We start from the raw sequence: 57,671 nt of genomic DNA on the forward strand, positions 1-57,671 counted from the left end.
TTGGTAGAGCAAAGGACTGAAAATCCTTGTGTCCCTGGTTCGATTCCTGGAGGCACCACCATAAAAACCTTGATATTTTTATCAAGGTTTTTTTATGTTCTTTAGTTATCACAACTCATATACCCTTAGTATTATTGTTAAAAAAACATATTTAAACTAAAAAATTAACAAAAAATTTTAATATTCAATAACTGATTTATACTTTTGAAGTAGTATAAAGAATACCCCCGAAATGAAATTACTGCTTACTGAAATTCTCTTGTACTACACTTTTTAGATTAATCAAAAAGAAATATCAAAGCTTTTAAAAAGCTAACTGACTTTATAATTTATCTAAATGCCTATTACATAAAAATCTTTTCATTCTCTTCTAGCTTAGAGAAATGTTCGTGTATTAATAACATTTTGTGTAAATAACTGGGGCAGCCGAAAACCGAAAAGAGTAGGCAATAACTATCAAACCAAATTAATTATGAAAAAAATTAAATCTTTAGGAGTAATAGCCTTAGGAACCTTAATTTTTACTCTAATGAGTTTCAGTAACTCATCGGAAGAGCTTTATGGTGATTCGAAAAATATTCAATACACCATTTCAACTGATTATGAACAAGCTGATCAATCTGTAGCCACTCCCACAGCAGTAGCACTTGTCGTTACTAGAGTAGCTACAAGACAAGTTGTAAGGCAAACAGCAAGAGCTACAGCACGTTTAAGAACTAGAAGACTTATAGGTGGCGACAATCCTCCTGATCAAGATGAAGATCCAGATGATGATCAAACAAGAGCTTTACAAAGCTTAAAACTTAGATTGTTAAATTAATCTTTATGATTTCAAGGGGTAATTAAAAGTTCTTTACATAAAATAATTACCCCTTAAACATCGAAACAATGAAAAAAACACTCCCTTATTTCATCGTCGGTATATTTTCTATTTATTGGCTATGTACAATTATTTATGTAAGTCCTAATAACTATATAAAAATATCTCTATTAAAGCAGGAACAAGCTTTCGACATTTTCTTTTTTCAAAAATGGGGGTTCTTTGCTCCTCCACCAGATTATAATGATCGATTATACTACACTTTTCATTCGAAAAAAGATTCAACTAAAGCATACACCTTTGAAGTAATGGAAACACTACAAGAAAAGAAAAGCGCAAGAGCTCCTTTTAATTCTTCTGAAGATATTTTAGACTATATACTATCTAACACGTTAAATAGTATTAGTAGTGGTTTAGTTACTATTAACCAAAAGATTGAATATGATAAAAAAACACCCTTTGATTCTCTTAAAAACAGAATGAACATTATTGAAAGAGAGAAAAACTACGTGCAATCTTCTAACAACTTTAGCACATTAAAAAAATACGCCGAGTTTGTTGCCAAGAAAAATAATTTAAATATTAAAGATTATTTTTTAACCATAGAAATTGTTCAATCTAATATGCCAAAGTTTGCAGATAGAAACGAATTAGAAGCCCCTAAAAAATCATTGGATAATTTAATCTTCAAAAGCGATAAAATAAATTTTTAACAGAATGATTGATAAATTACTTCAAGAGAATAGATTTAGTTTTTACGCTCCTTTTTTTAGAGTATTTATTTGTATTTACCTATTAAAAGATATTATTATAATGTGGCAATTTAATGATATTATTTACAAAGGAAATTCTTTTGCATATCCTAATCTATCTCCTTTTTTAGAAACCTTTAATATAAACACTCACTTAGTTAGAGAGAATTTTAATGTATTCTATAGTATATATATTCTATTAATATTATTATTTCTCTTAGGAATAGGAAAAAGAATTACTGTATTCTTCTTATTTATTTGTATTGAAATAACTCAAAATCTAGCATGGATTACCTTAAATGGAGGTGACAATATTCTAAAGTTTGCTATTTTATATTTCATTTTTATTGATAGCTATTCTAAATACAGCATTACCCCATTAAAATATAAAAGTGAATATTCTAGGCAAATAGGAAACTTGCTCTCAAATTTAGGTGGTTACTCACTTTGCTTTCATTTTTGTTTAGTTTACTTAGTATCAGCACTACATAAAATTAACGCTGATGTTTGGTTTAATGGTGTAGCCACTTATTATATTTTAGGATCTGAAAGATTTCGAGGTACACCTTGGAATGTTGCTTTAGTTAAAAATGGATTCTTTGTTACACTAACAACATATGGAGCTGTTATTATAGAATTATTTTTCCCTTTCTTAGTTTGGAATAAAAGATTCAAGTTTTTACTTTTAATAGCTGCAGCGCTCCTACATTTAGGGATTGCCATTTTTATGATGTTATATGATTTTCAAATTTTATTTATACTCATATTAGGCTTCTTTATTACCAATAAAGAATGGACAATTATTCATCAAAAGATTTCCCATAACTTATATTCACTTAAAACTTTCTTTATAAAAGAATCTAGCATAAAGTTCTAATTATTTTTTTAAATACAGTTTATTTTATTTCCTATGAGCAAAAAGTACAAAAAGTGAGGAAATATGCATAAGCCTTTTGGAAGCGTGTGGCTGTACCTTTGTATCGTAATAAAAGTAAAGAAAACACGAAAGCGTATAGTTGTATAATACTAAGTGAGGTTGCTTAAAGCTTTTATTGAACCAATTTTATTAAATTCTAGTTCTTGCAAACTAATTTAATTACCTGCTTTAACTCCTCACTTTTACTCCGCTTCAAATTAATACTGTGTTCCTTTCACTAAAAAAATAAAGATATGAGTACAGAAACCATAGAAAACAGAACATTTAAAGCGCCAGAATTTCATGTAAAAAACTGGGTAGATGCTAATGGAAATAAAACAGATGAAATAAAATTAGCTGATTTTGAAGGTAAGTTTAAAGTTATTTATTGCTTTCAAAGTTGGTGTCCAGGTTGCCATAGTGCGGGTTTACCTAATTTAAAAAAGATGGTGGATGCTTTACAAGACAACGACAAAGTAGTCTTTTTAGCTGTGCAAACAGTATTTGAAGGATTTGAAGCTAACACTTATGAGAAAATGTTAGAAACTCAAAAGAAATATGATTTAAAAATACCTTTTGGCCATGATGCAGGTGATGACGACAAATCTCGTTCTAATATCATGCAAAATTATAGAACTGGAGGTACTCCTTGGTTTATCTTCATAGATCAGCATGATAATGTAATCTTTGCGGATTTCCATTTGAATGTAGATGCTGCGATAAAGGTTTTAAAAAGTATTCACTAATGCTGAGAAATATTCCTATAATTAAATTATACGGAACTAAAGACTGTCATAAAACTCAATACTATATAGAGTTTCTTGATGGTATTGGATTGCCTTATCAATTTTTAGATGTGCAATTATATGCAACTTATGCAAATGAGTTGCGTAATCTTTATGAAAATCATAAATTAAACTTTCCAACTATTACTATTGGAAAAAAGAAACTCCGCAATCCACGTAAAGAAGAACTCTTAAAATGGATGCATAAATTAATACCAAGTATGTTAGATTTAAAACACGACAAAGAACAGCAAAAATATACGCTCGATATTAACGGTGAAGAAGCTAGAGTAGATTATGTATTAAAAGACGGTAAAATGTACCTTACACATTCCGAAGTTCCTTATAACTTAAGAGGACAGGGAATTGGTAAAGAACTCGTTTTAAAAACTTTTGAAAAATTAACCGAAGAAGGTCATAAAGCTGTTGCTATGTGTTCGTATATAAAAGCTGTTAAAAATAGAGACAATCACTGGAAAGATATTATTGAATAATCTTTAAAGACTGTAAACATAATATGCTGAAACAATTCAGTATAGTATTTTAACAAGCAACCCAAATTTTCTACTATAATTTGAAAGTTGAACTCCTTAACTATATATAGCATTCATAATTAAGGAGTTTTTGTTTGCATATTTTTAGAATATCTCGCTAGCTATACTTTTAATATTATCTGATTTTCCCATAGAATAATAATGTAAAAAAGGAACTCCTTTTTTTATCAACTCTTTACTTTGAGCGATACACCATTCAATTCCAATTTGTCGTACTTCTGTATTGTCTTTTGCTTTTACAACTGCCATTACCAAATCATCTGGTAAATCTACTTTAAATCTGTGTGGAATAAGGTTTAATTGTTTTTTGGTAGAAATTGGTTTTAGACCTGGAATTATAGGAACAGTAATTCCTTCACTTTTACACTTTTCAACAAATTCAAAATACTTTTGATTATCGAAAAACATTTGCGTAACAATATAATCTGCCCCTTGTTTAATTTTCTTTTTTAAGAAATGAATATCTGATTCTAAACTTGGAGCTTCCATGTGTTTTTCAGGATATCCTGCTACTCCAACACAAAAATCTGTGCATGATGTATTCTGCAAATCTTTATCTAAATATTTCCCTTGATTTAAGTTTTCTATTTGATCTACTAATTCATTTGCAAACTTATGCCCGTCTTTCTCTGGTTTGAAATAAATCTCGCTTTTTACAGCATCTCCTCTCAACGCCATTACATTATCGATTCCTAAAAAATCTAAGTCTATTAAAAAGTTCTCAGTGTCTTCTTTAGAAAAACCTCCGCATAATACATGTGGAATTGCATCTACATTATATTTATTTTGAATAGCCGCACAAATTCCTACTGTACCTGGACGTTTTTTAACAATTTTCTTTTTTAATAATCCATTATCTAATTCTTGATATACATATTCTTCTCTATGATAGGTTACATCTATAAATGGTGGATTGAACTCCATTAATGGATCTATATTATTAAAAATAGAATCTATATGTTGACCTTTTAATGGTGGTAAGATTTCAAATGAGAATCTTGTTTTTCCTTTTGACTGTGCTATGTGTTCTGTAACTTTCACAATACTACTTTTAATTGTCATTGTAAGTGAAGTATAACAACCTTTTGAAATAGATTATTTCACTTTGTTCGTAATGACGTATTTAGTTTATTTTAACTTTACTTCAATAATTTATTTTAATCGGCAATTATTGGACTTAACCATTTTTTTGCTTCTTCTAGAGAAATCCCTCTTCTTGTTCTATAATTTTTTAATTGATCTTCTTTAATTTTTCCCAATCCAAAATATTTCGCTTCAGGATTTCCGAAGTAGTATCCAGATACACTTGCTGCTGGCCACATTGCTAAACTTTCTGTAAGTTTTACTCCTATCCTTTCTTCTACTTGTAACAACTCCCAAATTGTATTTTTCTCTAAATGATCTGGACAAGCTGGATATCCTGGTGCGGGACGAATTCCTTTATATGTCTCTTTTATAAGTTCTTCATTAGATAAGTTTTCGCTGGCTGCATATCCCCAATGTTTAGTTCGTACTTCTTTATGCAAATATTCTGCAAATGCTTCCGCTAATCGATCTGCCAATGCTTTAATCATAATTGAATTATAATCATCGTTTTGTTTTTCAAAATCGGCTGCTAGTTTTTCTGTTCCAAAACCAGCAGTAACACAGAAACAGCCTACGTAATCCTGTTTTCCTGTAGTTTTTGGTACGATAAAATCCGCTAAAGCAATATTAGGTACTCCCTCTTTTTTCTTTAACTGCTGACGTAGCGTTAGAAAAGTGGTTGAGTGATTTCCTTCGACATCGTACACTTCAATATCATCTTCTGTAGCATTCGCTGGAAATAGTCCAAAAACAGCTTTTGCTTTTAATAATCTTTGATCTAAAACTTTTGCCAATAATACTTTTGCATCTTCATATAATTCTGAAGCCTGTTTTCCAACAATCTCATCTGTTAATATATTTGGGAATTTTCCGTGTAAATCCCAAGACCTAAAGAAAGGACTCCAATCGATATAATCTAGCAAGACTTTTAAATCTAGACTTTCAATAACTTGAATTCCTAATGTATTTGGCTCAACAATCTCAGTTGTATTCCAATCTATTTTAAATTTATTTTCTCTTGCTTTTTCTAGGGGCACATAATTTTTCTGTTTCGTTCTATTCAAAAACTGATCTCTAAACTTATCATACTCGCTTCGTAATTGATCTTTAAAAATCTTATTATTTTCCTGTAATAAGTTTCCTACCACTGTAACCGCTCTCGATGCATCGTTTACATGTACCACAGAATTCCCATATTTCGGCGCAATTTTAACAGCAGTATGTGCTTTCGAAGTTGTTGCTCCTCCAATTAACAAAGGAATATTCATATCTTCCTTTTCCATTTCATTAGCTAAATACACCATTTCATCTAACGAAGGTGTTATTAAACCACTTAATCCTATAACATCTACTTCTTCTTTCTTAGCCACTTCGATGATTTTTTCTGGTGGCACCATTACTCCTAAGTCTACAATTTCATAATTATTACAACCTAATACCACACTCACAATATTCTTCCCTATATCGTGCACATCTCCTTTTACTGTTGCCATTAATATTTTTCCAGCAGAAGAAACATTAGAATCTTTAGATTCTTCGATATAAGGCTGTAAATAAGCCACTGCTTTTTTCATTACACGTGCTGATTTCACCACTTGTGGTAAAAACATTTTACCACTTCCAAATAAATCTCCAACAACGTTCATTCCTGTCATTAAATGCCCTTCTATAACTTGAATAGGTTTTACAACAGTTTGCCTAGCTTCTTCTACATCTTCTTCAATAAAACTATCTAATCCTTTTACTAAACTATGCGTAATACGATCTTGCAATTCCTTCTCTCTCCAAGCTAGTTGTTTTGTCGCATCTTCTTTTTTAATTCCTTTAACGGTTTCTGCAAAATCGAGTAATCGTTCTGTTGCGTCATCTCTACGATCTAATAATACATCTTCTACATGCTCTAATAAATCTTTAGAAATATCATCATATACTTCTAACATAGCTGGGTTTACAATTCCCATATTCATTCCATGTTGAATTGCATGATATAAAAATGCTGAATGCATTGCTTCTCGTACCGCATTATTCCCTCTGAAAGAAAAAGACACGTTACTAACTCCACCAGAAACACTTGCATAGGGTAAATTAGTTCGTATCCATTTTGTTGCTTTAAAGAAATCTATTGCATTCTTTCTATGTTCTTCCATTCCTGTAGCTACTGGAAAAATATTGGGATCGAAAATGATGTCTTCTGGTGCAAATTTTACAACGTCAACTAAAATTCTATAAGAACGCTCACAAATTTCTATTCTTCTCTCATAGGTGTCTGCTTGCCCTTTCTCATCAAACGCCATTACAATTGTTGCTGCACCATATCTTTTAATCAACTTTGCTTGATGAATAAATGTTTCTTCTCCTTCTTTTAAAGAAATAGAATTTACCACACATTTTCCTTGTGCTACTTGTAAACCTGCTTCTATTATTTCCCATTTAGAACTGTCTATCATAATTGGGATTCTAGCAATATCGGGCTCTGAAGCAATTAAGTTTAAAAATGTTACCATAGCATGCACGCCATCTAACATTCCTTCATCCATATTTACATCTAGAATTTGTGCTCCTCCTTCTACTTGGTTTCGAGCAACTTCTAATGCTTCTGCATAATTCTCTTCCTTAATTAATCTTAAAAATCTTCTTGATCCAGTAACATTAGTTCGCTCTCCAACATTGATAAAATTGCTTTCCGAAGTAACAATTAAAGGTTCTAAACCAGATAGTTTTAGGTATCTACTCATATTGTGATGTTAAAACAGTTCTTGGTTGGTATTTTTCAGCTACATCTGCTATTGCTTTTATGTGTGCTGGCGATGTTCCGCAACAACCTCCTATAATATTTAATAATCCGTCTTCTAAATAATTCTGAACTAAGGCTTGCATTTCTTCTGGACTTTGATCGTATTCTCCAAAAGCATTTGGTAATCCTGCATTAGGATGTGCCGAAGTAAAAAAGTCTGTATTATGAGACAATCTTTTTAAATAAGGCTGTAATTGTTCTGCTCCTAATGCACAATTAAAACCAACACTTAGTAAAGGAATATGGGAAATTGAAATTAAAAACGCTTCTACTGTTTGTCCTGAAAGTGTTCTACCACTGGCATCTGTAATTGTTCCAGATACCATTACTGGAATATCGATTTCTCTTTCTTCTTTTACCTCTTCAATTGCAAATAAAGCGGCTTTGGCATTCAGTGTATCAAAAATTGTTTCTACTAATAATACATCCGAACCTCCATCTAACAAACCTTCTACTTGTAATTTATATGCAATTCTTAATTCATCGAAAGTAACTGCTCTATATTCTGGTTTGTTTACGTCTGGTGATAAACTTGCTGTTCTATTTGTTGGACCAATAGAACCAGCTACAAAACGTGGTTTTTCTGGATTTTTAGCTGTGAACTCTTCAGCTACTTCTTTCGCTATTTTTGCAGATTCATAATTCAGCTCATATACCAAATCTTCTAATTGGTAATCTTCCATTGCAATTGTTGTTCCTGAAAAAGTATTCGTTTCAATAATATCTGCACCAGCTGCTAGATATTTTCGATGTACTTCTTTGACTGCTTCTGGTTGAGTTATTGATAATAAATCGTTATTTCCTTTTAATGGACTAGGATGATCTTTAAATCGTTCTCCACGGAAATCTTCTTCCGAGAATTTAAAATCCTGTAGCATTGTTCCCATTGCACCATCTAGTACAAGAACTCTTTTTTGTATTTCTGAATATATGTTGTTTGACATTCCTGATAAAAATATATGTTAGGTTATCAGGAAAAGAGGAAGTAATTTCTCTTGGGTTATCTCTCTGTTACTCATATTTAATCTAGAATTAACAGTAGAATTTAGCACCTTCTTTGTAAATACAAAGGGTTGCTAAGGTTTCACAGGGTCTATTCCCTCCACCTTTCTTGATAACAATAACAAGTTAATGAACTGAAAGGCAAAGTTATTGATTATTTATTAATTTACAACAGTTATTAGTTTTCTTTTCATTTTTTATAACTCTAATGAATTAAAAGTAGCTTCTCTATTACTTATACAACAAGAAAAAACCCACCTAACATAAATGTCAAGTGAGTTTTAATTAAATTAATAAAATGAAATTCCCTTTTAATTAAACAATGGTTTAATCTTTCACAATTTTTGTTTCTTTAATTACCTTTCCTTCTGAGAATATTTTTAATACGTAAATTCCTTTTCTTAAACCCTCAACATTTAAGTTGTTTTCTACACTTTGTTTTACTCTTCTTCCCTCTAAGGAGTATAATTCTATTTTATCTATTTTCCTTTCTGACTTTATTAATAACTCTCCTGTTACTGGATTAGGATATGCTTTAAATCCAATGCTGTCATCAATTTCATCAGAACCTGTATCTACATAATTTACTTCTATTGTTTTTTTTGTTGTACATCCAGTACTTAAATCAGTTACTTCAACAATGTAAGGGTACACTCCTTCTGTATATTTTCTTATGTAAACTCTATCACTTGTACTAAGAACCTGTGTACTATTTTCTTCATACCATTTATATTCATACTGTGTGTTTGGGGATAATCCTATTACTTTTCTTGAAACAAGTTCTCCTAATCCTGCTATTAAGTAATTCCCAAAACCAAATCCTGGTTTTCCTTTTACTTTTACTCTCATTACTTTTTCTATCCAAGTATTCGTAGGCCCAGAATTTATAGCTAATTTCACAAAATACGTTCTATTACTATTGTCTGGGACTGTTATTTGAAAATGGTCTTGTAAGTTCATTTTCCCAGAAGGCACTCCGTCATGCCATTTAGTGGTTTCATGTTTATTTCCGTTAGCATCGAAATAATATACACTTGTAAAATGTTGAATTCTTCCATTATGATCTAATGAAGTATCAACTGTTCCTCTACCATCTAAAATTACAGGATCTCCACTACAAATAGTAATCCCACCTGGATGAGTGTCTGCATTCTTTCCATTTACAACCATTTTCACTTTTCCTGATTGATTTAATGCTCCAGACATCGTAACTGCATCTAAATACATTTCACTACGTTCATTATTGTTTGGTGAGTGAAAAATAAAAAGCAATTGTGTAAAATCCTGCGTTGGGGTAAATGAAATATTTGGGCTTTGAGGTGCTGCATAAGAGGTACCAGACCATCTAGGTTCTGTTTTTTGAGATACTTTGGTTACCAACATTTGATCATAATATGGTAATCCATCGTAGTAATTACCATTAAAGTTTTCTAACTCTTCTAATAAATTACTACTTACATCATAGTTAGCTGTTGCACTATTCGTTGCTATTATATACAATGTTCCTTCGGTATTTTTTCTATAGTCAAATTTTAAATTATATGTTTCTCCAGCTTTCATAGGATAGTACATAAACATAGCGCTTCCCTTTTTTTTACCATCCCAGTTCTTGTACTGTAAAGAAGCAAATTTAGAACCGTTACCACATGGCCCACAAGTATACACAGGAGCATTACCTCCGTTAAAATAAACTCTTGGTTTTCCTTTATGAGCAAACCAGCTTGGACCAACTCTTCTAGTTACAAAAAAATCAAGTTCACTAGAATTAGGGAGAAGAGGATGAAGATTTTCAAAACTACCATTCTGAAAAGAATATGGCGAATATGCTGACGGTGGTGGATTAAATGCAGATAATATTATTGCATAGAAAAATAGTACAATTGTCATTTGTTGTTTCATCTTAAAATAGATTTACGGGGTTAAAAATTAATTATGTGCAATGTTAAAGAGTATATAGAATGAAATATCTATTCACTTTCTAAAAGGAAGGAATCGGTTTCTTAATGGTATTAGAAACTTGTCGAAAGTCGTATACTTTAATTTATAAATAGAGGAAGTATACTGGTAAAAATTTATAGCTGTTAAAAACAAAAAACCAGTATCTAAGATATACTGGTTTTTTTAATGAGCAATCAACCATACTTGATTGAACATATATCGAAAAAAGTTGTAGTTTAAAACTGTTTGTAACAGTCTTAAAAAAATAATCTCTCCTTTGCTCTTTTCTCGACAACACTCAAGAAATTGCTCGATAAATAGTAACTAAGTCAGACTATTCATATAAAGTCTTCTTATCTCTTTTTAATAGTATTTTTCAACAACGATTTTACTATCTAAAGAAATAAAACAGTTAAGTTGTAAAAAACCCTACCTTTTGGTTTGTTTTTTTTTTGACTATTCAATAATTATTAGTTGTGACTAAACAGACAATTTTGATTATTTTTCTAAAAATGAATCTATAATTGTTTTTGCTTTTTTACAAGAAGTCTCTGGGTGATCATTTACCAATACAATATCAAAATATTTAGCATATTCCATTTCTTTTCTAGCCTTATTCAACCTTGTTTGAAGTGTAAGCTCTGTTTCTGTCTTTCTATTTCTTAAACGATTTTCTAATTCTTCTATAGATGGGGCTTTCACAAAAATCGCAATAGATTTATTTCCAAAATATTTTTTCAAATTCATCCCTCCTACAACATCTACGTCAAAAATTATAACTTTACCCTCTTTCCAAATTCGTTTTACTTCAGATTTTAAAGTCCCATAATAATTATCTTGATAAACCTCTTCCCATTCAATAAAATCTTTCGCGTTTATTTTTCTTTTAAAGTTTTCAACAGACAAGAAATGGTAATCTACTCCATCAACCTCAGTATTCCTTTTAGCTCTGCTGCAAGCTGAAATTGAGAATACTAATTCTTTATTCACAGAAAGTAAATGTTTAACTATTGTTGTTTTTCCTGCCCCTGAAGGTGCTGAAAAAATGACAACTTTCTCTTTTAATTGCATTTTATTTTCAAGTTTACTTTTGGCAAAAGTATAAGAAACTAAATTATAAGAAAAAAAGTACATAATAAATTCATGTACTTTCATAAAATAACTGTCAATAGTAATATGTACTATTTAATATTTAGCTAACAATAGTTCTCGACTGCGCTCGAACTGACAAACTTTTACTGAAAAATATCTGATGATAAATAACGATCTCCGCGATCGCAGATGATTGATACAATGATTCCTTCATCAATGGTTTCTGCTAGTTTTAATGCAGAAGCTGCAGCTCCTCCACTACTCATTCCTGCAAAGATTCCTTCCTCACGTGCTAATCGTACCGTCATTGCTTTAGCTTCTTCTTGTGTTACTTCTAATACTTGGTCTATTTTTTCTCTTTTAAAAATAGCTGGTAAATATTCTTCCGGCCATTTTCTTATCCCTGGAATACGCGCACCTTCTTTTGGTTGTACTCCAATGATTTTAATATTTTCGTTTTGCTCTTTTAAATAATCTGAAACCCCAGTTATTGTTCCCGTAGTTCCCATTGCCGAAACAAAATGTGTTACTTGCCCGTTTGTATCTCTCCAAATTTCTGGACCTGTAGTACTATAATGCGCTTTTGGGTTGTCGAAATTATCGAACTGATTTAAACGGAAATATCCTTTTTTATATTTTAGTTCTAAAGCATGATCTATCGCTCCTTCCATTCCTACTTCAGAAGGCGTTAAGATTACTTCAGCTCCGTAAGCTCTCATGGTTTTTACACGTTCTACAGTAGCATGTTCTGGCATTACTAATACCATATTTACACCTAATACCTTTGCCATTAAAGCCAATGCTATTCCAGTATTTCCACTAGTCGCTTCTACTAAAGTATCTCCTTTTTTTATGTTCTTCTTCTTTAAAGCTTCAGAAATCATAAAATAGGCAGCTCTATCTTTTACACTTCCTCCCGGATTATGACCTTCTAACTTTAAGAATAAGCGTACATTTTCTTTATTTATAATATTTGTAGCTTCTACTAAAGGCGTATTCCCTACAAAATCTGTAATATTCTTTGCGTTCATTTGTTGTTTTTTTAAGTATAAATACTGTTCTGTGATTTATAAATAACTGTTGAGTTGGGTTCTATAGATTTTGTAATACACACATTAGCTCCTATTGTTGTATTTTCTCCAACCGTAATATTTCCCAGAATTGTTGCATTGGCATAAATAGTAACATTGCTTTCTATTGTTGGATGCCGCTTTACTTCGGCTAATTCTTTTTTTACTTGAATTCCACCTAGTGTTACTCCTTGATAAATGCTTACATTATTTTCTATAATTGTTGTTTCTCCAATTACAACTCCTGTTGCATGATCTATAAAAAATGATTCTCCAATAGTTGCTCCCGGGTGAATATCGACTCCTGTAAGTCCATGTGCATATTCACTCATCATTCTTGGTAAAATAGGCACATTAATTTTGTACAATTCATGACTCAATCTATGAACAGCAATTGCGTGAAATCCTGGATATGCCAAATACACTTCTCCTAAACTCTTACAAGCTGGATCTGATGCTTCGAAAGCTTGGGCGTCTAAATCTAACGTTCTTCTAATCTCGCAAAAAGATAGCTGATAATAGGTCCAAATTTCTTCTGCTTTATCTACACAAAGTCCGTTTAAAATTTTTAAAAACTGTGTTCTTAAGTGATTTGCTTTTTCTTGACAGGCATCATCAAACAATGCATAAAACAGTTGTTTAGTAAATGATGCTACCTCATCTTTTAGCGATAAATCGTAATTATTGAATTGCATTTTTCACCTTTTTATATAAAGATAACTAACTTTCTGGTGCTAGTTCTATTTCTAATCCTTCTAATTTTGGCGTGACTTGAATTTGACATCCTAGCCTACTATTATCTTGTACATCAAATGCTTCTGCTAACATTGCATCTTCATCATCAGACATTTCTGGTAGTTCATGATCTGATTTGATATAACATTGACAAGAAGCACACATTGCCATTCCTCCGCATATTCCAATAGTTCCTTCTGGAGCCAATTCATATGAACGAACGACTTCCATGATGTTCATTGCCATATCTGTCGGAGCAACTACTTCATGAATTACACCTTCTCTATCGGTTATTTTTAATGTAACATCTTCTTGCATTACTCAATAGCTTTTACCACAGCTTTTGGCGCTACTTTTTTGGTTCCATCAAAACCTTCTACACCTCCCACTGTTGTATATTTCATTACATATTTTTTATCTGGATGAATTCTTTTATAAGCACTTTGACACATTAATGTAGCTTCATGGAATCCACATAAGATTAATTTTAGTTTTCCTGGATAGGTATTTACATCTCCAATCGCATAAATTCCAGGAATATTTGTCTGATAATCTAATGAGTTATCAACTTTAATAGCATTCTTTTCAATCTCTAACCCCCAATTTCCAATAGGTCCTAATTTTGGAGCTAATCCAAATAATGGAATAAAATGATCTGTATCTATGATAAAAGGCTCTTTATCTTTTTGCTCTACTACAACACCTGTTACATGCTCTTCTCCTAAAATTCCTTTTACTTCTGCTGGCGTAATTAAATTGATTTTTCCTAAATTCTTTAATTCTTGTACTTTTTCTACAGAATCTAAAGCTCCTCTAAATTCATTTCTCCTATGAATTAAAGTTACTGATTTTGCTACATCGGTTAAAAAGATAGACCAGTCTAAAGCTGAATCTCCTCCTCCAGCTATTACGACATCTTTATCACGATATAATTCTGGCTCTTTAATCATGTATTCTACACCTTTATCTTCGAAAGTAACAATGTTTTCGATAGGTGGCTTTCTAGGTTCAAAACTTCCCAATCCACCTGCAATTGCTACTACAGGTGCTTTGTGTTTTGTTCCTTTATTTGTAGTAACAATAAAACTTCCATCTTCTTGTTTCTCTATGGTTTCTGCACGTTCTCCTAATGTAAAACCTGGTTGAAATTGTTTTCCTTGCTCTAATAATTTTGTAGTTAAATCTCCTGCCAAAATTTCTGGATATGCTGGAATATCATAGATCGGTTTTTTAGGATAAATTTCTGAACATTGTCCTCCTGGTTGTGCTAATGCATCTATTAAATGACAGCGTAATTTTAACAATCCAGCTTCAAAAACCGTAAATAATCCTGTTGGCCCTGCTCCTATAATTAATATATCTGTTTCTATCATTACTCTTTATTTTTCTACTAAGCTCTTTGTGAACTCATTTAAGGTTACTACTTTTTCTTCAAAGTTTCCTTTTATTGTTTTTCTGTATTCGTTTAAGTTTTGTACCAGATTGTCTATTTTATCTGGGATGACCCCTTCAAAAAACTGTCGCAATCGCTTGGCTGTTGTTGGTGATTTTCCATTTGTAGAAATAGCCACTTTTACATTTCCTTTCGTAACAATTCCGCCCATATAAAAATCGCAATACGGTGGATTGTCTGCTACATTTACTAATTTATTCTGCAATCTACAGTCTAAATACACTTGCATGTTTACCTTAGGTTTGTCTGTAGTAGCAATTACAATATGTTTTCCTTCTAAATAGGATGATTTATAAACATCTTCTACAAAACTTACCGCTCCTTTCATTGCTGCTTCAATAGTTCCTTGTCTAAACATGGGTGCTACTATTGTTACTTTTGCATCTGGACTCGATTTTAGTAAAAATGTTAGTTTTTCTTCTGCTACATATCCTCCTCCAACAATTAATACTTCTAATTGTTCTGTTTTTAAAAAAATAGGATATAAATTATTTCTTTCTGTACTCATTACACCACATCTTTTACAACTACTTCTTCTTGGATTTTTTCTAATTGTGCTCGATGTTTTACAACTTCTCCTAACACAATAATAGCCGGATTACTTAATTTTTGCTCTTGTACTACTGACTCTATTGTATCCACCGTTCCAACACCTATTTTTTCTTGCGGTGTTGTTCCGTTTTGAATAATGGCTACTGGTAATTCTTGTTTTCCTTCTTGCTTGAATAAAGAAATGATTTGAGAAAGTTTTCCCATTCCCATAAGAATGACAACCGTTGCATTCGATTTAGCTGCTAAAGCTACATCTCCAGATAGCTGATGTTCTTTTGTAGTTCCTGTAATAACCCAAAAACTTTCTGCGCTTCCTCTTTTTGTAAGTGGAATATTTTGATATGCTGGCACTGCTAACGAAGAAGAAATTCCTGGTACAACTGCTACTTGCATTCCGTTAGCTGCTGCATATTCCATTTCTTCTGCTCCTCTTCCAAAAATAAACGGATCGCCACCTTTTAATCGTACTACATGACCATGTGTATGACCTCTAGCCACAATTAATTCATTGATTTGTTCTTGTTGGTATCTGTAACAGCCTCTTCGTTTTCCTACAAAAATGAGTTCTGCTTCTGGGTTTACATAACTTAGCAATTCTGAGTTTACTAAAGCGTCGTATAATACGACATCTGCTTCTTTTAAAACGTTAATTGCTTTTAGTGTTATGAGTTCTACATCACCTGGTCCTGCTCCTACTACTGTTAATTTTGGTTGCACATTCATCTTCCTTCATTTTAACTTTCAACGGCTTGTTTTCTATAAATATCTACTTGTTTATAAAACGCTGCTGCTTGCGCTGCATAACGCTTTGCAAATTCCTCTGTTGGCTCATTTTTATTGATTTGATATACAAAATCTGCAAATGTTCCTTCTAAAGTTACTTTTCCCGTACTTACAAATACCTCATCGAAATTGTTGATGATACTTGCATGGGTATTTGTTTTTGCGCCTTCTCCTGTTAATAATGCTTTTGCTGTATTTACAATAGCCGCGTAAGAATGGTAAATACTATCTGACCATAGTTTATCTTTAATAGCTTCTGTTGCGTTTTCTATTTTTTCTTCGCTTTCAAATAGTAAAGTCGCTACTAAATCAATTACAACTCCAGCACATTCTCCAACACCAATTGCTTTTACATAATTTTTATCATGTCCCCAATCAATGAAATCGTCTTCCGTTAAATTTTTGGTATCTGATAAATGTTTTAACAAATCGTAGAAGTAAGTTTTTCCTTGACGATCGTAATACGCTAAGAAGTCTTCAGTTTCGTTACTATTCGATTCAAAATCGTGTAATAAAATTCGTAAAGCTTCTGGTCCTCTTTTACTTGGAATTTTCACCAATTTATCTGAAAAACGCCCTTGTCCGTTTCCTAAAATTCCACCTCCAATTAATATTTGTAAAGCTGGAGCTACTAAATTTCCTGATTTAATAGACATTCCTTGGAAACCTATGTGTGCCATATTATGCTGGCCACAAGCATTCATACAACCACTAATTTTAATGGTTACTTCTTTATTATTTATGTATTGTGGATATTCTGCTTTTAATACACGTTCTAATTCTGCGGCAATTCCTGTACTGCTTGAAATTCCTAAATTACAAGTATCGGTTCCTGGACAAGCAGTAATGTCTACTATGCTATTATATCCTTCTTCTGCAAAACCTAATTTCTTAAGTTCTGTATAGAAAAATGGTAAAAATGCTTCTCGTACATGACGTATTAAAATATTTTGACGTAATGTGAATCGTAATTCGTTTGCCGCATATTTCTTAACTAAATCTGCTAATAATCTTGCTTTGTCTGTATAAAAATCTCCTAAATGTACTTTGATTCCTACAGCAAATAATCCTTCTTGCTTTTGAGCTAACACATTGGTTTCTTTCCAAGTTTCATATGCTTTCTCATCTTCAATAGTTACCGCTGGAACATTCTCTGTTTCAAAAACAATATCTTTTTCAAATTCTATAGTATCTATAGGAAATGATTGATAAGCTAAGGCTCTTTTTTCCTCTTCTACCAACGTTAAAAAGCCATCTAAGCCAAGATCTTTTACTAAGAATTTTAAACGTGCTTTCGCTCTTTTGGCTCTTTCTCCATAACGATCGAACACTCTTAAAACTCCCTCTATTGTTGGGATTAATAAATCTGTTTCTAAGAATTCATACATTACATCTGCGTGCCTTGGTTGCGATCCTAGTCCACCCGCTAGTAACACTTTAAACCCTTTAATTTCTGTTCCTCCAACATTTTTTGTTTTTGCTATAAAACCTAAATCATGCATAAAACTTATTGCAGTATCTTCATCTGTAGCTGAAAAAGACATTTTAAATTTTCTTCCCATTTCTTGACAAATTGGATTTCTCAAGAAAAATTGAAAGGTTGCATGTGCATACGGTGTTACATCAAAAGGTTCATTTCGATCTATTCCTGCAGTTTCTGAAGCAGTTATATTACGTACTGCATTACCACAAGCTTCTCTTAATGTAATATCGTCTTTTTCTAATTGCGACCACAATTCTGGTGTTCGATCTAAACTCACATAATGAATTTGAATATCTTGACGTGTGGTTATATGTAATCTTCCTCTAGAGTATTCATCAGAAACATCGGCTATTCTATGTAATTGTTCACTGGTAACTTTTCCATATGGAATTTTAATACGTACCATTTGAACTCCTAGCTGTCTTTGTCCGTAAACTCCACGTGCTAAACGCAAACTACGAAAACGTTCTTCGTCTACTCTACCTTCTTTAAAGAGTCTGATCTTTCTTTCTAATTCTAAGATATCTTTCTCTACTAGGGGATTTTCTATTTCGCTTCTAAAACTTTGCATGATCTTACCTATTATTTAGTTATGCAAAAACTCTTGTTTTCTTAATAATTCTTCTTCTGTCTCTACATGATCTTCATCTGGAACACAACAATCTACTGGACAAACTGCTGCACATTGTGGTTCTTCGTGAAATCCTTTACACTCGGTACATTTATCTGGAACAATAAAATAGTATTCGTCTGAAACAGGTTCTTGGTCTTCTTCAGCGTTTACTTTTGTACCGTTTAATAATTCTATATTTCCTTCTAAAGAGGTTCCTTGACTATAATTCCAGTCTTCCGCTCCTTCGTAGATTGCCGTATTTGGGCATTCTGGCTCACAAGCACCACAATTGATGCATTCATCTGTTATTATAATTGCCATACCATTTCTGTTTAATTTATGAAACCAACTCCCGAAGTATTATTGGTTTTTGGATTGATTAAAATGAAAGATCCATTTGCTCTATTCTCCTTGTAACTATCTATAAATAAAGGCTTACTCACTTTCAGGTTTACTTTCCCTATTTCATTAAGGGAAAGTTTTGAAGGGTTTTTATCTTCACCTGAAAAATCTGTGTGTATAATATTTTCTAAACTGGTTATTTTAACTTGTGCATCGTTAATACCATGTTTTATATAATATTTTTCTGAGGCTTGTAAAGGAGTTTTATCCATCCAACAGATTGTAGCTTCTAATTGCTTTACAATTTGTGGTTCTTCTCCCGTTTTCACCAACATATCTCCTCTGCTTATATTTACATCATCTTCTAAAGTAATACTGATAGAACTTCCGCTTTGTACTTCATCATATTGTTGATTGAAGAAATTAATACTCTTAACAATAGATTCTGTAGCTGATGGTAACACTGTTACTTTATCACCAACTACTAAGTTTCCACCATATAATTTTCCAGCATATCCTCTATAATCGTGATATTCTTCTGTTTTAGGTCTTATCACTGTTTGAATAGGGAAACGAGCTTTAGCAATCTCTTCCTTTTCTTCGAATTGTAAATCTTCTAAATAATTCAACAAACTTTTACCTTCGTACCAAGAGATATTATTTGAAGATTTTACCACGTTATCTCCATGCAATGCTGAAATAGGAATGAACGTTAAGTTTTGATTTTTATATTCGCTTCTCTTCGCTAAATACTCTATCTCTCCTTTTATCTGATTGAACTTTTCTTCTGAATAATCCACCAAATCCATTTTATTAACTGCAATTACAACTTCTTTTACTCGTAATAAATTATTAATAAAAAAGTGACGATAGGTTTGTTCTACCACACCATTTCTAGCATCAACTAATATAATTGCTGCTTGAGAATTAGATGCTCCAGTAACCATATTTCTAGTGTATTCTATATGTCCTGGACTATCTGCAACAATAAAACTCGTTTTAGCTGTAGAAAAATAAATATGCGCTACATCTATCGTAATTCCTTGTTCTCGCTCTGCTACTAATCCGTCTGTTGCTAATGAAAAGTCTAAATAATCAAATCCTCTTTGTCTACTCTTTTCTTCAATTGCTTGTAATTTGTCTTCTGTTAATGAATTGGTATCGTATAATATTCTACCAATTAAAGTACTTTTTCCGTCGTCTACACTTCCTGCAGTTGCTATTTTTAGTACGTTCATTACTTATATTTTTTTCGAGTTTTAGGCTGTAAGATTTTTTAATCCCCATTAACATTTCCTACAGCCTTCACACTCAACTTTACTTTTGTTTTAAAAATATCCTTGTTGTTTACGTTTTTCCATGGCTGCTTCAGATCTTTTATCATCTATTCGAGCGCCTCTTTCAGAAATTTTTGAAGCTCGTATTTCCGAAACTACAGATGCTATATTATCTGCCTCTGAAATAACGGCTGCGGTACAGCTCATATCTCCTACGGTTCTAAATCTTACTGTTCGTTCTTCTACAGGTTCGTCTTCCTCTCTGTATACAATTTCATCGTTTACAGACCAGATTAAACCATCTCGTAAAAATGTATCTCTTTTGTGTGCGAAATAAATGGATGGTATTTCTATTGCTTCTTGCTGAATGTAGGACCATACATCTAATTCTGTCCAGTTAGAAATTGGAAAAACACGTACATTTTGTCCAAGATCTATATTACCATTCAACATATCGAATAATTCTGGTCGTTGATTTTTTTCATCCCATTGTCCAAAATCGTCTCTTACAGAAAAAATACGTTCTTTCGCTCTTGCTTTTTCCTCATCTCTTCGGGCACCTCCAATACAGGCATCAAAACCAAATTCTTCAATAGCATCTAATAAAGTTTCAGTTTGTAAAATATTTCTACTTGCATATTTTCCAGTTTCTTCTTTCACTTTACCAGCATCGATATTGTCTTGTACATTACGAACAATTAATTCTACTCCTAATTCTTCTGCTAATCGATCTCTAAATTCAATTGTTTCAGGGAAATTATGTCCTGTATCTATATGCAATAATGGAAAAGGTATTTTTGCTGGGTAAAACGCTTTTTGAGCTAATCTTACCAATGTGATACTATCTTTTCCTCCAGAAAATAATAATACTGGTTTTTCAAATTGTGCTACTACTTCTCTTAGTATGTATATTGCTTCACTTTCTAGCGCTCCTACTCTTAGTACATTCGTATTCATTATGCTATTTTTTAAATATGTAAACCACATTCTCTATTGTTCTCCACTTTGGTTGGATCGAAGTATTTGAATTCATTTGGTATGTCAAATTTTTCTAAATACGCATCTAATTCTTCATCTGAATAATTGTAAAACGGACTTACTTTTAAAACTCCATCTTTACTTACTGATACCACATCGATACTATCTCTAAAAGCAGTTTGCCCTTTTCTTAAATTTGTAAACCAAACATCTGGTTGATGTTCTTGCATAGCACGTTTAAACGGTTCTAGTTTTACTTGTTCTGTAAACACCTTGTGATTGGGATCGTTTACTATTGGTAGTCCTAAAACAATATCTCTATGTGCTACTGTTTGCTTTGGAACATATAATTGGACATTCAACTTTAATTTTTCAATCAATTCTTCTGCATGCCTATAAGTTTGCGGTGTATTATACCCTGTATCACACCATATTACTTTGATATCTGCAGCTTCAGATACTACTAAATTCAGAATTGCTCCTTCATAAGGTCTAAAGTTTGTAGTGATTACTGGTTTCTGAGCTACTGATAAAGCCCACTTCACAATCTCTTCTGGTGTTTTACTTTTTAACTCGGTATTAATTTTTGTTATGTCTAATGTTTCTAGGCTCATTTCTTACCCCATTTTATATTATTCCAAACTCTCTCATGAAAAAAGTAGAGTATCATTTTTGTTATTAATTCTATAGCTCCTATTGATAATGCTGTATTTACTTGTCCTGTAATTATCCAAGAAATTAATATGGTATCTATAGTTCCTACTGCTCTCCAACTTATCGATTTCACTATGCTCCTGATAGGTTTTTCGGAATGTTTATCTTCTTTATAATTCGTTTTATTTTCTAATACTTGTTCTATAATCATTTTAAAAACTTATTTACCCTATCGGATTAGTAGGTTTTTATTCACAACAAATATATGTACATAAATTTAATATCAAAGTAAAACTCAAAAAATTAACAGTATCGTAATATTTGTGTTTTTTATTCTAATAAATTTTGGAGAATAACGAGTCTCTAAAAGCCAAGTAAAATTCTGTTTTAAAAACCTTTATACTAAGTCTGCAAGCGTTGTATTTCTTAATACATTTAGCGTATTATCACGTACTTGAATCATTAATTTATGAACGGAACATTGTTCTTCATCAGGACAATCGTCACATTTTTCATAAAAGTTTAAGCTAACACAAGGTACCATTGCAATTGGTCCTTCTAAAGTTCTAATTACTTTAGTCATTTGTACATCTTCTGCTTCTTGCAGTAAATAATAACCTCCGCCTTTACCTTTTTTAGCTCCTAAGATTCCAGATTTTCTTAAGGTAAGTAATATACTTTCTAAAAATTTATGAGAAATATTTTCGCTTTCAGCTATGGTAGCTATTTGAACCTTAACTCCTTTTTCTTGTCTTGCAATAAAAGTTAGCGCTTTAATCCCGTATTTTGTCTTTTTAGAAAGCATAATACAAATATATACTTTCTATTATTAATTAATCTCCTAGTGCTTGGTTTAAATCGTTTATTATATCATTTGTGTTTTCTAATCCTACAGAACACCTTACTAATCCGTCTGTTATACCTACTTCTAATCTGTCTTCTTCGCTTAATTTACTATGTGTTGTAGAAGCTGGATGTGTAACAATTGTTCTTGAATCTCCTAAATTAGCTGATAATGAGCATAATTGAATTTTATCTAAAAATTTACGTCCAGCTGCTATACCCCCTTTTATTTCAAAAGCAATAATATTCCCTCCTAACTTCATTTGTTTTCTTGCTACTGTATATTGTGGATGTGATGGTAAAAAAGGGTATTTGACTACATTAATTTTTGGATGTCCTTCTAAAAATTGTGCTATTTTCAATGCATTTTCACAGTGTTTGTCTACTCTTAACGCCAATGTTTCTAAACTTTTGGACAACACCCAAGCATTAAAAGGAGACATTGCAGGTCCTGTATTTCTAGAAAACAGATAAATCTCTTTTACTAATTCAGCTTTTCCTACTGTTACTCCACCTAAAACTCTTCCTTGTCCGTCTATTAACTTTGTTGCTGAGTGAATTACCAAATCTGCTCCAAATTTTATTGGATTCTGTAAATAAGGTGTTGCAAAGCAATTGTCTATAATTAGTAATAGCTTATGTTTTTTAGCAATACTTGCTAATACTTCTAAATCCAAAATATCTACCGCTGGATTCGTAGGCGACTCCGCATATAAAATTTTAGTATTTGGTTGAATTAAACTTTCTATTTTCTCTAACTCGTTTACTTTAAAATAGCTGGTTTCAATTCCCCATTTAGGTAAATACTTGGTAAACAAACTATGTGTAGATCCAAAAACTGATCGTGATGAAACAATATGGTCTCCAGTATTTAGTAGTGCTGCAAATGTTGAAAATACAGCTGCCATTCCAGTAGCAAAAGCATAGCCAGCCTCAGCTCCTTCCATTGCTACAATTTTGTCTACAAATTCTGTAGTATTTGGATTCGAAAACCTACTGTATAAGTTACGCTGTTTTTCTTCTGCAAAAGAAGCTCTCATTTCTTCTGCATCTTCAAAAACAAAACTTGATGTTAAATATAAAGGAGTTGAATGCTCAGAAAATTGCGATCTTTCTGTTTGAATTCTTATTGCTTCTGTTTCGAAATGCTGACTCATATTTCTTCTTGATTTAAAATGATCTTATAATTGATCTTTGCTGTTTGTTCTATTATTTTGGCTACAGAGCAGTACTTTTCTAAAGCTAAACTTGTTGCTTTTTTAATTTTAATATCACTAATATCTCCTTCGAAACTATAAGTAATTGTAATCTCCTTAAAAATAGACGGTACTTCGTCTGTTTTTCTTTCTGCATCTATAGATACTTTATAATCGAAATCGAAAATGCGTTGTTTGTTTAAAATCTTTACCACATCTATACTACTGCAGCTTGCTAAACTCACCAGCATTAACTCCATTGGTCTAATTGCATTTACAGAAGTCTCTGTATTGCTTTTTCCTACCAATAGTGAATAACCTGTTTGGTTTTTTGCTTCAAACACTAAGTGCTTATTATAGTTTGTTAACTGAATATTCATTTTTCTATTTTTTGGTTCTTTTTATTGAGAGATTAGATCGTTACGTTTATAGATGAAAGAGAAAAGACTTTTATGCTCTTCTGTTTTTAAGATTCTTATTAGAATAAAACAAACAACTAATTCCTCTTTCTTTTCCTTGATGAAAAGAAACAAAAATCAAGACTTCGAATAAAAACTTGAGAAAATGCTACGGAATCATCCACTGATAAAAAGAACTCGCTACCGCTCAAACAGCTTTTTATCTTTCAGCCAATGCTGCTTCCTTGATTTTTAAAATTTTTATTCAGAGGTCATTTTGATTCAATATTTTTTTATTCATCTTTTCTCTTAACTCATTACTTCTTAGCTAATCTTAAAATATCTCCGAAGACTCCTCTGGCTGTTACTTCTGCGCCAGCTCCTGCTCCTTGAATTACCAATGGTTGATCTCCATAGGATTCTGTATATATTTCAAAAATTGCATCGGATCCTTTTAAACTTCCTAAAGGTGTATTCTTAGGTACAGAAACTAATTTTACGTCTAACTCTCCTTTAGCTTGTTGTAAGTCTCCGTGTAAATCTCCTATATATCTTAATACATGATCTTCCTCTTGACTCTTCTTTATCTTTTGATAGTACGGGTTTAACTTTTCGATGTCAGCAAGGAAATCTTCTACGGTTCCTTCTCTTAATGCTTCTGGAATTAAATTCTCAATATGAACGTCTTCAAATTCATTTTCTAAATCTAATTCACGCGCCAGAATCAACAGTTTTCTCCCTACATCATTTCCACATAAATCTTCTCTAGGATCTGGTTCTGTATATCCATTTTCAATAGCTTCTTTTAATACTTCTGAAAATGCAACTTCTTTTGCTGAGTATTTATTGAAAATAAAACTCAACGAGCCAGAAAACACTCCTCGAATTCTTGTAATATTTTCTCCAGAATCGTGTAATAATTTAATCGTGTCTATTAAAGGTAACCCTGCTCCTACATTGGTTTCGTAGAGGTATGTTTTTTTGTTTTCTTCTAAAACTATTCTTAAATCTTTATAAAAAGAATGCTTTACGGTGTTTGCTATTTTATTAGAAGACACTAAATCAAATCCAGCTTCTACTAATGGAATATAACTTTGAATAAATTCTCCATTAGCCGTGTTATCTACTGCTATTAAATTTTCTAAATGATGTTCTTTTGCATACGATATAATTGCTTCTAAAGAGCTTTCTATTTCACTTTCTGAAAGCTTTTCTTTCCAATTATTTTGAATTCCTTCTTTGTTTAATAGTACTTTCTTAGAATCAGCAACAGCAAAAACGTTTAATAAGATTTTTCGTTTCTCTAAGATATTTGACGTATTTTGAATGATTTGATTAATTAATGTTCCTCCAACTAATCCTTTACCAAACACTGCAATGTTAATCTTCTTAGCAATTCCAAATATTTGTCCGTGAATTACATTCACAGCTTTATGTAGTTCTTCTTTTTTAACTACCAAACTTACATTCTTACCTGTAATTGTGTTGTTAAACAACAAAGGCACTATTTGATTCTGGATTAACGCATTGTATGGTAAATGGAATTCACTTAAATCTTGGCCTATAATTGAAATCACAGCAACATCGTCTACAATTGTAATTTGATTGACATCTTTTGTAATTAAATCATATTCAAACTCTTGTTTTAATGCTTCTACCGCTTGTAGTGCTTTCTCTTTTTCTACTACTAAACCAATACCTCTTTCAGAAGATCCTTGTGAAATAATACTTACACTTACGCCTCTATTTCCTAGAGATTTAAAAATTCTAGCATCTACTCCTACTTTCCCTAATAAACCTCTTCCTTCAAAGTTGATTAACGCTACGTTTTCTAATACAGAAATAGATCGTATTCCTTTAGCCGTAGTTTTTGAGGTTATTAAAGTTCCGTTGTCTTCTGGATTGAATGTATTTAAAATACGAAGATTGATGTTTTTCTCTATTAGAGGAATAATCGTTTTTGCATGCAAAATATTCGCTCCAAAATTTGCCAATTCGTTTGCTTCTGAAAAAGACAACTCTTCAATCTTTTTAGCATCTGAAACTAAATCTGGATTGGCTGAAAAAATACCATCTACATGTGTATAATTCTGTAATTCTTCTGCATCTAAATAGTTTGCCAATAAAGCCGCTGTATAATTACTTCCATTTCTTCCTAAAGTTGTTGTTTCATTTTTTAGATTAGAAGCAATAAAACCTGAAACAATATTTACCGTAGTTCCATTGTATTTTTTATAATGTGTTACCACATTTTGCTTAGATACAGCATCTATAGGTTGCGCATTTCCAAAATTTTCATCCGTTTTTAATAAATCTCTTGCATCTGTAGCGTGTGCATTAATTCCTTTTTGTTGTAATAATTCTGTAACCGTTTTAATGGAAATTAACTCTCCTTGTGCTAATACTTCATCTTTTACTTTATCGCTATAATCTTCTAATAAATGAACTCCTTCAAATAACTTTTCTAGCTTTTGAAATTCATTACTAAAATCTATTAATGGCGTTAGTTTGCGCTGCTGGTATTTAAACACTTCTAATTGTTCTTGATACACTTCATTATTAGCAGCTTTTGACAAAATAGATGCTAACTCATCTGTTGCATTTCCTCTAGCAGAAACTACTACTGTAATTTGTTCTCCTTGATTTACTTTATCTTCTATTATTCTTATGACATCTCCTATTCCTTCATTGGATAAGGATTTCCCTCCAAATTTTAAAACTTTCATCTTTTTTCTCTTTACTTCTTTATTAAAAATTGGTTCAAATATTTTTTCTAATTGTTCGTATTCTATTAAAAAAGCATCATGCCCATGTACCGAATTAATTTCGTTATAAGTAACATTTGCTTGTGTTTGCGCTAACTTTCTATAGGTATCTCTATTCTCTTCTGCTGTGAAAAACAAATCTGAGTCTACTCCTATAATGTGAATATTCGCTCTAATATTTTTTAGTATTTCTTCGTTTTCTGTACCTGTCGTTACATCTATTGTTTTGAGTAGTTGGTTCATCAACTTATAAGAAGCCAACTGATAACGTTCTTGTAATTTTTTACCATGATGCAACAACCAACTTTCTACATTAAACAGTTCTTGTTCTTCGTTTTTACTTCTATGAAATCGTTGTTTAAATGATTCTGGTGTTCTGTAACACAACATTGCATGCATGCGTGCATCGTGAACTGGATTATTAGAATTTGTTAGAAACAATTCTTGAATTTGACAATTAGCTATTAACCAATCTGTAGACTTCCAGTCGGTTGCAATAGGAATAAAATGTTTTGTAATGTTCGGTTTCAATACTGCCATTTCCCATGCTATTCCTCCTCCTAATGATCCTCCAATAAGTGCATATAATTGTTGAACATTAAGTTTTTGTAATCCTTCTAAAAAGATTTTCGCTATATCTTTTGCTACAAAGTTTTTGTAATCATCTATTAAAAAATCATCGTAACCATTTCCTGGTATATTGAAAGATAAAATGGTAAATTGTTCTGTATCTATAACTTTACTTTTTCCTACAATATCTTTCCACCAGCCATCTGCTCCTGAAACATTACTATTTCCTGTAAGCGCGTGGTTTACTAGAATTACTGGTGCAGTTCCCAATTTCCTTCCAAAAAGTTGATAACTTAACTGAATATTTGAAAATTGGGCTCCGCTTTCAGTAACGTAACTAAGAATATTTATATGTGCTAATTGCTGCTTCACTTTTATACTAAAACTTCTATATTAATTTTGAGTTCTATAACATGACGAGATTCCATATCAAGTACAGAATGACATTCAATTTTACATTATGATGATGCGACTAAAACTTCTTTAGAAATTTTTGAAAATGCTGCTGTTAAATCTTGCTTTAAGTCTTCTATATTTTCAATTCCTACAGACAAACGAATTAGATCTTTTGTAACTCCTGAAGCTTCTTGTTCTTCATCTGTTAACTGTTGGTGTGTAGTACTTGCTGGGTGAATAATTAGTGATTTTGTATCTCCAATGTTAGCCAGCAAAGAAAATAACTCTGTAGTATCTGCTACCGTTTTAGCACTTTCATACCCACCTTTTACACCAAAGGTTACAATTCCACTTTGTCCGTTTGGCAAATATTTATCAGCTAAATTTTTATACGGACTGCTCTCCAATCCTGGATAATTTACCCAAGAAACTTCTTCTTGTTGTTCTAACCATTGGGCTAATGCCAACGCATTTTCGCTATGTTGTTTAATTCGTACGCCTAGTGTTTCTAATCCTTGAATAATTTGGAATGCATTGGTTGGACTTAAAGCTCCTCCAAAATCTCTTAAGCCTTCTAAAATTAATTTGAATGTGAACGATAACTCACCTAACGTTTCGTAATATTTTAATCCGTGATAACCAGCTGATGGCTCTGTAAATTCTGGGAATTTACCATTATCCCAATCAAAATTTCCTCCGTCTATAATTACACCTCCTAATGAGTTTCCTTGTCCTCCGATGTACTTCGTTAGTGAGTGAATTACAATATTGGCTCCATGCTTTATTGGGTTTAATAAAGATGGAGTAGCTACTGTATTATCTACGATAAAAGGTACTTTTGCTTCTTTTGCGACTGCTGAAATTCCCTCTAAGTCTAATACATCTAGTTTTGGGTTTCCTAACGATTCTACAAAAAATGCTCTGGTATTTTCTTGTACTGCTTCTTTAAAACTTTCTGGATTTGAAGCATCTACAAATGTAGTTGTAATGCCTAATCTTGGTAAGGTTACTTTTAGCAAGTTATAGGTTCCTCCGTATAGACTACTTGAAGCTACAATATGATCTCCTGCTTTTAACAAGGTTAACAAACCTGTTGAGATTGCTGCTGTTCCTGAAGCAAAAACAACTGCTCCTACACCTCCTTCTAAAGCTGCTAAACGGTCTTGTAAAATTTGATTAGTTGGATTGTTTAAGCGTGTGTAAATAAACCCTAATTCTTTTAACGAGAATAGATTTGCAGCATGATCTGAGTTGTGAAACACATATGAGCTTGACTGGTAAATTGGTACTGCTCTTGTTCCTAATGTTTGTGTTACATCGTGCCCTGCGTGTAATGCTACTGTCTCGAATCTTTGTGTACTCATTTTTCTTCTTTTTGAAATAATTAATAATTAAACCAAAAGTCAAAACACATCTTTTTTAGATGATGCTTATAGAAAAATGTTATTAAGAAAATTTAGAAGTTTCTTTTTCGTGTAGAAATACGAAAAACTTCTTTTTGTTATCTATCCCAAAATTATTTAGGGTAGAATTTAGCACCTTCTTTGTAAGAACAAAGGGTTGCTAAGGTTTCACAGGGTCTATTCCCTCCACCTTTCTTGATAACATTAAATCGATAAGTGTCTGAACTTTACGTCTGCAAATATTCAGTTATAAAAATTTAATATCCAAATTTTTTTTATCTTTTTTTGAAAGTTTTATGTTTTTTGATCTTATTTCAATCGAAATTTCATCTCTACTGGTAAGTGATCTGATGCTTCTCCAAAGTCCTTTAAAACCTGGTCTCCTACACTTTCTATAGTTGCTTTTGAATAGAAAATATAGTCGATTCTTACTGTTGGATTTTTAGAGCTATATGTTAGCTCTAAATTGTCTTTAGAAAAGGCTGCATTTCCAACACTTGGTAATTTTAACACTTCGTTTACTGCTGGATTTGTATCGTTAGGATCGCTATTAAAATCTCCCAATAAAATTGTTGGATAGTTTTTTGCATATTCTTGGAATAATGCCGAAACTTTTTTGATTTGTTGTACTCTTGTTTTCTTATCAAAAGCTTCTAAGTGTACATTCATTACCACAACATCTTTTCCTTGTATGGTTACTTTAACTACTTGTAATAATCTATCTAAATAAAATGCATTTCTGTAAAATGGGCTGTCTGCTACTCTATCTAATACAATTCTTTCGTAATCTTTTAACGGGTATTTACTCAGAATAGATTGTCCAGAAACTACTTTTCCAAAATGCATACTTGGAGGCCAATACGGAAAAGGCACATATTTTTTATCCCAGTTTACACCTTTTGCGATATAATTATATCCTAATTTAGCTATTTCGTCTTCTTGATCTATTTCATAGGAACGGTTTGCTCCGTAATCAATTTCTTGAAATGCAATAATATCTGGATTTACCTTTTTGAATTCTGTAGTAACAGTTTTTAAGTTTTCATCAAACAATTCTTTTGGTTTCTCAACAGCTCTATTGTTTGTCATTCCACTTAAATAACCTATGTTATATGTTACAATACTAAATATCGAATCATTTTTAATTGTTGATTCGTATTCCTTTTGAGTTAATGTAGTATACGAAGATTCTTCTAATGTTGCTCCAGAGCCCCAATAATAAAAAATGGCTACTGAAAAGAAAAGTACTACTACTAATTTGAATAAAAAGGCAAGGGTTTTCTTCATTTATTTTTTGTCTTTACGCTTATAGATGAAGGGCTAAGATACATTTTTAAGTTTTTTTTTGATCATTATTAAACCTTTTTATTCTTCTATGGTCTTAGATGTGTAATTAATTTTAAACATAAAGAAAGATGAAGAAAATATTGTTATTCATATTAACTGTAGGTTTTATAACTAGTGGTATTGCACAGAAAAAAAGAAAAGGTCCTGATTTTTCTGTAGATCAGAAAACGGAACTTGCCTTAAAGAAAATGACTTTACGTTTGGATTTATCTGAACGTCAGCAGAAAAAAATTAGACCATTGTTAGCTGAGCGTTTTACGAATCGCACAAAAAAAATGCAAGAAAGAAAGGCTAATAAAGGGGAACGAAAAAAGCTGACTACCGATGAACTTTATGAAAGACAAATAGTTAATTTAGATAGAAAGATTGCTTTTAAAGCAAACATGAGAGAGATTTTAAATGGTAAGCAATATGAGCGATTTGAGAAAAATGCAGGTAGAAAAGCTCATAAAATGAAAAGAAAAGTTAAAAAGAGAAAAAAGAAGCATAGACATAACCGAAATGAAGATGGCGATATGGATATGCAAAGAGGATAATCACTTAGTAAATTGATTGGTTTTTAAAAATGCCAAACCCCAGTTTTGTAACGAACTGGGGTTTGTTTTTTTTGAGTATTTTGTTCATTGTGAATAAAACATAATACGATGAAATAATCTCTTAATAGAAAACAGATTACTTCTTTTGTACTTTCGAATTCCTTTCGATGAAACTCAGGGAACACTCAGGATGACATTTTAATCTTTTCTCTTATTCTTCTTCTGTAAACCAGCTTGCGTATTTTACATAGTTATTCGCTATTCTATCTATTTCTCCTGAAGTTAATTCTGGTGAAATATCTTTTACTTTTTTTGCTGGTACTCCTGCATAAATACTTCCGCTTTTTACATGTGTATTTTTAGTTACCACTGCTCCTGCTGCAATAATTGTATTACTTTCTACTATGCAATCGTCCATAATAATACTTCCCATTCCTACTAAGACATTATCCTGTATTGTACATCCATGTACAATTGCATTATGCCCAATAGATACATTATTTCCAATTGTTGTAGGTGATTTTTGATATGTAGCATGTATTACTGCTCCGTCTTGAATATTTACTTTATTCCCAATTTTAATATAGTGTACATCTCCTCTTATAACAGCATTGAACCAAACACTACATTGTTTACCCATTGTTACTTCTCCTACAATGGTAGCATTTTCTGCTATAAAACAGTCTTCTGGTATTTCTGGATGTTTATTATTAACGGGTTTTATGATTGGCATAGGTATATTCGTTGTTAGTTGTTTGTTGTTTGTTGTTTGTTGTTTGTTGTTTGTTGTTTGTTGTTAGTAAAATAGTTTTAACTTATTTAAAATACGCTAACAAATTTCCTTTTTTGGAAGCAGATACTAAAATTTCTTTTCCATTTATTAATTCTACACTTCCTCCTTTTCCTTTTTTATACTTAGTTATGGCATTAATATTTACCAAATACGACTTATGAATACGGGCAAACGGGTATTCTTTTAAGGTTTCTTCAAAGTGTTTTAGTGTTTTACTAACAATTTTCTTAGTATTTGAAAAATGTATTTCTGTATAGTTATCATCTGCTTTACAAAACACTATTTCTTCTACATTTACTACTTCGAAACCGTCTTGCAATGGAATTGTTATTTTCCCTGTTATGGTTGCTGTGGTAGGTTGTAAAATGGTGTTTTGTAGTTGATCTTCTTTTTCTATGATTTCTGTTACTAAGTTTACTGCTTTTATCAGCTCGTCTATAGAAATTGGTTTTAATAAATAATACGTTGCTTGACTATTTAAAACTTCTATTGCATAATGATCGTATGCAGTAACAAAAATAGTTTCGAAAGTTTTATTTTCAATTTTTTCTAATAGGTCAAAAGCATTTCCAAAAGGCATTTCTACATCTAAAAAGACTAAGTCTAACTCGTGCTTTTTTATAAGCTCGTGCGCTTCTTTAATGTTACTTGCTTCACCTAAAACTTCTATATTGGGGCAATATTTTTTTATATAGTTTTTTAAGATTTCTCTACTTATTTGTTCATCTTCTACAATTATTGTTCTTAGTTTCATAGTATTCAATAGTTAGTTAGTTTATTTTTTTTAGGACAACGACTACTCTGGTACCTGTACCATCATCAAAAACATCTGATATTTCTACGCCTACTTTGTCTTGATACATATCGTTTAGAATAGCTATTCTGTTTTTAATCGTACTCATTCCTTTTGATTTCTGTTTTAATTGATTTTTAGTTTTCATTTCCAACGAATTCTTTCTCCCGATACCATCGTCTTGAATGGTTATACTAATCGATTCTTTATCGTATTTTGCTATGGAAATATCTAAATATCCTTTTTCTTTCTTGTAACGCAATCCGTGCCATATTGCATTTTCTATATATGGCTGTAAGAGCATTGGTGGTATTTTATATTCTTCTAAACTAATCGATTTATCGATGTTTATCTCATAATCAAATTTGTCTTGAAAGCGATTATGCTCTAGTTTTACGTATAATTCTAGTAGTTCTATTTCTTTTGTAAACGGAATAAAATCTTCATCTGAATTTTCTAAAACTGCACGCATTAATGTTGAGAACTCTGATAAATATCTATTGGCTTTTCTTTCATCATTTACTGCAATAAAACTGTTAACTGAATTTAGCGCGTTAAAGATAAAATGTGGATTCATTTGCGAACGCATCGATTTTAATGCCAATAAATTGTTTGCTAGTTTTTGCTTTTGATTAGAGCGTAAAGAAAAATATGTTAGTAAGGTCATTAGAATAAGTCCTCCTAACAATGAATAAATAATAAGCTCTTGTCTTTTACTTCTTTCTACGGTTAACTCTTTGTCTTTATATGCAATATTTAATTTACTCTCTGACAAAGCTTTGTCCTTTTCCAATATGGCTATTCGACTTTGATTGTCTGCTATTTTTTTTGTGAGTCTTTTTACTTGATAAATCTCTTGTTCTTTTCGAATGTATAATGTATCAACAACGTCTACAAAATCTCTATATATTTGTAACGCTTTTACATAATCACCTACTGTATAATACACTTCAGACAATCTTCTTGTTGCATGTTTCTTTACTTCAAAATCTTCTTTTAAATCTGCTTCTTTGATACTTTTTTTCAAGTATTCTATTGCTTCAGGGTATTCTTCTTTTAACACATAAGCATTTCCTATTTTATAATTCATTTTTTGAGATGTTAATGAATCTTTTGGAATTTCTTTTGCTTCTGTTTTTTTATCTTTTTGGTCTTTTTTTACAGTCTTTTTTAAATTATTATTTCTCGATGTTCTTCCTACACTTTGCAACAGCTCTTTTCTAAGTTTTATCTCATTATCGTACTGCTGTGTTTTATTGTAATAATCGGCTACATCTTGCTGAACTTTTAAAGATGGTTGTTCTTCTAAATCCGAAGCTTGTTCTAATGTTTTGTTTATTGCTGTATTTGCTTCGTTTATTTTTCCTTCTCTAGCATATACCGTTGCTATTTTTGCATTTAGATCTGGTATAATTTCATTCATGAATTTTTTCTCGGCTATTTCTATTCCCTTCTCATAGTTTTTTTCAGCCTTTTCAAATTCCTTTTTTGCTAAGAATACATCTGCTAAACCTTGAAATACTTTTACTTTTTCATAGTTACTTAAATCTTTTGTTTTTAGTTTTTCATAGGTCTTTTCACTTTCGTCGTATTGTTTTGCTAAATATTGTGCTTTTGCTAAATCTAAAATGGTTTCTACTCGTTCATAAAAACGTAATGAAAGTGTATAATTACTAATGGCAATATCATATTGTTTCCAAAACAAATAGATATCTCCTAAAACCTTATACGTATTCGCATTCCTACTTTTAGATTCGTTTAATTCTAAAGCATCTTCGACAAAACTTAAGCTTTTATCTATATCTTTTTCTTTATAAAACTTTGCGGAATCTATTAATGATAAATAATTGGCCTTAGCTCTCTTTCTTTTTTTAAAGAAACTTGCTCTTACGCCTTCTTTTTTGGATAGCCCTTTTATCAAAATTTTTATATCTTCATCTGAAGAAACAATGTGTCTTACAGTATTGAAATCTGGATGTCGTACAACCAGTTCGTCATGTATTCTTGCCTTTATTAAGTATATTCCATTTGCATTAGATTTATTAACTATAGTAGAATTTATACTTACTTCTGCATCATTAATTAACTCTTTATTTATTTCATCTAATACCTTAACCTTTAACTCAAATGAATCGTTTGGATTTTTTATTTGAGACTGTCCAACCAATGCATTTAAAAATAATAAGATTGTTACATAGTATTTGTACTTCATCCTTCTTTCTTTATCTACTGATATGTAAACTTATCACCAAAAAACCAATAAAAAAAATCCCTTACTCATCGTTTCTTCCCGAAAACTAGCTAAAAAGTACTGTTTACTCATTTTAACAGATTGTTCACTAACTTAAATGTGCTTTTTACTCATAGTAGTTTTTTTCATAAAAAAGTTAGGTATAAATTTGAGTAAAGAAATTTGAAAAACTTACTACGATATAAAGATTTCATTAGCTATGTATAAAACTTGAAATCATAATTGAAGAAGAGAAAGTTCGTTATAAAAAAAGAGTAGTTCTGAAACTACTCTTTTTTTTATTGTTTTATTTTGATCTTATTTTAAAATAAGTTGTTGTCCTATACTTATAGTATTTCCTCTAAGTTTATTTAGTTTTTTCAATTTAGCAACCGATAAATTAAATTTCCTTGCAATAGAATAAAGTGTATCTCCTTTTACAACTTTGTAATAAAAACTTGTTTTATCTCCACTATTTACTGTGTTTACTGTTTTGCGTGTACTCTTAGCTGATCTATCGTATTTATCTAAGTTGTATTTCTTAATCAAGGCTATTAATTTCACTGGATATTTTCTATCTGTGGCATAACCAGCTCTTTTAAGTCCGTAAGCCCAACCTTTATAATCTGTTGTTCTTAAACGAAATAATTTTGCATATCTTTTTCTTGACACTAAAAATTTAGAGTGATCTTCATAGGATCTCTCAGGATGTTTATACTTTCTAAAACATTCTCCTTTCTCATCATCGTCATGTGTAACACTTTTCCCCTTCCAACCTCTATGACATTTAATACCAAAGTGATTATTCGATCTAATTGCTAACGGGCTTCTTCCACTTCCTGATTCTAAAATTCCTTGCGCAATAGTAATACTTGCTGGGATTTTATATTTGTGCATTTCTCTAACCGCTATTGGCGCAAATCGTTCTATGTATTCTTCTGTGTTTTTTATAACAACACTTTCAGAAGTTGTTGTTTTCTTTTCTGGTATAGCTTCTGGAGTAGTTGCTTTTTCTTCTCTAGGCGCTTTTACTACAATTGTTTTTTGTCGTTGACTTTTTACAACTTGTTTTTTTGATCCACAACTAGTTAGTAATACAACAAATACACTATATAAAAATATCCTCAGCTTCATTTATACTTTTATTAAATCTAATCCTTTCTTCTTTAATCTTTTATTAGCTCCATCTATGCCTTGTAATCCTCCAGTATGAATCGTTAAAATTTTAGATCCTTTTTTAAATCCATCTTTTTTAACTAAATCTACAATACCATAAAGCATTTTTCCTGTATATATTGGGTCTAATAAAATATTGGTCTTTTCTTTGAATTCATTTATGAAACGAATTAAACCTGTAGAAAATTTCCCATACCCTCCAAAATGATACGCTGTATTAAGCTCCCAATTTTGTTTATTGGTTATTTTTTGAATGTCTTTTGATAAAAAATCTCCTTTTAATGCAGGAAAACCAATTACTTTTTGATGTTCTTTAGCAGATTCTATCAATCCAGAAATAGTACCTCCTGTTCCTACAGCCACGCAAATATAGTCGAATTTTTCATCTTCCTTCGTTAATATTTCTTGACAACCCTTTATTGCTAAAGCATTTGTACCTCCTTCTGGAATTAAGTAAAAATCACCATGCTTTTTACGTAAGTTTTCAACAAATATTGGAGTCTCTTTTTCTCGGTATTCTTCTCTGGTAACAAATTCAAATTTCATTCCATTTTCAGAAGCTACTTGTAGCGTTTTATTTTCTCGAAGTACTTTTTCTAAGTTATTTGCTAGTTCTTCTCCTCTAATAACTCCAATTGTTTCACACCCCGATAAATGTCCTGCAACTGCTGTAGCTACGATATGATTAGAGTAAGCTCCACCAAAAGTTAGTAATGTATTCTTTTGTTGTTTTTGTGCTTCTTGGATATTGTATTTTAACTTTCTGAATTTATTTCCTGAAACGAATTCATGAATTTGATCTTCTCGTTTTATCCATAGCTCAATTTCTTTTTCTTTTAGAATTGGTAACTGTATTTGTTGGTTTTTGGTAATAAAGAAAGTATTAAACATATTTTCTACTTTTTCTCTTCTTGGTTTTCCTCTTCTAACCATTTAAAAAATGCAGAAACTTTTCCTTCATTTTCCTCCAACCATACCTGTGATTTAATTTCTAGTTGTGTAATATATTTACAATAGGTTTCAATGTATTCGCTCTTAGCTATTTTATTTAGCATTGGTACATATAGAGTCCACCAAATCGTTTTTCTTTTATTATCCTCATTTAATTCTCCTAAAATTTTAAATAAGCTTTCAGTATTTTCAACAAACATTTCTGCTTCTGTCTTTCCTTCGTTTTTTTCTAATGTTTTTGAAGCCTCTAGCATAGATACCATCATATCTGCTGCGCTAAATTCTGAATCTACATTTAAATTTAAATTCATTATTACATCTTTTCCATTATCTTTCTTTTTAACACCACTTTGTAGATTTGATTTCAATATGGTTAAAATCTCTTCAGATCTAATAGTATTAGGTTCTAATAACAAAAAAAAGTAACTAGCTAATAAGGTAGGAATTCTATTCCCTTTATTATTATTAATTTTAGCTAAATAAAAATGACTTGAACTATGCGTTGGGTTAATTTCTACTGCTTTTTTTAAATACACTTCAGCTTCTTCTACCTTCTGTACTTTTAGATAATCTATAGCTAGATTAAAATCTAATAAATAATGATGACCTAGCTCTTCTATTGCTTTTTTAAAAACTTTTATAGATTTTTTAGTTTTTCCTAACATATCTAAAGCAGAACCTTTATTTATATAAGCCGCTAACTTATGTTTTTCTCCTTCCTTTAATATTTTATCACTATATTCTATTACTTTTTTATATTCTTTGAGTCTAAAATAAGAAAGTGAAATTTCATAATTTGCCAACTCTGATTTTGGCTTAATTTCAAGAGCTTTTTTATAATATTTAATAGCTTCTTCATATTTTCCTTCGTCATGGTTAGCAATCCCTACTTCTATAAACTTATTAAATGTTTCTTGTGCTTCTGTAAATAATACCACATTGATAAGTAATAATGTAATAACAATTTTTTTCATAATATTATTTTTTATAAATCTACTTAAAATTCTCCTATTTTTTCTTCAACTTCTTCCCACTCTAGCATTAAATCGTCTAGCTTGGCTTTTTTCTGCTTATAATTTTCGAAGAAATCGGGTTGAGAAGATACTTCTTCATAATTCTGGGCTAATTCTAAATCTATTTTCTCAATTTCTATCTCTAAGTCTGAAATTAAATTTTCAATTTTAGATGACCTATTCTTTAGCTTTTTAAGTTCCTTTTCTTGTTCTTTAGAAAGTTTATATGCTTCTTTTTTACTAGTTACTTTTTCATCTTTTACAACTGTTCTTTTTTCTGCTTCTCTTAAACTTTCTATTTGATGTTGTTCTAAGAAATAATCTATTCCTCCTAAGTATTTTTTTATGATTTTATCTTTAAATCCATAAACATTTGTTGCTAAACCTTGTAAAAAATCACGGTCGTGCGATACTAAAATTAATGTTCCGTTGAAATTTTGTAATGCTTTCTTTAAAACATTTTTAGAAGCAATATCTAAGTGGTTCGTAGGCTCATCCATAATGAGCACATTAAATGGTCTCATTAATAATTTACACAAAGCCAAACGATTTCGTTCTCCTCCCGATAATACTTTTGCTTTTTTATCTACTGCTTCTCCACTAAAAAGAAAAGCTCCTAACATATCTCTTACGCGTGTTCTGTTGCTATCGTTAGCGGCTTCTTCTAAAATTTCTAGAACTGTTTTTTCTGGCGGTAGATATTCTGATTGATTTTGCGCAAAATATCCTACTTCAACATTATGCCCTAGTTTTAAATTTCCTTCAAAAGGAATTTCACCAACTACCATTTTTGCTAATGTAGATTTTCCTTGTCCATTTTGCCCAACAAAAGCAACCTTCGCATTTCTTTCTATCATTAGATTTACATTGTCTAGAACATGCTTATCTCCATAACTTTTACTAACATTTTCTGCTTCAACTACAACTTTACCTGGTTCTTTAGATATTTCAAAACGAATATTCATTACAGCGTTTTCATCTTGATCTACTTCAATTCGCTCTACTTTATCTAACTTTTTAATTAACGATTGCGCCATAGAAGCTTTACTAGCTTTTGCTCTAAACTTCTCTATTAATTGCTCTGTTCGTTTAATTTCTTTTTCCTGATTTTTTTGAGCTTGCATTTGCTTCTCCTTAATATCAGCTCTTAATTCTAAATATTGTGAATATGGTTTTTTATAATCGTATATCTGACCTAAAGAAATTTCTATAGTTCTATTCGTAACGTTATCTAAAAACATTTTATCGTGAGACACTAATACAATAGCACCTGTATAGCTTTTCAAGAAGTTTTCTAACCAAATAATAGATTCTATATCTAAGTGGTTAGTAGGCTCATCTAATAATAATATATCGTTATTCTGAAGTAATAGTTTTGCCAATTCTATACGCATTCTCCACCCTCCAGAGAATGTATCTGTTAGCTTATCAAAATCTTCTCTTTGAAAACCTAATCCTTGTAATACTTTTTCTGTATCTCCTTGATAATTATATCCTCCTAAAACTTCATAACGTTCTGTTAATTCATTAAGATCTATAATTAATTGGTTATAGCTTTCACTTTCATAGTCTGTTCGTTCTGCTAATTGCTGATTTATTTCTTCTAACTTTCCTTCGATTTCTTTAATTTCTTCAAAAGCTTGATAAGCTTCTTCTAAAATTGTTCGCCCTTGAACAAAATCAATATCTTGTCTTAAAAAACCAATTTTTATATCTTTTTCAAATGCTAATGTTCCTCCACTACTTTCTATATCTTTAGACAAGACTTTTAATAGTGTTGATTTTCCTGCTCCATTTTTACCTATTAATCCTACTCTATCTCCTTTAATTAGTTTAAAAGTAATTCCTGAGAACAAATCAGTCCCCATAAACGAGACTGTCAAATTATGTACATTTAGCATAAGTAATCTTCAATTTTAATGTTTAAATAAGCATATTTTATGTAGAAGCTTATTAAGTAACATTTATTTTTCGGAAATTTGTACAAACTTACAAAACTGAACCTTTAAAAAAGGTCAAAAATTCGCATATTCTATGTTTCGTAAAGGAAGTAAACTCTACAGTATTTTCAATAATAAATGTCCAAGGTGTAATGAAGGTGATTTTTTTAAGTACAAAGCTTCTTTTAATTTTAATAAGATAACGAAGTTACACGAACATTGTTCTCATTGTAATTTGAAATATATGATGGAACCTTCTTTCTTTTTTGGTGCCATGTATGTAAACTATGCTTTAGCGGTTGCACAATTTGTTGCTGTTTTTATTATCTCAAAGGTATTCTTACAGCAAGATATTTTAACCAGTTTTATTGCAGTTGTTGTAGTTTCTTTATTATTGTCTCCAATAACTATTCGTTTATCTAGAATTATATGGATTAACATATTTGTAAACTATCAAAAAGATATAAATAACCCTCAAAAAAAACTTTAAGTTTAAAGTTGTTTCATCATTTTCTCTAACAGAAATTAGTTATATTTCAATATATTTACTATTGTAACCAAATTCGTTTCTCTACAGGAAAAAGACTGTTTTTGAACTACCCCACTCATTATCAAGCAACAACTTATAATCATTTTCATTAATTTTACAAAACTGGAATAATTTCTGGTTAATATTTTACTATGAATCTATTTTGCTATCGATTTTTTCTCACTTATTTATTACTATTCTTTATTCAAAGTTTTTCACAAAACAAAGATGTTCTTTTATTAAATAAGCTAGATAACTTAATTAAAATTTCAAAATCTAAGCCAAATGATTCTCTATTTTACTATACTAATAAGTATATAGATATTGCTATTAAAAATAAAGCTTACGAAAAAGCTTTTAATACAGGACTTGATATATCAAACCATATAAACTTTGCTTTAGGACAGAGTGAAAAAGCTCTTATCATTATTGAAAAACTTGAAAAGCAAATACATAATATTAATAAATCTAGATATAAAGGTGAGGTATACTTAAAAAAAGGAGATATATTTTTTAATGGAAAAAGCTTTATTAAAGCCATCGATAATTACACTAAAGCTATTAATAATTTTTCTTCAAAAGATTCAATTTCAGCTGCAGATGCACATCTTTATAGAGGGCAAGCATATTTTAATACTAATAATTTTTTTGAAGCTTTACATAACTACAAAACAGCTTTAGCATATTACACTAAACTTAAAGACCTTGAATATGTTTATTCTACTAGATCAGAAATAATTAATATTTATGGAATGAATGATTTTATTGAAAAAACTATTAAGGAACGTAAAGAATTAATAGCTGATAAAACCAAAACAAACCATGCATTAAGCACTGATTATATAAACTTAGCCTTAGATTATAAAAAAAATAAACAATATAAAGAACAAGAAAAAGCTTTGCTAATTGCGTTAAGTAGTGCGAAAAAAGAAAAAGCTGTAATTAATAATATCCCTGTAATTTATGCTAAAATTTGTCAATTTTACTTAGAACAAGATAATATTGAGCAAGCAACTGTTTATTATAAACTAGCAAAAAAGTCAGTAAAAGGAACGGAGAGTTTCCAATATCTTTACTTCTTATATTTAAAAAGTTTTTTTTTATATAAGACTAACAAACTTGATGAAGCCTTATTAGTAGCTAAACAAACTTTAAAAAAAGCTGAAAATCAAAATCATACTCAACTAGTTATAGATGTTAAAGAACGCTTGTATAAAATTTATGAGGCTAAAAATAACTTTTCTAAAGCTCATGAATTCCACAAAAGTTATACAGCTTTAAAAGATTCTATTTTTAATATCAAAAAATTGAATATTCTTTATTACTATCAATCATTGCATGAGGCTAGTGTTAAAGAGCAAAAAATTTTAGAGCAAAAAACAAACATTAACCTTTTAATTAAAGATCAGAAAAACAAGCGCCTTTTATTAATACTAATTATTATATCAGCTATTTCTATAATAGTTTTAACATATCTATTATTAAGTAGATTTTTCTTAAAAAGAAGTCAAGAATTACACAGTAAATATTCACAAAATCTATTATCTACAATAGATGCAGAACGAAAAAGGATTGCAAAGGATATACACGATAGTTTAGGTCATAAATTATTACTTGCTAAAAATTATGGCATACGAAATAACAGTAGTAAAAATAATTTAATAGACGAAGCTATTGATGAAATACGTGTCATATCAAAAAATTTACAACCTGTTCAAATACAACAAATCGGAATTACTAAATCGATAAAAAACTTAATTGACAATTTAAATAATTCTTCTTCAGATATTTTATTATTTGGAGATATAAGAAACATCGATAATTTATTAAATTCTGATCAAGAAGTAAACTTATATCGAATCATACAAGAGTGCTTAAACAATATTATAAAGCACTCTAAAGCTGAGTCTTCAAAAGTTGATATTTCTTATAGAAAAAAATCAATTCTATTAAGTATTATGGATAATGGTATTGGATTCAATTATCAAGAAAAATATAAGAACATAAAAAACCTTGGTTTAAAAAACTTAAAGACTAGAGTTAAATTAATTAATGGAAGTATACATATATCTTCATTTAAGAGACAAGGCACTATCGTTAAAATAAATATTCCAGTTAATGAAGCTTAGCATTTATATAGCGGATGATCATCCATTACTTGTTAAAGGATTAGAGAATTTCCTAAGTGAAAAAGGTTATAATATAGTTGGTACTGCTAATGACGGAAAAACTGCTCTTAATTTTATTATTAAGCATGAACCTTCTGTTGCTATTTTAGATATAGATATGCCTAAATTAACAGGTATAGAAATTGCTAAACAATGTCAAAGAAAAAAAATAGCAACAAAAATCATATTAATTACACTCCATAAAGAAGTTGAGTTATATCTACAGGCCAAAAAGCTTAATATTTATGGTTATTTATTAAAAGAGTTTGCCATTGAGGAAATTGAAAACTGCATTAAATCTGTAATAAAAGATCAACCCTTTTTTAGCCCTAAAATAAAAGAGGCTTTAAATTTTTCAGAAGATAATTCTACCATTTTAAATCAATTTTCCTTAGCAGAAAGACGGATACTTCTGTTAATATCTGAACATAAAACAAATAAAGAAATTGGTAGATTATTATTTCTTTCTCCAAGAACTATTGAAAAACACAGGAGTAAAATTATACTTAAACTAGATTTACCTCCAAAAACTGGAGCTTTGCTTACTTGGACTCAAAAAAACAAGCATTTATTTACTAAAAGCAATATTGGGTATTAATACCTATTATTAAAACTAGAGTTTTCTTTTATTTTGCATCATATCTACTAGATAATGTCGGATTGGGGAATCTATAACATATCTATTAGATGTAGCGTCTGACCGGGGGGAATGATAGCTACATCATATTACAAATAGCCTAGTTATTCTATAATTAGGCTATTTGTTCTTTTAGAAATCTACGAATATTTATTTCCTCATCTAATTCTTGCCCATTTTCAAGATGATTAAAAAGGTTTTTTGCTACGGTTGGTGCAATCATAACTCCTCTTGTTCCTAAACCGTTTAAAATGCATAATTTTGAATATTCAGGGTGTATACCTACTAAAGGACGGCGATCTTTTACAGTAGGTCTAATCCCTGCTGTTTGATCGATGATTGTAAACGGAACAGAAATTGTTTTTTCAAGCTTCTCTACTAACTCTTTCCTTCCTTCTTCTGTTGGTACTTGTGTTTTATCTGTCCAATTAAACGTTGCTCCTACTTTGTAGGTATCATTTCCAAGAGGTAAAACAAATACGGCTGACTTGAGTAAGAAATCAATTTGTAAGTCTGGTGCATGAATTGTCATCGTTTCACCTTTAGTTCCATTAAGAGGAAGGTAATTAAAATATGGATTTTGTTTTAGTCCAAATCCTTCACAAAAAACGATTCTTTGCGCTTCAACTTCATTATAGCGAAGGTTATTTTCTCCTATTTCTAATTGATTATACTCAAAACTTTCATTAATTAGTTTGTTGTTTTCTAATAAAGAAGTTCTGTAAGTTTTTATTAAATCTGTAGTATCTATTCTTCCAGTTCCTGATAATTCTCCAAAACCAAAGTTTCCGATAACTCCTTGTATCTTTTCTTTGATTATTTCGGGTTTCATATAATTGGATAGCATCGGTTTGTCCAATGCGGTAAACCAATTGTTTTCATCTCCTATGGAGTTGAATACTTTTTTAGTTATAAATTTAGTATCAAAGTTTTTATTAAACTTATCGGATATCTTTTCATAAAAAGGGAGTGCATATTCTAACTGCTCGTGTCCATTCCAAACAGGTGTAAACCTTTTTAAAATAACAGGATTGTATGTTCCTCCAGCTACACTTGAGGAGTTTTGGGAATTATTTTCAAAAACTACATAGCTTTTCCCATGTTTTTCTAATTCTTCAACAAAAGCAAGTCCTGCGAGTCCTAACCCTACAACTATATAATCAAGTTTCATGTTTCAAAAGTAATCATAATCCATAAAAAAAGCGCTCTGTAACCAGAGCGCTTTTATATTTATTTCTTACAGAATTTTAGTAATTCCACATATCCATTTCTCTATTACGGATACCTTCCTTAATTCTATCTGCTTCTAATAATTGGAATAACGAATTACCTCTAATATAGTCTGAGATCTTTCTATCACCATATAAGTTTTCTTCTTTTACAATAGTAGAATTAAAACGACGTGCATTTAAAAGGTTGTCATACGAAATTGGGTGTGCAGAATTCTTTGGGTTGAATACTTTAGACTCGTGTAATACCTCTCTAGCATCTGGGAAGAATACCCAAAATAACTCATATACACTATCTTTATCGTCTATTTCATCAACTCCAATAACCTGTACATCTGGTCCCATTGGAGCAATTGCTAACATACGATACTTTAATTCACCTTGACGCTTATCGAAATACCAAATCCCTTTGATTAAGTATCCCTTAATTAAGTCTGGAGTAATCATATAGGTATCTGTATATCCTCCTTGCTCTTCACCTCCATCAATTTCACGTACACTTACAGTCATTTCATCAATTTCCTTAGGTCCGATTTTAGTCGTAAAATAAGAATCTTGATATACTTCTTTAATTCTACCTGACTTGATACCTTTTAATAAGGTTGTGTACAATGAACGTCTGTTGTTAGATGTATTCGTTGTATCAATTGGATAATAGTATGGTAAGTTGATTTTTTGGTTTAAGTCTACATACTCCCACACTACCTTAGACCAAAGTACATCTCTATCGCTAATGTAACCATAAGGTAAAGGTTTATCTGCATCTGAATCTATCTCTGCTTGAGTCTTAACACCAATCTCCTCTACTTTTGTCGCATTTAATAGATTTGCTTGTGCAGTTGCTACAGATGTTGTAGCCACAGCCATAATAACCATATAAAAACGCTTCCAATTCATACTCTATTAATTTAATTTTATTAGTTTGAAACTTTAATTACTACTGGTAATACTTTCTTTAACTTATATCCAGAAGTATTTGCTTTAATGTCAAAAATTGTAATTTGATCGTTTCTTCTTGCCTTCGCGATTGCTTTTTTAGCTCTGGCATTCATTCTTGTACCTGTTACAGGAACTGCTACCTGTCCTGGTACTTTAACTTTAAAGCTTGTTACAGTTAATTTTAAATCGAATAAGAAATCTGGTAAACCTGCAGCAACTGTAATTTTTCCTGCACTAGTTTTTGGTAAAGATACTGTACCAAATTGTCCTCTAATCATTCCAACTGCTGGTGGAATTTCTTTGATTCTAAATTTCTTATTTGAACTTACTTTTTTACCGTCTGGTAATGTACCTGTTACACGAATTGTTACTTCGTTTCCTTTTCCAGGTCTCATCATATAACTATCACCTTTTACTCTTCTCAATCCAGGAGCAGAAGCTGCTACTTTATTTGAAGGAACTCCAGGCATAGAAATTGTCATTGGGTTAGATAAACCTCTATATACAGCGTTCATCTTATCAGCAGAAATAACTGCTTCGTTTGGTCTTGGAATTACAGAATATCCTCCTTTAATTGGAATTGTAATTGTAGAATCATTTTCTTTAAAGAAGAATTCTCCTTTAATTTCTCTATCCCCTACAGCTCCTGCTGGACCATCTAAGATTACCTGACCTGCTTTAATTTTGTCTTCTGGCCATTCTTTACCATTAATTACAACTTTTTCAGCTGTTAAATTAGGATCGTTTTTTCCTAATACAATCTTACCTGATAATTTTTCACCTGGGTAATATGCATTCTTGTCAAAAACTACCATTGCATCATAGTTCGTTAATGATACTGCACTTTCTAATTCACCTTTTAATAAAGTAGATAATGCATCAGATTCAGTAGCTTTAATATCTGCTTGGATTTGTGTTAACTTTGTTAAAGAAGCAATTAAAGGGAATCCTTCGTAATTGTAGTTTAACCAATTTAACTGTGCTCCATCTTTATTTTTAACTGGATCTGTACTGAAGCGAGAGTTTATAACTCCAGCTAATTCAGTTTCTCCTAATACATTTAAAGCTGTCTTTCTGAATTCATCTAACTTAGATACAAACTCTTTTCCTTTAGAAGTTATTGTACCACTTACGAAAAAATATTCATCTAAGAACTTAGACTTATCCATTGTTTCGTAATCTTTTTTATTCTTTACATCAGCAGTCATCTTTGCTTTAAGATTGTCGATGTAGTTATAAAGATCGTTAGCTTCAGCCTTTAAAGAGTCTGTCTTTTCTTTTGCTTTACCATATTGTAATGCTTGCTCTTGTGCCTTTAAAGATAAACTCTCGTACGCCTTTTCATTTTGCTGAGCTGCTCTTGTGTTAGCATCAGTCAATTTTTCGTTCATCAAACCAAAAGCTGATAATACCTCTTTACTCATATTCATTGCTAACATTGCAATGAAGATAAGGTACATAAGGTTAATCATCTTCTGCCTTGGAGATTGTTTTCCGCCTGCCATAATTTAACTAGTTAGTTGTTTTTTACGTTAATACTTAAATTTTGACTAATTATTTACTGCTCATTGCAGAAAGCATTCCTCCATATACTCCGTTTAACGAAGATAAATTTGTTGCTAATGATTGCATTTGCTCTTGTAAACGTTGTGAATTCTCTACCATTGTAGAATTTAATTCAGCTTGCTTAGATGCATTTTCAACTTGTGTTTGATATAAGCTATTTAAAGAAGCCATTTGAGAAGCTGCTTTAGACATTTGCTCATTATAATTGTTAGTAGCTGAAATAGATTGAGAAGCAGATGCTAATGGCTCTACCGCTCCTTGGAAACCTTTAATGCTGTCTCCTAATCTTGATACTAATTGTGCATCTAATTTTGCTTCTTTTAAGATATTATCTAACTTTTGAGATAATAACGATTGAGCTTCTTCAGGGGTACCTTCTTTTTTACCTTTACCTGTAGCTGCACCACCAGCTAATTCAGGATAAACCTTTGTCCAATCTAACTCGTCTTCAACTGGTTCGAAAGCAGATAATGCGAATACAATTGCCTCTACCGCCATTCCTATTGTTAACATCACTCCTCCTGTTAAAGGTCCGATTTTAAAGTGCATAATCTTAAATAACGCTCCAAGGATAACAACTGCTGCTCCTAAACCATAAGCCATGTTAAATAATCTCTTAGTTGATTTTGATTGTGCCATAATTTTTGATTTTTTAATTAGGGATATTTATTATGTTTATTAATTGTTTACTATACTTATTGTTTTTTAGTTCCTAAGTAATCTTGAACTGTTCTAAATCCGATATAACTTCTTGAAGTGTCTGCATATTCCCAATCACGAGAACCTACCTCTAAGAAATAAGCAACGTCTTTCCAAGAACCTCCACGTATAATTTTACGTGTATTTTCTATATTTTCTACATTTGGGTTCATTGTAGACCCCATGTAATAAGACATTTGGTTGTAAGCTGTATGTGTCCATTCAGAAACATTACCTGCCATATTATATAATCCAAAACCATTTGGGTTATACGAAACTGCCTCTACAGTATATAAAGCTCCATCTGCAGCATAGTCTCCACGTACTGGTTTAAAGTTTGCTAAGAAACATCCTCTATCACTTGTAGTACTTGGACCTCCCCATGGGTATTTAGCAAAATCTAAACCTCCACGAGCAGCATATTCCCATTCTGCTTCTGTTGGTAATCTAAAAGATGGAACTAATCCTAAATTCTTTTTTGATCTTTGGAATGAATTTTTGTTTTGTGTTCTCCAGTGACAAAATGCTCTAGCTTGATACCAATTTACACCTACGACTGGGTAATCTTCGAAAGCTTTGTGAGCAAAGTATTCTTGGTGCATTGGATCATTATAAGAGTAGTTGAAGTCTTTAATCCATACTGTAGTATCTGGATAAATATTAATCACCTCATCTTTTAAGAAGTTTTTTCTGTTCTTCCCTGTTCTTGCTGCTTCCTCATTATCAAACCAGAAATATCTATAGTTTAATAATTTGGTATTGAACGTAGGAATTCCATTTAACGACTCATCTTTATTTAAGTATAAAGAATCCATAACTTCTACATAATCAGCATCTGGAAAATCTTCTTTATCCCAAATAATTTCTTCTTCCCAATTTAATGGTTTTATAGAATCAATTCCTTCTCCAATCTCGTAATAATTTTCTCTCATATATTTAGCATATGGAGATTCATTTACAGTATCTTTAGAAGCAAAAGCATATTGTTGGATTCCTGATGGATTACCTCCATCTTCTTCTCCTCCACTTGCAAATTCTGCTTGATATGCTAATTGAGTTCTTACAATAGAATCTCTTACCCAGTATACAAACTGTTTGTATTCACTGTTTGTTATTTCTGTTTCATCCATGTAAAATGGCTGTACTGTTACAGTACGTGTTGGAGCATTCATTGCACCTAAAGGATCTTCATCTTGTTTACCCATCGTAAACGAACCTCCTTTTATATACACCATACCATATGGTTTTTCTGCAAACCATTTTCTCTTAGATTTAACACCAACTAGCTCTCCTCTATCGCTGCTAGATCCACAACTATAAATGACAACTAATATTAGGGCAAATAATGCTACTTTCTTCATACTTTACTAATTAAAGAGTTCGTAACTTTCTTATTATGAATTATTATTTTTTTCAACATTTACAAATCAAGGGATGCAAATATAACTTTTTTTATGTAAGTTTTTGCTGTGCCTTGTACCATCTTTCAGGAATTTTTTGTTCTATTGCTTGCACATAATCTTGGTATGCACAAGGTATTAACGCATGTCTCTTGTATTTATTATCTGATATCAAATTAATCTCCATCCACCATCGGCCGCTTTTATTACTTTTATAAAAATTAATGGGATCGTCATCTTCTAAGACAACACTGAATTTTTGATAACTTTCTTTACTTGAATATGGATAATCTTTGGCTCTAAAATTAACGCCTTCTATAAAATACCATATTGCTTGTGAAATCAAATTAGCTGTTTGGTTGTTATGATCGTATCTCCCGTTATATTCATAGACACCAAAAGAAGTTACTTTGTCACTTATTCCTGCATATCTTGCTATTGCACATAATTCTTCTCCGTAAAATCCGTTAGGTGCTGCATTTTTATTCCCTGGTGCATCACTTAAACGAACACTACCTATATCTACACTCACAATATCTGCATCTCTAAGTATTGGTTCCACCAACTCAAGCTTTTTAACTTCCCCGAGCCTAAAAGTATCAAAATATAAGTTCTGCAACAAATTAATTTCTTCTTGAGAATTAAAATATGTTTGATAACCTAGATTACTATAATTAAAAAGATTATTTGGCTCTTCCATAATTATCTTACTTAGATAAGAATGAGAGTTAATTTCTTCTTCTAATGTTCCTAAATCAAAACGGCTATCTACTACAGCTAAATTAATTGTTTGTTCTAACTTATCATAGGCACGATAATTAGCGTAAGTGATGTCTTGACTTCCTCCAATTAGAACAACAGCTATGTTCTTTTTTACTAAGGAAGCAACAACTTCTGAAGTAGCAAAATAAGTATCTTCAACTTTATTCCCTGATTCTATATTTCCTAAGTCTACGATTTTTGTATTCCATTGACCTGGAAATAACTCATAAAGTCCTTGTCTTATTGCTGAAAGATCTTCTCCACAACCTTTATTGTTAACAGAATTCCTACCTTCTTTTACACCAACAATAGCAATATCCGCTCCATTCAAATCTGGCAAACCATTTTGAATAGAATGAATTTCAATATTTCTACCTAAAGTTTTAGCCGACTGTACCATTGTGTGAGCAAAAACCTTTTCATCTATTGGTGATAAAAAATCGGTATTCATTAATTTTGGGGATTATGAATAGGCAGCAATATATAAATTTATTTCTTCTTTGCTGTCTTTCTAGGTTTTTTTTTCGTTGTTTTTTTAGCCTCAAATAACTTAACTGCTTCTTCCTTAGAAAACTTATCTATTTCTGTTGTTTTTGGAAGTTCAACTTTAGTTTTTCCTTTGATTACATTAAACCTTCCCCATCTTGCTTTTTCTACTCTAATTCCAACATCTTCCCAGTTATGAATCAACTTCTCTCTTTCTTTCTTTTTCTTATCTTCTATTAATTCTTCTAAATCTTCCTGAGTTAAATTATCAAAATCATATTTCTTATTTACATTGATGAAAATTGAGTTCCATTTAATGAAAGGGCCAAATCTACCTACACCTTTTTGTATTGGTAACCCTTCATACTCTCCTATTGGAGCATCTGCTTTTCTTTTAGCTTCAATTAATTCAATAGCACGATCCATATCGACAGACATAGGATTTTCATCTTTATCTAATGATACGTATTTTCCATCAAATTTAATGTAAGGACCAAATCTTCCGTTTGCTACCACTACCTCCTTAGCTTCATACTCTCCTAATGTTTTAGGTAATTTAAACAGATCCATTGCCTCTTCGAAAGTAATCGAACTCATTGTTTGATCTCCTTGTAAGCTAGCGAACTTTGGTTTCTCTTCATCTGTTGCCTCTCCTATTTGAATCATTGCACCAAATCTTCCTAACCTTACATATACGTTTTTACCTGAATCAGGATCGACACCTAACAAACGTTGTCCACTTGCTCTCTCTGCATTCTCCGCAACGTCTTTTACAGTAGGATGAAAATCATGATAGAACTCTTTAATAACAGAAGTCCAATTCTCTTTACCATCTGCTATATTATCGAAATCTGTCTCTACTTTTGCAGTAAAACCATAATCTAATATGCTTGCAAAATTTTCAACAAGAAAATCATTTACAATATTACCTATATCAGTAGGCATCATTTTTCCTTTATCGGCTCCTACTTTTTCAGTTAATTTTTGTTCTGAAATCTTATTATCTTTTAGTAATATTTGCATATAACTGCGTTCAACTCCTTCAGCTGTACCTTTTTCTACATAACCTCTTCGTTGTACTGTTGAAATTGTTGGTGCATAAGTAGACGGTCTACCAATTCCTAACTCCTCTAAGTGTTTTACTAAAGAAGCTTCTGTATATCTAGCTGGAGGTCTTGTATATCTTTCTGTAGTTGTTATATATTGGTTATTTAACTCTTCTCCAATTTTCATTTTTGGAAGTGTTCCTGCTTGTTCTTCTTCTTCATTATCTGTTCCTTCTAAATATACTTTTAGAAACCCTTCAAATGTAATTACCTCACCATTAGCAGAAAACTCTTTATCATTCTTATTATTCGCTATTCTTACATTAGTACGTTCTAATTGCGCTTCGCTCATCTGAGAAGCAATAGTACGTTTCCATATTAAACTATATAATCGGTCTTGATCATAATCTACAGACACCGTATGGCGCTCCATATTCGTAGGTCTAATAGCCTCATGCGCTTCTTGCGCTCCTTTTGATTTTGTAGAAAAGTTACGAGGTTTACTATATTCTTTCCCATATGAGTTTTCAATTTCTTGTGCTGCTGCACTTACAGCTTCTGAAGATAGATTTACACTATCTGTTCTCATATAAGTTATTAATCCAGCTTCATATAACCTTTGCGCCATTAACATGGTCTTAGCAACAGGGAATCCTAATTTACGAGATGCTTCTTGCTGTAATGTAGAAGTTGTAAAAGGCGCAGCCGGTGATTTTTTAGCTGGTTTTGTTTGTAAGTCTGAAACTGAAAACTCAGCAGACAAACATGAGTTTAAGAAAGCTTCTGCTTCCTCTTTTGTATTGAAGTTCTTAGGTAATTTTGCTTTAAACTTCTTATTGTTTGCATTTATAAATTCTGCATCTACTCTATAAGAAGCTACTGGTGTAAACCCTTCAATAGCACGTTCTCTCTCTACAATTAATCTTACAGCAACAGATTGTACACGACCCGCAGATAATCCTGCTTTTACTTTTCTCCATAATACAGGAGACAGCTCGTATCCTACTATTCTATCCAACACCCTTCTTGCTTGCTGCGCATCTACAAGGTTATAATTAATTGTTCTAGGAGTTTCTATTGCTTTTAAAATTGCACTCTTAGTAATTGAGTTGAAAACAATTCTCTTTGTATTTTCTTTATTCAGTTTTAATTGTTCTGCTAAATGCCATGCAATAGCCTCTCCTTCACGATCCTCATCGGAAGCTAACCAAACAATCTCTGCTTTCTTAGCTAAGTCTTTTAACTTCTTAACTACCGCCTTTTTATCTGAAGACACTATATATTTCGGATTAAAATCGCCCTCTACATCTACTCCTAGTTCCTTCGACGGTAAATCTGCAATATGCCCGAAACTTGATTCTACTTGAAAATCTTTTCCGAGAAATTTTTCAATAGTCTTCGCCTTAGCAGGAGACTCAACAATTACTAAATTCTTTGCCATGTATCTTCTCTTCTCTATTTTATACCTTATTATTACTTACAACCTATACCTTATTATATAGGGTGTATTTCAATTTGCAAAAGTATATAGTTTTTTTTTATTAAAAATTGTTTTAAAAGAATTAACGCTAATTTAAAATGCAAACAGTTAATTTATTTTATGACAATTTGTCATAAAATTAGGAATTTGGTTGTATCTTTGCTCGCTACTTAGAACGAGATTAGACACATGGAACAGATTGAAAAAGTTATAGACGAAAAAAAACAAGGAAAACCTTTATTAACTGAGCAAAAAGATGGTAACTCCAAGAAACTTTTTATTGAAAGTTATGGGTGCCAAATGAACATGAATGACAGTGAAATTGTTGCTGCAATTCTTGCTGAGCAAGGTTTTAATACCACAGGAAATATTAATGAAGCAGATTTAGTATTAGTTAATACTTGTTCTATTAGAGAGAAAGCTGAAACAACTGTTCGTAATCGATTAAAGAAATATAATGCCGTAAAAAAAGTAAACCCAAAAATGAAAGTTGGAGTTTTGGGTTGTATGGCTGAGCGTTTGAAAGCTAAATTTTTAGAAGAAGAAAAAATTGTAGACCTTGTTGTAGGACCAGATGCTTATCGTGATTTACCAAATTTAGTAGAGGAAGTAGAAGCTGGTAGAGATGCTGTAAATGTTATTTTATCTAAAGAGGAAACCTATGCAGATGTTTCTCCTGTAAGATTAAATTCAAATGGTGTTTCTGCTTTTGTATCGATTACAAGAGGTTGCGATAATATGTGTACTTTTTGTGTAGTTCCATTTACACGTGGTCGCGAAAGAAGTAGAGACCCTAAAAGTATTATGGAAGAAATTCGATCTATGCATGATAAGAACTTCAAAGAAATTACTCTATTAGGTCAAAATGTTGATTCATATTTATGGTATGGAGGTGGATTAAAGAAAGACTTTAAGAAAGCTTCTGAAATGGCACAAGCAACTGCGGTTAATTTTGCTCAGCTTTTAGATATGTGTGCTACTGAGTTTCCTAAAATGCGATTCAGATTCTCTACATCTAATCCGCAAGACATGACTTTAGATGTAATTCATGTAATGGCTAAGCACAAAAATATTTGTAAATATATCCACTTACCTATTCAGAGTGGAAGTAACCGTATGTTAGAAGCGATGAATCGCCTACATACTCGTGAAGAATATTTAGAACTAGTTGAAAATATTTATAAGATTGTTCCTGAAATGAATTTAAGTCAGGATATGATTGCTGGTTTCTGTGGAGAAACAGAAGAAGATCATAAAGACACTCTTGATTTAATGGATAAAGTAAAATACAGCTTCGGTTTTATGTTTGCTTATTCTGAAAGGCCAGGAACTCTTGCTGCTAAGAAAATGGAAGATGACATTCCTTTAGCTATTAAAAAGCGCAGATTACAAGAGATTATTAATCTCCAGCAAGAACATAGTTTATACAGAGCTAAAGAACATGTTGGTAAAATTCAAGAAGTTTTAATTGAAGGAACTTCTAAAAAATCAGATGCTCATTGGAAAGGTCGTAATACACAAAATACTGTAGTAGTTTTCCCTAAAGAACATTATAAAATGGGCGATTTCGTCAACGTAAAAGTTGAAGATTGTACTACTACCACTCTATTAGGAACTGCTGTAGGATATTCTGATAACAATTAATTAGTAAAAGACAACAAAGAATTAAGACTAATGAATTCTTAATTCTTTTATCTTTAAATCTTGCTTCAAAAAAGAAACATGGAAAATTTACAAGCTATAAAACAACGATTTGGAATTATTGGTAATGATATGTTACTCAATAGAGCCATCGAAAAAGCAATTAGAGTAGCTCCAACAGACATCTCGGTTTTAGCTATAGGAGAAAGCGGTGTTGGTAAAGAGAATATTCCAAGAATTATTCATCAGCTATCTCACAGAAAGCATGCAAAATACATAGCTGTAAACTGCGGAGCAATACCTGAAGGAACTATAGATAGTGAATTGTTTGGTCATGAAAAAGGAGCTTTTACAGGTGCAACGCAAACCAGAAAAGGCTATTTTGAAGTAGCTGATGGAGGTACTATTTTTTTAGATGAAGTTGGAGAACTTCCCTTAACAACACAAGTTAGATTGCTCCGTGTTTTAGAAAATGGTGAATTCATTAAAGTAGGGTCTTCTCAAACACAGAAAACAAATGTGCGTATTGTTGCTGCTACTAATGTTAAAATGCAGGACGCCATTCGAAAAGGTAAGTTTAGAGAAGATTTATATTACAGATTAAGCACTATAGAAATTGCGCTTCCACCTTTACGTGAAAGAGGAAATGATATTAGTTTATTGTTTAGAAAATTCGCTTCAGATTTTGCTCAAAAAAACAGAATTCCTGTTATTCGTTTAGACGAAAATGCCAACCAAATGTTATTAAATTATCGTTTTCCTGGAAACATTAGACAGTTAAAAAACATTGCTGAGCAGGTTTCTATTATGGAGGAAAATCGTACGATATCTAGTGAAATTTTAGCGCATTATCTACCCGACCTCCCTGGTAATTTACCAATGGTAGTCGATAAAAAAGACTCTTCAAGTGATTTTTCAAGCGAACGAGACATTATGTATAAGATATTGTTTGATATGCGTAATGACATTAACGACTTGAAAAAATTGACGCTAGATTTAATGCGTAGTGGTAATGTGCAAGAAGTACAAGAAGAACATAGAGGGCTTATTCAAAGAATTTATAGCGATCAAGAACCAATAACGCCAACTACTCATAATGTAGAAGTTGTTCAATTGCCTGAAAATCCTACTCCTGAAAATAATTATGATTTTGTTGAGACGATAGAAGAACACGAAAACTTATCTTTACAAGAGAAGGAAATTGAAATGATAAGAAAATCTTTAGAGAGAAATAAAGGAAAACGAAAATTAGCAGCTAAAGAACTAGGAATTTCTGAAAGAACACTTTATCGTAAAATCAAACAATATGATTTATGATAATTTAGAAGAAAACATTAATTGAACTCAAAAAATGAAAAGAACTTTATTCATACTTTTTGCATCTTTAAGTTTTATTTTTTTAATTGGATGCGGAGCTTATTCTTTTACAGGAGGTAATACTGGAAATGCAAAAACAATTCAAGTAAACTTTTTCCCGAATCAAGCACCTTTAGTAGAACCAAGTTTAAGTCAACGTTTTACACAAGACTTACAGGATTTATTTACTAGACAAACAAATTTAACTTTAGTAAACGCTGGTGGCGATCTACAGTTTGATGGTGAGATTGTTGGTTATAGGATTACACCAACAAGTGCAACTGCTAATCAAACCGCAGCACAAAACAGATTGACTATTACAATTAATGTACGTTTCACTAATAATTTAAATGAAAAAGACGATTTTGAAAAACCTTTTTCTTTTTATTATGATTATGGAGCTGCTCAACAATTAAGTGGTAGTGTATTAGAGGAAGCTTTTAATGAAATTTTAGGAAGAATTACTCAAGATATTTTTAATGCTTCTGTAGCAAAATGGTAAAAGATAATTTTTTAACACTTCTTAATAATCCCAATATAATTCAACAAGAAAATACTGTTGAATTAAAATCAATTGTTAAAAAACATCCTTATTTTCAGTCAGCCAGAATATTATTCTTAAAGACCTTAAAAGATCAGGAAAGTTTTAAGTACAATAATGAACTAAAAGTTACTGCTGCATACACTGCAGATAGAGCTGTTTTATTTGATTATATTACGTCTAAAGCTTTCACTGAAAAAGTTAATGACATTACTAGGGAAGAGAATACAACTACTCAAACAAAAGCTAATAAACCTTCAACAATCGTTGAGCAAGTAAAAGAAGAGTTACACATAGGAGAACCTATCTCATTTACAGAAAATGAAACACATTCTTTTAATCAATGGTTACAGTTATCTTCTAGTACATTAAAAAAAGTTATCCCTGTACCAGAAACAGAAAACACATTACAAAAAAACATTATCGATCGTTTTATTGCTATTAATCCAAAAATATCGAGAGTAAATAAAAGCCAACCTATACAAGCAAAACCTGTAGACACGCAGCAAGAACCTGTTTTGATGACAGAAACCTTAGCTAAAATTTACTTGGAACAGAAAAAGTATGACAATGCGATAAAAGCTTATGAAATATTAAGTTTGAAATATCCAGAAAAAAGTGGTTTATTTGCAGACCAAATTAGAAAGATCAAAATTTTACAAAAATCATAATAAAGACATGTATTTACCAATTTTAATATTAATAATTATCGTTGCGATTGCATTAATCTTAATCGTAATGGTACAAAACCCTAAAGGAGGAGGATTATCTTCTACTTTTGGAGGAGGAGGCCAAAATATTGGAGGAGTTCAAAGCACTAATAACTTCTTAGATAAAACTACGTGGACTTTAGCAATTGCTATGTTTGCTTTAATTTTATTATCAAACTTCGCTATTGATAGAGGTAATACAAACAATGCTCCTGAGTTAAACAATGCATTAGATGGTGTTGAAACTACTGCACCAGCTACTACAACTCCTGCTGAAACTACTACTAAAGATTCAGTAAACTAAGGATATTTAGATACAATATTTAAAAATGCCAACGATGACACGTTGGCATTTTTTTTATTTCACTTTTTTTATAAATATCTTCGCGAAGTAAAATTGTCAGTTTTATACCAATGGCATAATTTCTGTCAATTTCAACAAAGAAAATTCAA

General features: G+C 31.3%; 51 protein-coding genes and 2 riboswitches. Of the genes, 14 read left to right on the forward strand and 37 right to left on the reverse strand.

The window, feature by feature from the left end; translation table 11 throughout:
- The first annotated feature begins 472 nt into the window (after positions 1–472).
- From ACKTTC_RS11110 to ACKTTC_RS11130, 5 genes are all read left to right on the forward strand, one after another.
- Positions 473–820, forward strand: coding sequence for a hypothetical protein (locus tag ACKTTC_RS11110; protein ID WP_408039900.1), 348 nt, complete (start codon positions 473–475; stop codon positions 818–820).
- Between the two features lie 68 nt (positions 821–888).
- Positions 889–1,533, forward strand: coding sequence for a hypothetical protein (locus ACKTTC_RS11115; RefSeq protein WP_408039901.1), 645 nt, complete (start codon positions 889–891; stop codon positions 1,531–1,533).
- Positions 1,534–1,537: 4 nt separating this feature from the next.
- Positions 1,538–2,449: a hypothetical protein gene (locus ACKTTC_RS11120; protein ID WP_408039902.1), complete on the forward strand. Its 912-nt coding sequence runs from the start codon at positions 1,538–1,540 to the stop codon at positions 2,447–2,449.
- A gap of 293 nt (positions 2,450–2,742) precedes the next feature.
- Positions 2,743–3,234, forward strand: coding sequence for a peroxiredoxin family protein (locus ACKTTC_RS11125; protein WP_408039903.1), 492 nt, complete (start codon positions 2,743–2,745; stop codon positions 3,232–3,234).
- Positions 3,234–3,767 (forward strand): N-acetyltransferase, encoded by a 534-nt coding sequence (locus ACKTTC_RS11130; protein WP_408039904.1) that lies wholly within the window; start codon positions 3,234–3,236, stop codon positions 3,765–3,767. Before ACKTTC_RS11125 ends, ACKTTC_RS11130 begins: the two co-directional genes overlap by 1 nt.
- Positions 3,768–3,911: 144 nt before the next feature.
- Here ACKTTC_RS11130 and metF read toward each other — a convergent pair whose 3' ends face one another.
- The 23 genes from metF to ACKTTC_RS11245 form a co-directional block, all read right to left on the reverse strand.
- The gene (gene metF, locus ACKTTC_RS11135) at positions 3,912–4,868 is read right to left on the reverse strand and encodes a methylenetetrahydrofolate reductase [NAD(P)H] (protein ID WP_408040038.1); all 957 of its coding nucleotides are present in this window, start codon (positions 4,866–4,868) and stop codon (positions 3,912–3,914) included.
- A 116-nt stretch (positions 4,869–4,984) separates the two neighbouring features.
- Positions 4,985–7,648 (reverse strand): methionine synthase, encoded by a 2,664-nt coding sequence (metH, locus tag ACKTTC_RS11140; protein ID WP_408039905.1) that lies wholly within the window; start codon positions 7,646–7,648, stop codon positions 4,985–4,987.
- On the reverse strand, positions 7,641–8,651 hold the full coding sequence (locus ACKTTC_RS11145) for a homocysteine S-methyltransferase family protein (protein WP_408039906.1): 1,011 nt from the start codon (positions 8,649–8,651) through the stop codon (positions 7,641–7,643). The genes metH and ACKTTC_RS11145 overlap by 8 nt, the downstream gene beginning before the upstream one ends.
- Positions 8,652–8,726: 75 nt before the next feature.
- A riboswitch (SAM riboswitch) is annotated at positions 8,727–8,828 on the reverse strand.
- Between the two features lie 208 nt (positions 8,829–9,036).
- Positions 9,037–10,608 (reverse strand): T9SS type A sorting domain-containing protein, encoded by a 1,572-nt coding sequence (locus ACKTTC_RS11150; RefSeq protein WP_408039907.1) that lies wholly within the window; start codon positions 10,606–10,608, stop codon positions 9,037–9,039.
- Between the two features lie 537 nt (positions 10,609–11,145).
- On the reverse strand, positions 11,146–11,718 hold the full coding sequence (gene gmk, locus ACKTTC_RS11155; protein ID WP_408040039.1) for a guanylate kinase: 573 nt from the start codon (positions 11,716–11,718) through the stop codon (positions 11,146–11,148).
- 164 nt (positions 11,719–11,882) lie between these two features.
- Entirely contained in the window at positions 11,883–12,770 is an 888-nt protein-coding gene (gene cysM, locus ACKTTC_RS11160; RefSeq protein WP_408039908.1) for a cysteine synthase CysM, read from the reverse strand.
- Positions 12,771–12,781: 11 nt separating this feature from the next.
- Complete coding sequence (gene epsC, locus ACKTTC_RS11165; RefSeq protein ID WP_408039909.1) at positions 12,782–13,504, reverse strand: serine O-acetyltransferase EpsC; 723 nt, start codon at positions 13,502–13,504, stop codon at positions 12,782–12,784.
- A 25-nt stretch (positions 13,505–13,529) separates the two neighbouring features.
- A complete protein-coding gene (locus tag ACKTTC_RS11170) occupies positions 13,530–13,862 on the reverse strand; it encodes a 2Fe-2S iron-sulfur cluster-binding family protein (protein ID WP_408039910.1) in 333 nt (110 codons plus the stop codon).
- Entirely contained in the window at positions 13,862–14,917 is a 1,056-nt protein-coding gene (locus ACKTTC_RS11175; protein WP_408039911.1) for an NAD(P)/FAD-dependent oxidoreductase, read from the reverse strand. Before ACKTTC_RS11175 ends, ACKTTC_RS11170 begins: the two co-directional genes overlap by 1 nt.
- Before the next feature lie 6 nt (positions 14,918–14,923).
- Entirely contained in the window at positions 14,924–15,505 is a 582-nt protein-coding gene (locus tag ACKTTC_RS11180; RefSeq protein ID WP_408039912.1) for a precorrin-2 dehydrogenase/sirohydrochlorin ferrochelatase family protein, read from the reverse strand.
- Positions 15,505–16,272 carry a uroporphyrinogen-III C-methyltransferase gene (cobA, locus tag ACKTTC_RS11185; RefSeq protein WP_408039913.1) on the reverse strand — a complete coding sequence of 256 codons (768 nt, stop codon included), beginning with the start codon at positions 16,270–16,272 and terminating at the stop codon, positions 15,505–15,507. The genes ACKTTC_RS11180 and cobA overlap by 1 nt, the downstream gene beginning before the upstream one ends.
- Positions 16,273–16,283: 11 nt before the next feature.
- Entirely contained in the window at positions 16,284–18,386 is a 2,103-nt protein-coding gene (locus ACKTTC_RS11190; protein ID WP_408039914.1) for a nitrite reductase, read from the reverse strand.
- A 15-nt stretch (positions 18,387–18,401) separates the two neighbouring features.
- Positions 18,402–18,749 (reverse strand): 4Fe-4S dicluster domain-containing protein, encoded by a 348-nt coding sequence (locus ACKTTC_RS11195; RefSeq protein WP_408039915.1) that lies wholly within the window; start codon positions 18,747–18,749, stop codon positions 18,402–18,404.
- An 11-nt stretch (positions 18,750–18,760) separates the two neighbouring features.
- Positions 18,761–20,008, reverse strand: coding sequence for a sulfate adenylyltransferase subunit 1 (locus ACKTTC_RS11200; protein ID WP_408039916.1), 1,248 nt, complete (start codon positions 20,006–20,008; stop codon positions 18,761–18,763).
- Positions 20,009–20,098: 90 nt separating this feature from the next.
- Positions 20,099–21,004 (reverse strand): sulfate adenylyltransferase subunit CysD, encoded by a 906-nt coding sequence (gene cysD, locus ACKTTC_RS11205; RefSeq protein WP_408039917.1) that lies wholly within the window; start codon positions 21,002–21,004, stop codon positions 20,099–20,101.
- Between the two features lie 11 nt (positions 21,005–21,015).
- A complete protein-coding gene (locus ACKTTC_RS11210; RefSeq protein WP_408039918.1) occupies positions 21,016–21,639 on the reverse strand; it encodes a phosphoadenosine phosphosulfate reductase domain-containing protein in 624 nt (207 codons plus the stop codon).
- Positions 21,636–21,890, reverse strand: a complete 255-nt coding sequence (locus ACKTTC_RS11215) for a DUF2061 domain-containing protein (protein WP_408039919.1) — start codon at positions 21,888–21,890, stop codon at positions 21,636–21,638. The genes ACKTTC_RS11210 and ACKTTC_RS11215 overlap by 4 nt, the downstream gene beginning before the upstream one ends.
- 186 nt (positions 21,891–22,076) lie before the next feature.
- The gene (locus ACKTTC_RS11220; RefSeq protein WP_408039920.1) at positions 22,077–22,484 is read right to left on the reverse strand and encodes an RrF2 family transcriptional regulator; all 408 of its coding nucleotides are present in this window, start codon (positions 22,482–22,484) and stop codon (positions 22,077–22,079) included.
- A 28-nt stretch (positions 22,485–22,512) separates the two neighbouring features.
- Positions 22,513–23,679 (reverse strand): O-succinylhomoserine sulfhydrylase, encoded by a 1,167-nt coding sequence (locus ACKTTC_RS11225; RefSeq protein WP_408039921.1) that lies wholly within the window; start codon positions 23,677–23,679, stop codon positions 22,513–22,515.
- Positions 23,676–24,098, reverse strand: a complete 423-nt coding sequence (locus tag ACKTTC_RS11230; protein ID WP_408039922.1) for an OsmC family protein — start codon at positions 24,096–24,098, stop codon at positions 23,676–23,678. The genes ACKTTC_RS11225 and ACKTTC_RS11230 overlap by 4 nt, the downstream gene beginning before the upstream one ends.
- 335 nt (positions 24,099–24,433) lie before the next feature.
- The gene (gene thrA / locus ACKTTC_RS11235; RefSeq protein WP_408039923.1) at positions 24,434–27,823 is read right to left on the reverse strand and encodes a bifunctional aspartate kinase/homoserine dehydrogenase I; all 3,390 of its coding nucleotides are present in this window, start codon (positions 27,821–27,823) and stop codon (positions 24,434–24,436) included.
- A gap of 86 nt (positions 27,824–27,909) precedes the next feature.
- Positions 27,910–29,211, reverse strand: a complete 1,302-nt coding sequence (locus ACKTTC_RS11240) for an O-acetylhomoserine aminocarboxypropyltransferase/cysteine synthase family protein (RefSeq protein WP_408039924.1) — start codon at positions 29,209–29,211, stop codon at positions 27,910–27,912.
- Positions 29,212–29,345: 134 nt separating this feature from the next.
- Positions 29,346–29,455, reverse strand: a riboswitch (SAM riboswitch).
- 104 nt (positions 29,456–29,559) lie between these two features.
- A complete protein-coding gene (locus ACKTTC_RS11245; RefSeq protein WP_408039925.1) occupies positions 29,560–30,537 on the reverse strand; it encodes an endonuclease/exonuclease/phosphatase family protein in 978 nt (325 codons plus the stop codon).
- A gap of 128 nt (positions 30,538–30,665) precedes the next feature.
- Here ACKTTC_RS11245 and ACKTTC_RS11250 point away from each other — a divergent pair, with 128 nt between their 5' ends.
- Entirely contained in the window at positions 30,666–31,133 is a 468-nt protein-coding gene (locus ACKTTC_RS11250) for a hypothetical protein (RefSeq protein WP_408039926.1), read from the forward strand.
- A 211-nt stretch (positions 31,134–31,344) separates the two neighbouring features.
- Here the strand turns inward: ACKTTC_RS11250 and ACKTTC_RS11255 are convergent, their stop codons facing one another.
- From ACKTTC_RS11255 to ACKTTC_RS11285, 7 genes are all read right to left on the reverse strand, one after another.
- The gene (locus ACKTTC_RS11255) at positions 31,345–31,866 is read right to left on the reverse strand and encodes a gamma carbonic anhydrase family protein (RefSeq protein ID WP_408039927.1); all 522 of its coding nucleotides are present in this window, start codon (positions 31,864–31,866) and stop codon (positions 31,345–31,347) included.
- Between the two features lie 82 nt (positions 31,867–31,948).
- Positions 31,949–32,680, reverse strand: coding sequence for a LytR/AlgR family response regulator transcription factor (locus ACKTTC_RS11260; RefSeq protein ID WP_408039928.1), 732 nt, complete (start codon positions 32,678–32,680; stop codon positions 31,949–31,951).
- 16 nt (positions 32,681–32,696) lie between these two features.
- On the reverse strand, positions 32,697–34,931 hold the full coding sequence (locus ACKTTC_RS11265) for a tetratricopeptide repeat-containing sensor histidine kinase (protein WP_408039929.1): 2,235 nt from the start codon (positions 34,929–34,931) through the stop codon (positions 32,697–32,699).
- A gap of 336 nt (positions 34,932–35,267) precedes the next feature.
- Positions 35,268–36,083, reverse strand: a complete 816-nt coding sequence (locus tag ACKTTC_RS11270) for a glucosaminidase domain-containing protein (RefSeq protein ID WP_408039930.1) — start codon at positions 36,081–36,083, stop codon at positions 35,268–35,270.
- Positions 36,084–37,016, reverse strand: coding sequence for a 1-aminocyclopropane-1-carboxylate deaminase/D-cysteine desulfhydrase (locus ACKTTC_RS11275; RefSeq protein WP_408040040.1), 933 nt, complete (start codon positions 37,014–37,016; stop codon positions 36,084–36,086).
- Between the two features lie 5 nt (positions 37,017–37,021).
- Complete coding sequence (locus ACKTTC_RS11280) at positions 37,022–38,050, reverse strand: tetratricopeptide repeat protein (RefSeq protein WP_408039931.1); 1,029 nt, start codon at positions 38,048–38,050, stop codon at positions 37,022–37,024.
- A gap of 23 nt (positions 38,051–38,073) precedes the next feature.
- Positions 38,074–39,990: an ABC-F family ATP-binding cassette domain-containing protein gene (locus ACKTTC_RS11285; protein WP_408039932.1), complete on the reverse strand. Its 1,917-nt coding sequence runs from the start codon at positions 39,988–39,990 to the stop codon at positions 38,074–38,076.
- 133 nt (positions 39,991–40,123) lie between these two features.
- Between ACKTTC_RS11285 and ACKTTC_RS11290 the strand changes: the two genes are divergently transcribed.
- The 3 genes from ACKTTC_RS11290 to ACKTTC_RS11300 all read left to right on the forward strand — a co-directional run bounded on the left by ACKTTC_RS11290 (position 40,124) and on the right by ACKTTC_RS11300 (position 43,324).
- The gene (locus ACKTTC_RS11290; RefSeq protein WP_408039933.1) at positions 40,124–40,519 is read left to right on the forward strand and encodes a DUF983 domain-containing protein; all 396 of its coding nucleotides are present in this window, start codon (positions 40,124–40,126) and stop codon (positions 40,517–40,519) included.
- A 191-nt stretch (positions 40,520–40,710) separates the two neighbouring features.
- Positions 40,711–42,687, forward strand: a complete 1,977-nt coding sequence (locus ACKTTC_RS11295) for a tetratricopeptide repeat-containing sensor histidine kinase (RefSeq protein ID WP_408039934.1) — start codon at positions 40,711–40,713, stop codon at positions 42,685–42,687.
- Entirely contained in the window at positions 42,677–43,324 is a 648-nt protein-coding gene (locus ACKTTC_RS11300) for a response regulator (protein WP_408039935.1), read from the forward strand. The genes ACKTTC_RS11295 and ACKTTC_RS11300 overlap by 11 nt, the downstream gene beginning before the upstream one ends.
- A gap of 154 nt (positions 43,325–43,478) precedes the next feature.
- On the opposite strand, the gene ACKTTC_RS11305 is transcribed toward ACKTTC_RS11300, so the two are convergent.
- From ACKTTC_RS11305 to topA, 7 genes are all read right to left on the reverse strand, one after another.
- On the reverse strand, positions 43,479–44,534 hold the full coding sequence (locus tag ACKTTC_RS11305) for an NAD(P)/FAD-dependent oxidoreductase (RefSeq protein WP_408039936.1): 1,056 nt from the start codon (positions 44,532–44,534) through the stop codon (positions 43,479–43,481).
- A 76-nt stretch (positions 44,535–44,610) separates the two neighbouring features.
- Positions 44,611–45,489, reverse strand: coding sequence for a type IX secretion system ring subunit PorN/GldN (gene porN / locus ACKTTC_RS11310; RefSeq protein ID WP_408039937.1), 879 nt, complete (start codon positions 45,487–45,489; stop codon positions 44,611–44,613).
- A 20-nt stretch (positions 45,490–45,509) separates the two neighbouring features.
- On the reverse strand, positions 45,510–47,036 hold the full coding sequence (gene porM, locus ACKTTC_RS11315; protein WP_408039938.1) for a type IX secretion system motor protein PorM/GldM: 1,527 nt from the start codon (positions 47,034–47,036) through the stop codon (positions 45,510–45,512).
- Between the two features lie 49 nt (positions 47,037–47,085).
- A complete protein-coding gene (gene porL / locus ACKTTC_RS11320) occupies positions 47,086–47,736 on the reverse strand; it encodes a type IX secretion system motor protein PorL/GldL (protein ID WP_408039939.1) in 651 nt (216 codons plus the stop codon).
- Positions 47,737–47,792: 56 nt separating this feature from the next.
- Complete coding sequence (gene porK, locus ACKTTC_RS11325) at positions 47,793–49,157, reverse strand: T9SS ring complex lipoprotein PorK/GldK (RefSeq protein WP_408039940.1); 1,365 nt, start codon at positions 49,155–49,157, stop codon at positions 47,793–47,795.
- 91 nt (positions 49,158–49,248) lie between these two features.
- A complete protein-coding gene (locus ACKTTC_RS11330; RefSeq protein ID WP_408039941.1) occupies positions 49,249–50,409 on the reverse strand; it encodes a formimidoylglutamase in 1,161 nt (386 codons plus the stop codon).
- A 38-nt stretch (positions 50,410–50,447) separates the two neighbouring features.
- On the reverse strand, positions 50,448–52,931 hold the full coding sequence (gene topA, locus ACKTTC_RS11335) for a type I DNA topoisomerase (protein WP_408039942.1): 2,484 nt from the start codon (positions 52,929–52,931) through the stop codon (positions 50,448–50,450).
- A 228-nt stretch (positions 52,932–53,159) separates the two neighbouring features.
- On the opposite strand from topA, the gene miaB reads away from it, so the two are divergent.
- The 5 genes from miaB (at position 53,160) to secG (ending at position 57,522) form a co-directional block, all read left to right on the forward strand.
- Positions 53,160–54,614: a tRNA (N6-isopentenyl adenosine(37)-C2)-methylthiotransferase MiaB gene (gene miaB, locus ACKTTC_RS11340; RefSeq protein WP_408039943.1), complete on the forward strand. Its 1,455-nt coding sequence runs from the start codon at positions 53,160–53,162 to the stop codon at positions 54,612–54,614.
- A gap of 78 nt (positions 54,615–54,692) precedes the next feature.
- The gene (locus ACKTTC_RS11345; RefSeq protein ID WP_408039944.1) at positions 54,693–55,928 is read left to right on the forward strand and encodes a sigma 54-interacting transcriptional regulator; all 1,236 of its coding nucleotides are present in this window, start codon (positions 54,693–54,695) and stop codon (positions 55,926–55,928) included.
- Between the two features lie 34 nt (positions 55,929–55,962).
- On the forward strand, positions 55,963–56,469 hold the full coding sequence (locus ACKTTC_RS11350; RefSeq protein WP_408039945.1) for an LptE family protein: 507 nt from the start codon (positions 55,963–55,965) through the stop codon (positions 56,467–56,469).
- Entirely contained in the window at positions 56,463–57,179 is a 717-nt protein-coding gene (locus ACKTTC_RS11355) for a tetratricopeptide repeat protein (protein ID WP_408039946.1), read from the forward strand. The genes ACKTTC_RS11350 and ACKTTC_RS11355 overlap by 7 nt, the downstream gene beginning before the upstream one ends.
- Positions 57,180–57,186: 7 nt before the next feature.
- Positions 57,187–57,522 carry a preprotein translocase subunit SecG gene (gene secG, locus ACKTTC_RS11360; RefSeq protein ID WP_408039947.1) on the forward strand — a complete coding sequence of 112 codons (336 nt, stop codon included), beginning with the start codon at positions 57,187–57,189 and terminating at the stop codon, positions 57,520–57,522.
- Positions 57,523–57,671 lie beyond the last annotated feature (149 nt).

The sequence above is a fragment of the Tenacibaculum amylolyticum genome (assembly GCF_964511145.1).
GTDB lineage: Bacteria > Bacteroidota > Bacteroidia > Flavobacteriales > Flavobacteriaceae > Polaribacter > Polaribacter amylolyticum.

What these genes read in the sequence shown, in the direction of transcription:
- ACKTTC_RS11110 (WP_408039900.1), top strand. Translation starts at nt 473, where the DNA reads ATGAAAAAAATTAAATCTTTAGGAGTAATAGCCTTAGGAACCTTAATT.
- ACKTTC_RS11115 (WP_408039901.1), top strand. Translation starts at nt 889, where the DNA reads ATGAAAAAAACACTCCCTTATTTCATCGTCGGTATATTTTCTATTTAT.
- ACKTTC_RS11120 (WP_408039902.1), top strand. Translation starts at nt 1,538, where the DNA reads ATGATTGATAAATTACTTCAAGAGAATAGATTTAGTTTTTACGCTCCT.
- ACKTTC_RS11125 (WP_408039903.1), top strand. Translation starts at nt 2,743, where the DNA reads ATGAGTACAGAAACCATAGAAAACAGAACATTTAAAGCGCCAGAATTT.
- ACKTTC_RS11130 (WP_408039904.1), top strand. Translation starts at nt 3,234, where the DNA reads ATGCTGAGAAATATTCCTATAATTAAATTATACGGAACTAAAGACTGT.
- metH (WP_408039905.1), bottom strand. Translation starts at nt 7,648, where the DNA reads ATGAGTAGATACCTAAAACTATCTGGTTTAGAACCTTTAATTGTTACT.
- ACKTTC_RS11145 (WP_408039906.1), bottom strand. Translation starts at nt 8,651, where the DNA reads ATGTCAAACAACATATATTCAGAAATACAAAAAAGAGTTCTTGTACTA.
- ACKTTC_RS11150 (WP_408039907.1), bottom strand. Translation starts at nt 10,608, where the DNA reads ATGAAACAACAAATGACAATTGTACTATTTTTCTATGCAATAATATTA.
- gmk (WP_408040039.1), bottom strand. Translation starts at nt 11,718, where the DNA reads ATGCAATTAAAAGAGAAAGTTGTCATTTTTTCAGCACCTTCAGGGGCA.
- cysM (WP_408039908.1), bottom strand. Translation starts at nt 12,770, where the DNA reads ATGAACGCAAAGAATATTACAGATTTTGTAGGGAATACGCCTTTAGTA.
- epsC (WP_408039909.1), bottom strand. Translation starts at nt 13,504, where the DNA reads ATGCAATTCAATAATTACGATTTATCGCTAAAAGATGAGGTAGCATCA.
- ACKTTC_RS11170 (WP_408039910.1), bottom strand. Translation starts at nt 13,862, where the DNA reads ATGCAAGAAGATGTTACATTAAAAATAACCGATAGAGAAGGTGTAATT.
- ACKTTC_RS11175 (WP_408039911.1), bottom strand. Translation starts at nt 14,917, where the DNA reads ATGATAGAAACAGATATATTAATTATAGGAGCAGGGCCAACAGGATTA.
- ACKTTC_RS11180 (WP_408039912.1), bottom strand. Translation starts at nt 15,505, where the DNA reads ATGAGTACAGAAAGAAATAATTTATATCCTATTTTTTTAAAAACAGAA.
- cobA (WP_408039913.1), bottom strand. Translation starts at nt 16,272, where the DNA reads ATGAATGTGCAACCAAAATTAACAGTAGTAGGAGCAGGACCAGGTGAT.
- ACKTTC_RS11190 (WP_408039914.1), bottom strand. Translation starts at nt 18,386, where the DNA reads ATGCAAAGTTTTAGAAGCGAAATAGAAAATCCCCTAGTAGAGAAAGAT.
- ACKTTC_RS11195 (WP_408039915.1), bottom strand. Translation starts at nt 18,749, where the DNA reads ATGGCAATTATAATAACAGATGAATGCATCAATTGTGGTGCTTGTGAG.
- ACKTTC_RS11200 (WP_408039916.1), bottom strand. Translation starts at nt 20,008, where the DNA reads ATGAACGTACTAAAAATAGCAACTGCAGGAAGTGTAGACGACGGAAAA.
- cysD (WP_408039917.1), bottom strand. Translation starts at nt 21,004, where the DNA reads ATGAATACGAATGTACTAAGAGTAGGAGCGCTAGAAAGTGAAGCAATA.
- ACKTTC_RS11210 (WP_408039918.1), bottom strand. Translation starts at nt 21,639, where the DNA reads ATGAGCCTAGAAACATTAGACATAACAAAAATTAATACCGAGTTAAAA.
- ACKTTC_RS11215 (WP_408039919.1), bottom strand. Translation starts at nt 21,890, where the DNA reads ATGATTATAGAACAAGTATTAGAAAATAAAACGAATTATAAAGAAGAT.
- ACKTTC_RS11220 (WP_408039920.1), bottom strand. Translation starts at nt 22,484, where the DNA reads ATGCTTTCTAAAAAGACAAAATACGGGATTAAAGCGCTAACTTTTATT.
- ACKTTC_RS11225 (WP_408039921.1), bottom strand. Translation starts at nt 23,679, where the DNA reads ATGAGTCAGCATTTCGAAACAGAAGCAATAAGAATTCAAACAGAAAGA.
- ACKTTC_RS11230 (WP_408039922.1), bottom strand. Translation starts at nt 24,098, where the DNA reads ATGAATATTCAGTTAACAAACTATAATAAGCACTTAGTGTTTGAAGCA.
- ACKTTC_RS11240 (WP_408039924.1), bottom strand. Translation starts at nt 29,211, where the DNA reads ATGAGTACACAAAGATTCGAGACAGTAGCATTACACGCAGGGCACGAT.
- ACKTTC_RS11245 (WP_408039925.1), bottom strand. Translation starts at nt 30,537, where the DNA reads ATGAAGAAAACCCTTGCCTTTTTATTCAAATTAGTAGTAGTACTTTTC.
- ACKTTC_RS11250 (WP_408039926.1), top strand. Translation starts at nt 30,666, where the DNA reads ATGAAGAAAATATTGTTATTCATATTAACTGTAGGTTTTATAACTAGT.
- ACKTTC_RS11255 (WP_408039927.1), bottom strand. Translation starts at nt 31,866, where the DNA reads ATGCCAATCATAAAACCCGTTAATAATAAACATCCAGAAATACCAGAA.
- ACKTTC_RS11260 (WP_408039928.1), bottom strand. Translation starts at nt 32,680, where the DNA reads ATGAAACTAAGAACAATAATTGTAGAAGATGAACAAATAAGTAGAGAA.
- ACKTTC_RS11265 (WP_408039929.1), bottom strand. Translation starts at nt 34,931, where the DNA reads ATGAAGTACAAATACTATGTAACAATCTTATTATTTTTAAATGCATTG.
- ACKTTC_RS11270 (WP_408039930.1), bottom strand. Translation starts at nt 36,083, where the DNA reads ATGAAGCTGAGGATATTTTTATATAGTGTATTTGTTGTATTACTAACT.
- ACKTTC_RS11275 (WP_408040040.1), bottom strand. Translation starts at nt 37,016, where the DNA reads ATGTTTAATACTTTCTTTATTACCAAAAACCAACAAATACAGTTACCA.
- ACKTTC_RS11280 (WP_408039931.1), bottom strand. Translation starts at nt 38,050, where the DNA reads ATGAAAAAAATTGTTATTACATTATTACTTATCAATGTGGTATTATTT.
- ACKTTC_RS11285 (WP_408039932.1), bottom strand. Translation starts at nt 39,990, where the DNA reads ATGCTAAATGTACATAATTTGACAGTCTCGTTTATGGGGACTGATTTG.
- ACKTTC_RS11290 (WP_408039933.1), top strand. Translation starts at nt 40,124, where the DNA reads ATGTTTCGTAAAGGAAGTAAACTCTACAGTATTTTCAATAATAAATGT.
- ACKTTC_RS11295 (WP_408039934.1), top strand. Translation starts at nt 40,711, where the DNA reads ATGAATCTATTTTGCTATCGATTTTTTCTCACTTATTTATTACTATTC.
- ACKTTC_RS11300 (WP_408039935.1), top strand. Translation starts at nt 42,677, where the DNA reads ATGAAGCTTAGCATTTATATAGCGGATGATCATCCATTACTTGTTAAA.
- ACKTTC_RS11305 (WP_408039936.1), bottom strand. Translation starts at nt 44,534, where the DNA reads ATGAAACTTGATTATATAGTTGTAGGGTTAGGACTCGCAGGACTTGCT.
- porN (WP_408039937.1), bottom strand. Translation starts at nt 45,489, where the DNA reads ATGAATTGGAAGCGTTTTTATATGGTTATTATGGCTGTGGCTACAACA.
- porM (WP_408039938.1), bottom strand. Translation starts at nt 47,036, where the DNA reads ATGGCAGGCGGAAAACAATCTCCAAGGCAGAAGATGATTAACCTTATG.
- porL (WP_408039939.1), bottom strand. Translation starts at nt 47,736, where the DNA reads ATGGCACAATCAAAATCAACTAAGAGATTATTTAACATGGCTTATGGT.
- porK (WP_408039940.1), bottom strand. Translation starts at nt 49,157, where the DNA reads ATGAAGAAAGTAGCATTATTTGCCCTAATATTAGTTGTCATTTATAGT.
- ACKTTC_RS11330 (WP_408039941.1), bottom strand. Translation starts at nt 50,409, where the DNA reads ATGAATACCGATTTTTTATCACCAATAGATGAAAAGGTTTTTGCTCAC.
- topA (WP_408039942.1), bottom strand. Translation starts at nt 52,931, where the DNA reads ATGGCAAAGAATTTAGTAATTGTTGAGTCTCCTGCTAAGGCGAAGACT.
- miaB (WP_408039943.1), top strand. Translation starts at nt 53,160, where the DNA reads ATGGAACAGATTGAAAAAGTTATAGACGAAAAAAAACAAGGAAAACCT.
- ACKTTC_RS11345 (WP_408039944.1), top strand. Translation starts at nt 54,693, where the DNA reads ATGGAAAATTTACAAGCTATAAAACAACGATTTGGAATTATTGGTAAT.
- ACKTTC_RS11350 (WP_408039945.1), top strand. Translation starts at nt 55,963, where the DNA reads ATGAAAAGAACTTTATTCATACTTTTTGCATCTTTAAGTTTTATTTTT.
- ACKTTC_RS11355 (WP_408039946.1), top strand. Translation starts at nt 56,463, where the DNA reads ATGGTAAAAGATAATTTTTTAACACTTCTTAATAATCCCAATATAATT.
- secG (WP_408039947.1), top strand. Translation starts at nt 57,187, where the DNA reads ATGTATTTACCAATTTTAATATTAATAATTATCGTTGCGATTGCATTA.